46 protein-coding genes and 1 pseudogene are annotated in these 57,671 nt (G+C 39.4%); 42 read left to right on the top strand and 5 right to left on the bottom strand.

Annotated features, from left to right (window positions below; all coding sequences use genetic code 11):
- Positions 1-207: 207 nt before the first annotated feature.
- From BLP54_RS11895 to sdaAA, 6 genes are all read left to right on the top strand, one after another.
- Entirely contained in the window at positions 208-1,059 is an 852-nt protein-coding gene (locus BLP54_RS11895; protein ID WP_090169941.1) for a Rossmann-like and DUF2520 domain-containing protein, read from the top strand.
- A gap of 7 nt (positions 1,060-1,066) precedes the next feature.
- Positions 1,067-1,951, top strand: a complete 885-nt coding sequence (gene panB / locus BLP54_RS11890) for a 3-methyl-2-oxobutanoate hydroxymethyltransferase (RefSeq protein WP_081660270.1) — start codon at positions 1,067-1,069, stop codon at positions 1,949-1,951.
- 2 nt (positions 1,952-1,953) lie between these two features.
- Complete coding sequence (gene panC / locus BLP54_RS11885) at positions 1,954-2,811, top strand: pantoate--beta-alanine ligase (protein ID WP_028246126.1); 858 nt, start codon at positions 1,954-1,956, stop codon at positions 2,809-2,811.
- Positions 2,812-2,827: 16 nt separating this feature from the next.
- Positions 2,828-3,217, top strand: coding sequence for an aspartate 1-decarboxylase (gene panD / locus BLP54_RS11880; RefSeq protein ID WP_090169939.1), 390 nt, complete (start codon positions 2,828-2,830; stop codon positions 3,215-3,217).
- 132 nt (positions 3,218-3,349) lie between these two features.
- Positions 3,350-4,009 (top strand): L-serine ammonia-lyase, iron-sulfur-dependent subunit beta, encoded by a 660-nt coding sequence (gene sdaAB, locus BLP54_RS11875; RefSeq protein ID WP_090169937.1) that lies wholly within the window; start codon positions 3,350-3,352, stop codon positions 4,007-4,009.
- A 9-nt stretch (positions 4,010-4,018) separates the two neighbouring features.
- Positions 4,019-4,879 (top strand): L-serine ammonia-lyase, iron-sulfur-dependent, subunit alpha, encoded by an 861-nt coding sequence (sdaAA, locus tag BLP54_RS11870; protein ID WP_090169934.1) that lies wholly within the window; start codon positions 4,019-4,021, stop codon positions 4,877-4,879.
- Here sdaAA and BLP54_RS11865 read toward each other — a convergent pair.
- Positions 4,872-5,927 carry a LacI family DNA-binding transcriptional regulator gene (locus BLP54_RS11865; RefSeq protein ID WP_090169932.1) on the bottom strand — a complete coding sequence of 352 codons (1,056 nt, stop codon included), beginning with the start codon at positions 5,925-5,927 and terminating at the stop codon, positions 4,872-4,874. The genes sdaAA and BLP54_RS11865 overlap by 8 nt on opposite strands.
- Positions 5,928-6,158: 231 nt before the next feature.
- Between BLP54_RS11865 and BLP54_RS16130 the strand changes: the two genes are divergently transcribed.
- From BLP54_RS16130 to BLP54_RS11830, 8 genes are all read left to right on the top strand, one after another.
- Positions 6,159-6,950 carry a glycoside hydrolase family protein gene (locus BLP54_RS16130; RefSeq protein WP_242870699.1) on the top strand — a complete coding sequence of 264 codons (792 nt, stop codon included), beginning with the start codon at positions 6,159-6,161 and terminating at the stop codon, positions 6,948-6,950.
- Positions 6,848-7,663 carry a glycoside hydrolase family protein gene (locus BLP54_RS16125; protein WP_242870698.1) on the top strand — a complete coding sequence of 272 codons (816 nt, stop codon included), beginning with the start codon at positions 6,848-6,850 and terminating at the stop codon, positions 7,661-7,663. Before BLP54_RS16130 ends, BLP54_RS16125 begins: the two co-directional genes overlap by 103 nt.
- Before the next feature lie 12 nt (positions 7,664-7,675).
- Positions 7,676-11,806, top strand: a complete 4,131-nt coding sequence (locus tag BLP54_RS11855) for a hypothetical protein (RefSeq protein WP_090169930.1) — start codon at positions 7,676-7,678, stop codon at positions 11,804-11,806.
- A 170-nt stretch (positions 11,807-11,976) separates the two neighbouring features.
- Positions 11,977-12,414: a helix-turn-helix transcriptional regulator gene (locus BLP54_RS11850; RefSeq protein ID WP_090169928.1), complete on the top strand. Its 438-nt coding sequence runs from the start codon at positions 11,977-11,979 to the stop codon at positions 12,412-12,414.
- On the top strand, positions 12,396-13,589 hold the full coding sequence (locus BLP54_RS11845) for a HipA domain-containing protein (protein ID WP_090169926.1): 1,194 nt from the start codon (positions 12,396-12,398) through the stop codon (positions 13,587-13,589). The genes BLP54_RS11850 and BLP54_RS11845 overlap by 19 nt, the downstream gene beginning before the upstream one ends.
- 311 nt (positions 13,590-13,900) lie before the next feature.
- Positions 13,901-14,842, top strand: coding sequence for a Fic family protein (locus tag BLP54_RS11840; protein ID WP_090169924.1), 942 nt, complete (start codon positions 13,901-13,903; stop codon positions 14,840-14,842).
- Positions 14,843-14,869: 27 nt separating this feature from the next.
- Complete coding sequence (locus tag BLP54_RS11835; RefSeq protein ID WP_090169922.1) at positions 14,870-15,307, top strand: GNAT family N-acetyltransferase; 438 nt, start codon at positions 14,870-14,872, stop codon at positions 15,305-15,307.
- Positions 15,308-15,455: 148 nt separating this feature from the next.
- Entirely contained in the window at positions 15,456-16,784 is a 1,329-nt protein-coding gene (locus BLP54_RS11830) for an ATP-binding protein (protein WP_090169921.1), read from the top strand.
- A 243-nt stretch (positions 16,785-17,027) separates the two neighbouring features.
- Here the strand turns inward: BLP54_RS11830 and BLP54_RS11825 are convergent, their stop codons facing one another.
- Positions 17,028-18,083: a LacI family DNA-binding transcriptional regulator gene (locus tag BLP54_RS11825; RefSeq protein ID WP_090169918.1), complete on the bottom strand. Its 1,056-nt coding sequence runs from the start codon at positions 18,081-18,083 to the stop codon at positions 17,028-17,030.
- 247 nt (positions 18,084-18,330) lie between these two features.
- Here BLP54_RS11825 and BLP54_RS11820 point away from each other — a divergent pair, with 247 nt between their 5' ends.
- From BLP54_RS11820 to BLP54_RS11785, 8 genes are all read left to right on the top strand, one after another.
- Positions 18,331-19,242, top strand: a complete 912-nt coding sequence (locus BLP54_RS11820; protein WP_090169916.1) for an ABC transporter permease — start codon at positions 18,331-18,333, stop codon at positions 19,240-19,242.
- 12 nt (positions 19,243-19,254) lie between these two features.
- Positions 19,255-20,166, top strand: coding sequence for a carbohydrate ABC transporter permease (locus BLP54_RS11815; RefSeq protein ID WP_090169914.1), 912 nt, complete (start codon positions 19,255-19,257; stop codon positions 20,164-20,166).
- 50 nt (positions 20,167-20,216) lie between these two features.
- Positions 20,217-21,878, top strand: coding sequence for an ABC transporter substrate-binding protein (locus tag BLP54_RS11810; protein ID WP_090169912.1), 1,662 nt, complete (start codon positions 20,217-20,219; stop codon positions 21,876-21,878).
- Positions 21,879-21,959: 81 nt separating this feature from the next.
- Positions 21,960-23,483, top strand: a complete 1,524-nt coding sequence (locus BLP54_RS11805; protein ID WP_090169910.1) for a glycoside hydrolase family 32 protein — start codon at positions 21,960-21,962, stop codon at positions 23,481-23,483.
- A 23-nt stretch (positions 23,484-23,506) separates the two neighbouring features.
- Positions 23,507-24,466, top strand: coding sequence for a carbohydrate kinase family protein (locus BLP54_RS11800; protein ID WP_090169907.1), 960 nt, complete (start codon positions 23,507-23,509; stop codon positions 24,464-24,466).
- A 211-nt stretch (positions 24,467-24,677) separates the two neighbouring features.
- A complete protein-coding gene (locus BLP54_RS11795; protein WP_090163608.1) occupies positions 24,678-26,000 on the top strand; it encodes a replication-associated recombination protein A in 1,323 nt (440 codons plus the stop codon).
- Positions 26,001-26,027: 27 nt separating this feature from the next.
- Entirely contained in the window at positions 26,028-27,317 is a 1,290-nt protein-coding gene (locus tag BLP54_RS11790) for an aspartate aminotransferase type Ic (RefSeq protein ID WP_090169904.1), read from the top strand.
- 9 nt (positions 27,318-27,326) lie between these two features.
- Positions 27,327-28,364, top strand: a complete 1,038-nt coding sequence (locus BLP54_RS11785; RefSeq protein ID WP_090169902.1) for an aldo/keto reductase — start codon at positions 27,327-27,329, stop codon at positions 28,362-28,364.
- A 22-nt stretch (positions 28,365-28,386) separates the two neighbouring features.
- Here BLP54_RS11785 and BLP54_RS11780 read toward each other — a convergent pair whose 3' ends face one another.
- Positions 28,387-29,619, bottom strand: coding sequence for an MFS transporter (locus BLP54_RS11780; protein WP_090169900.1), 1,233 nt, complete (start codon positions 29,617-29,619; stop codon positions 28,387-28,389).
- Positions 29,620-29,947: 328 nt separating this feature from the next.
- Between BLP54_RS11780 and proC the strand changes: the two genes are divergently transcribed.
- The 17 genes from proC (at position 29,948) to BLP54_RS11695 (ending at position 52,207) form a co-directional block, all read left to right on the top strand.
- Positions 29,948-30,742 (top strand): pyrroline-5-carboxylate reductase, encoded by a 795-nt coding sequence (gene proC / locus BLP54_RS11775; RefSeq protein ID WP_090169898.1) that lies wholly within the window; start codon positions 29,948-29,950, stop codon positions 30,740-30,742.
- 51 nt (positions 30,743-30,793) lie between these two features.
- Positions 30,794-31,909 (top strand): SLC13 family permease, encoded by a 1,116-nt coding sequence (locus BLP54_RS11770; RefSeq protein ID WP_090169896.1) that lies wholly within the window; start codon positions 30,794-30,796, stop codon positions 31,907-31,909.
- Between the two features lie 42 nt (positions 31,910-31,951).
- On the top strand, positions 31,952-34,402 hold the full coding sequence (locus BLP54_RS11765; protein ID WP_090169893.1) for a glycoside hydrolase family 3 protein: 2,451 nt from the start codon (positions 31,952-31,954) through the stop codon (positions 34,400-34,402).
- 529 nt (positions 34,403-34,931) lie between these two features.
- On the top strand, positions 34,932-36,215 hold the full coding sequence (gene ltrA, locus BLP54_RS11760; RefSeq protein ID WP_176754547.1) for a group II intron reverse transcriptase/maturase: 1,284 nt from the start codon (positions 34,932-34,934) through the stop codon (positions 36,213-36,215).
- Between the two features lie 256 nt (positions 36,216-36,471).
- Positions 36,472-38,001, top strand: a complete 1,530-nt coding sequence (locus BLP54_RS11755) for a cellulase family glycosylhydrolase (protein ID WP_090169890.1) — start codon at positions 36,472-36,474, stop codon at positions 37,999-38,001.
- Between the two features lie 315 nt (positions 38,002-38,316).
- Positions 38,317-38,739: a 6-pyruvoyl trahydropterin synthase family protein gene (locus BLP54_RS11750; protein WP_090169888.1), complete on the top strand. Its 423-nt coding sequence runs from the start codon at positions 38,317-38,319 to the stop codon at positions 38,737-38,739.
- A 2-nt stretch (positions 38,740-38,741) separates the two neighbouring features.
- Positions 38,742-39,410 carry a putative 7-carboxy-7-deazaguanine synthase QueE gene (gene queE / locus BLP54_RS11745; protein ID WP_090169886.1) on the top strand — a complete coding sequence of 223 codons (669 nt, stop codon included), beginning with the start codon at positions 38,742-38,744 and terminating at the stop codon, positions 39,408-39,410.
- A gap of 13 nt (positions 39,411-39,423) precedes the next feature.
- Complete coding sequence (folE, locus tag BLP54_RS11740; RefSeq protein ID WP_090169884.1) at positions 39,424-39,996, top strand: GTP cyclohydrolase I FolE; 573 nt, start codon at positions 39,424-39,426, stop codon at positions 39,994-39,996.
- A gap of 18 nt (positions 39,997-40,014) precedes the next feature.
- Positions 40,015-40,701, top strand: coding sequence for a 7-cyano-7-deazaguanine synthase QueC (gene queC / locus BLP54_RS11735; protein ID WP_090169882.1), 687 nt, complete (start codon positions 40,015-40,017; stop codon positions 40,699-40,701).
- Positions 40,702-40,742: 41 nt separating this feature from the next.
- Entirely contained in the window at positions 40,743-41,234 is a 492-nt protein-coding gene (gene queF / locus BLP54_RS11730; RefSeq protein WP_090169880.1) for a preQ(1) synthase, read from the top strand.
- A gap of 119 nt (positions 41,235-41,353) precedes the next feature.
- Positions 41,354-43,600: a glycoside hydrolase family 31 protein gene (locus tag BLP54_RS11725; RefSeq protein ID WP_090169878.1), complete on the top strand. Its 2,247-nt coding sequence runs from the start codon at positions 41,354-41,356 to the stop codon at positions 43,598-43,600.
- A gap of 18 nt (positions 43,601-43,618) precedes the next feature.
- Positions 43,619-44,668 carry an extracellular solute-binding protein gene (locus tag BLP54_RS11720; RefSeq protein ID WP_090169876.1) on the top strand — a complete coding sequence of 350 codons (1,050 nt, stop codon included), beginning with the start codon at positions 43,619-43,621 and terminating at the stop codon, positions 44,666-44,668.
- A 2-nt stretch (positions 44,669-44,670) separates the two neighbouring features.
- Complete coding sequence (locus BLP54_RS11715; protein WP_090169874.1) at positions 44,671-46,392, top strand: sensor histidine kinase; 1,722 nt, start codon at positions 44,671-44,673, stop codon at positions 46,390-46,392.
- Positions 46,385-47,143, top strand: a complete 759-nt coding sequence (locus BLP54_RS11710; protein WP_090169872.1) for a response regulator transcription factor — start codon at positions 46,385-46,387, stop codon at positions 47,141-47,143. The genes BLP54_RS11715 and BLP54_RS11710 overlap by 8 nt, the downstream gene beginning before the upstream one ends.
- A gap of 169 nt (positions 47,144-47,312) precedes the next feature.
- On the top strand, positions 47,313-48,695 hold the full coding sequence (locus BLP54_RS11705) for a hypothetical protein (RefSeq protein WP_090169870.1): 1,383 nt from the start codon (positions 47,313-47,315) through the stop codon (positions 48,693-48,695).
- A 49-nt stretch (positions 48,696-48,744) separates the two neighbouring features.
- On the top strand, positions 48,745-50,559 hold the full coding sequence (locus tag BLP54_RS11700; RefSeq protein ID WP_090169868.1) for an ABC transporter permease: 1,815 nt from the start codon (positions 48,745-48,747) through the stop codon (positions 50,557-50,559).
- A gap of 1 nt (position 50,560) precedes the next feature.
- Positions 50,561-52,207 (top strand): ATP-binding cassette domain-containing protein, encoded by a 1,647-nt coding sequence (locus BLP54_RS11695; protein WP_090169866.1) that lies wholly within the window; start codon positions 50,561-50,563, stop codon positions 52,205-52,207.
- A gap of 118 nt (positions 52,208-52,325) precedes the next feature.
- On the opposite strand, the gene metF is transcribed toward BLP54_RS11695, so the two are convergent.
- A complete protein-coding gene (metF, locus tag BLP54_RS11690) occupies positions 52,326-53,186 on the bottom strand; it encodes a methylenetetrahydrofolate reductase [NAD(P)H] (protein ID WP_090169864.1) in 861 nt (286 codons plus the stop codon).
- A gap of 2 nt (positions 53,187-53,188) precedes the next feature.
- Positions 53,189-55,468, bottom strand: a complete 2,280-nt coding sequence (gene metE, locus BLP54_RS11685) for a 5-methyltetrahydropteroyltriglutamate--homocysteine S-methyltransferase (protein WP_090169861.1) — start codon at positions 55,466-55,468, stop codon at positions 53,189-53,191.
- Positions 55,469-55,632: 164 nt separating this feature from the next.
- Here metE and BLP54_RS11680 point away from each other — a divergent pair, with 164 nt between their 5' ends.
- The 3 genes and pseudogenes from BLP54_RS11680 to BLP54_RS15635 form a co-directional block, all read left to right on the top strand.
- The gene (locus BLP54_RS11680; protein WP_090169859.1) at positions 55,633-56,532 is read left to right on the top strand and encodes a LysR family transcriptional regulator; all 900 of its coding nucleotides are present in this window, start codon (positions 55,633-55,635) and stop codon (positions 56,530-56,532) included.
- A 193-nt stretch (positions 56,533-56,725) separates the two neighbouring features.
- Complete coding sequence (gene tnpA / locus BLP54_RS11675) at positions 56,726-57,196, top strand: IS200/IS605 family transposase (protein WP_090169857.1); 471 nt, start codon at positions 56,726-56,728, stop codon at positions 57,194-57,196.
- Positions 57,197-57,510: 314 nt separating this feature from the next.
- A pseudogene (locus BLP54_RS15635) lies at positions 57,511-57,671 on the top strand (IS5/IS1182 family transposase); the annotation flags it as partial.

Below are 57,671 nucleotides of genomic sequence, written 5' to 3'. Positions count from 1 at the left end.
TTTAAAGGCTTGAGCCTCTTTTTTGAACAAAAAATATAAAATGTTTCTTTACATGGCGTAACATAAATGATAAAGTGTCCTTCGGATGGTATTCGAAAGAAACTATACCTTTTAGCTTCTAAATTTTAAAAAGGTGCGCCCGATGGCATGCTCGTATCATTTTGAACGAGACTGTATCACCCCCGGATAAATAAGGAGGTGTTGCCCATGAAGGTTGGATTTGTAGGTGCTGGAAAAGTAGGCTGTTCTCTTGGCATGCTTTTTGAAACAACACAGCACAATCTTGCAGGCTATTACAGCCGCACGTCTTCATCCGCGGAAAGTGCAGCGGATTTTACCAAATCAAAACATTTTCAGAATTTAGAGACATTAATTGAAGAATGTGATACGGTGTTTATCACTGTTCCAGACGATTCTATTTCTACAGTTTGGGATAGCATAAAACACATGTCTATCGCTGGAAAAATGATATGTCATTGCAGCGGTTCTTTATCTTCGAACATCTTTAAGGATATTGAAGAGACTGGCGCATACGGTTTCTCGGTCCATCCATTACTGGCTGTATCAGATAGATACAGATCATACCAGGAGCTTCCAAAAGCATTATTTACAATTGAAGGAGATGCAGCCCACATCGCTGATATTAAGGCCCTATTAGAGAAAAGTGGTCTTAAATATTCAGTTATAAATGCAGATGTGAAAACACGTTACCATGGTGCAGCTGTTATGTGCTCAAATCTTGTTGTTGCACTGATTCAGGCTGCAGAAGATGAACTTCGTATATGCGGATTTTCAGAAGAACTATTAAGTGATGCTATTGCGCCACTTTTGACAGGTAACGTAAACAAGGTTCTAAAGGTTGGAACAAAAGATGCATTAACCGGTCCTATCGAGCGAAATGATATGAGGACAGTGGAAAAGCATCTTGATACCTTTGAGGGAATAGATAGACAGGTGTATAAAACCCTGTCACTTAAGACCCTAGAGGTGGCAAAGCATAAGCATCCCGAAAGTGATTATAGTGATTTGGAGCTTCTATTAACAACCCAGGAGGATTAGGAGAATAATGAAAAACACAGTAACAACTCTTCAGCAGATGAAGAAAGACGGAGAAAAAATAAGCATGCTTACCTGCTATGATTACTCAACAGCATGTCTTATGGAGGAATCAGGTATTAATGCCATTCTTATCGGCGATTCCCTTGGAATGACAATGATGGGATATAGTGACACTCTTCCAGTTACAGTTGATGATATTATTCATCACTGTGCTTCGGTTTCAAGAGGTCTTAAGGATACATTTCTTGTGGCAGATATGCCATTCATGTCTTATCAGACATCAGTATACGATGCAGTAAAGAACGCAGGACGCCTCATCAAGGAAGGTCATGCACAGGCTGTAAAGCTTGAGGGTGGTGCCTCAGTTTGTGAGCAGATTCGTGCTATCGTAAATGCGGATATTCCAGTAGTTGCTCATATCGGTCTTACTCCACAGTCAATCAATGCCTTTGGTGGCTTCAAGGTACAGGGAAAGAATGTAGAGCGTGCAATCCAGATTCTTAAGGATGCAAAGGCAGTAGAGGAGGCTGGTGCATTCATGGTTACTCTTGAGTGCGTTCCAGAGGAGCTTGCAACACTTATTTCTCAGGAGCTTACAATTCCTACAATCGGTATTGGTGCAGGAAATGGCTGTGATGGTCAGGTTCTTGTATATCAGGACATGCTTGGAATGTTCTCAGGATTTAAGCCAAAGTTTGTAAAGCATTTTGCTAATATCGGTGAGGAAATGAAGCGTGCTTTCAAGGAGTATGATTCAGAGGTTAAGTCTAAGGCGTTCCCATCAGCTGAGCACAATTTCAAGATTGATTCAGAGGTTATGGAAGAGGTTCGCAAGGCTGCAGCCACAAAGGAATTTACAGTAACACTTGAGGATGAAAGGGTAAAGGCATAATTATGATTAAGGCAGCAACAATTAAGGAAGTTAAGGATAATGTTAGAGAGTGGAAGAAGCAGGGCTTAACAATTGGTCTTGTTCCTACAATGGGGTATTTACATGAGGGCCATGCAAGCCTAATTAAACGCGCACGTGGTGAGTGTGATAAGGTAATAGTTTCTGATTTCGTAAATCCGATACAGTTTGGACCAAAGGAAGATTTAGCTACATATCCTAGGGATTTCGACGCTGATTGTGAATTATGCGAAGGTCTTGGTACTGATTTGATTTTCCATCCAGAACCATCTGAGATGTATCTTGAGGGATTCCATTCTTATGTTGGTGTGGATACTTTATCAACAGAGCTTTGTGGAAAGAGCCGCCCTATCCACTTTAATGGTGTGTGTACTGTTGTCAGCAAGCTTTTCAATATTACAGAGGCTGATAAGGCATACTTTGGTCAGAAGGATGCTCAGCAGCTTGCAATCGTAAAGCGTATGGTTCGTGATCTTAACTTCAACATCGAAATCGTAGGTTGTCCTATCATCCGTGAGGAAAGCGGTCTTGCAAAGAGCTCTCGTAATACATATCTTTCAGAGGAAGAAAGAGAGAAGGCTCTTGTTCTTCACAAGGCTCTTACAGTAGGTGAAGAGATGGTTCGCTCAGGCGAGAAGGATGCAAACGTGGTAAAGAAGGCTGTTACAGATATCATCGAGTCTGAGCCACTTGCCAGAGTTGATTATGTGGAAATAGTAGACTGGAACGAGCTTCAAAAGGTGGATAAGATTGATGGCCCTATCCTTACAGCAGTAGCTGTTTATTTTGGAGACAAGGTACGTTTGATTGATAACTTCATCGTTGAAGAGGCAGTAAAGTAAGAAAGGTATTAAGATTATGAATTTGACAATGCTTAAAGGCAAAATACACAGAGCAACAGTAACACAGGCTGAGCTTGATTATGTGGGAAGTATTACTATTGACGAGGATTTGCTTGATGCAGCAGGTATCCTTGAATATGAGATGGTGCAGATTGTTGATGTAGAAAACGGAAATCGTTTTGAGACTTACACAATCGCAGGTGAGCGCGGAAGCGGTGTGATTTGCCTTAATGGTGCAGCGGCTCGTTGCGTATCAGTAAACGACCATGTAATCATCATGTGCTATTGCAGCATTCCTGTAGAAGAAGCCAAAGGCCACAAGCCTAAGGTAGTTTTTGTAGATGATGCAAATAAAGCAGCACGCATTACAAATTATGAAAAGCACGGTAAGCTTGGCGAGCAATAAAATAGCAATATAAATAATTAACGGCTTCTTGATATAGGTTATGTGATTGAGTAAAATTCTAATCATAAATAAATATATTAAGAAGTCGTTTTATTTATGTGCAAAAACGGCTATCTCATTTAGGAGAGTTAGATGAATTTATTTGATATTATTGGTCCAGTTATGGTAGGACCATCCAGCTCACACACTGCTGGCGCAGCCAAGATTGGAAATGTGTGCCACAAGCTTATGGGTGAGGAAATCAAAAAAGCAGATATATATTTGCATGGCTCCTTCGCAAAAACAGGAAAGGGTCACGGCACAGACAAGGCGCTAGTGGCAGGTCTTTTGGGACTTGATGTAGATGACATCAGAATTCCAGAGAGCTTTACAATTGCTAAAGAGCAGGGCTTAGAGTTTGCCATTAATACCATTGATTTAGGCGATGTACATCCTAATTCTGCGAAGGTTGTTATGCAGGGCGTTAGCGGAGTAGTAGTTACTGTTGTTGCAGCATCCCTTGGCGGTGGAAGAATAGAGGTATGTCAGCTCGATGGAGTGGACGTAAGCTTTTCTGGTGAAAGCCCTACTCTTATCGTTCATAATGTTGACCAGCCAGGATATATTACTGAGGTTACAAGCCTTCTTGGAAAGCAGGGAATCAATATTGCCACCATGCAGCTTCATAGAAAAAATCGTGGTGGTGAGGCAGTTATGGTTATCGAATGTGATAATGAGGTTCCAGTTGAGACAAGACAGGAATTAGAGAAGCAGGAAGGCATTATGAAGGTGTCATATTATTCACCAAGATAGAGGTAGTTTATGTTTGATTCTATAGAAGAGATTTATAAAAAAGAGCAGGAGTCTGGCACTCCTTTTTGGAAGATAGTTCAGGCGGATGATTGCAGAGAACGTGCAGTATCTGATGAAGAGTCTTTCGCAACCATGAAGAAAATGTACATGGCAATGAAGGAATCTGCTTTGAATTATGATTCGCATATACGAAGTAATAGCGGCTTGGTTGGCGGCGAAGCTGGCCAGCTGAGAAAATATTTGGATGAGGGACAGCCTCTTGTTGGAGAGTTTACAGGACGTGTCATGGAGCTAGCTCTTAGAGTAGCAGAGGGCAATGCCTGCATGAAGCGAATTGTTGCAGCTCCTACAGCAGGCTCCTGTGGAGTAGTTCCTGCAGTGTTTATTGCAACTCAGGAAAAGCTGGGATTATCTGACGACAAAATGACTGAGGCCCTTTTTGTGGCAGCAGGGGTAGGAGCTGTTATTGCAAAGCGAGCATCTCTAGCAGGAGCAGAAGGCGGTTGTCAGGCAGAGATTGGCTCGGCCTCATCAATGGCTGCAGCAGGTCTTGTTTATTTAAAGGGTGGTAATGGCAAGCAGAGCGCTAATGCAGCAGCATTAGCACTTAAGAATCTTCTTGGATTGGCCTGTGATCCTGTTGCAGGACTTGTGGAGGTTCCATGTGTTAAGAGAAATGTTTGTGGCGCCATGAATGCAGTCACATCAGCAGAGCTTACCATGGCAGGAATCGAAAGCAGAATTCCTGCAGATGAGGTATTCGATGCAATGAATTCCATTGGTAAGAGCATGAGCCCTGATATTAGGGAGACCGGAAACGGCGGAGTTGCAGCTACGCCTACTGGAATGAAAATAGCAAAGTCTATTTAAGCTCAGGTGCCGAAGCACGATATATAATATCAGTTTCTATGTAAGTCTTTTTAAAAGGTATATAAGGATTGGCGATGCGGGAAAGTAGTAATTCCGCAGCCGTGTAGCCCATGGAGCTGCTGCGAATCTTTACAGTGGTAAGGCTAGGCTCGGTGAGGGTTGACTCTGGAGCATCGTCGAATCCGCATATACGAACTTCTTCAGGTATTTTCTTGCCCAATAATCTAAGGGCCTTCAGCACGGACATTGCCAAAAAGTCGTTGGCACAGAAAAATAAATCAGGCATAGCAGGAAGCGCGGCAATCTGCTGGCTTAGCCACTGTGCATCTGAATAAGGAGAGCTATCCTCTGCTAGAATGCAGCTATTTGCATCAACAGAAAGGTGGTTATCTGCAAGTACAGAAACATAAGCCTGCCATCTTTCATAGAAGGATTGGCAATGATATCTGTCTCCTACAAAAGAAATCCTTTTATTTCCAGCTCCAATCATAGAATCAAGCATATGGTATACGCTTGAAAGATTTTCCATCAGCAAAACATCAGCATTAATATTGCATTTTTGCGCGATAGGTGTATCCACAAAAAGAAGTGGGATATCCTGTTTGCACAGAAATTCACTGTATTCAGTTGAAAATAATTCCATGCAGATGATGCCTGCAATGTTTTCTAAATTGATGTTTGCAGGAAAGCATAGGTTATTTATTTCGTAATCACGAATTATATTGATGGAAAGCTTGTAGCCAAGTGAATCTATTTTGTGATGAAAGGCTTCCAGCATTTTTGTTCCAGAATGGGAATTACCTGGAAATGCCTGTGTGAATAAAGCAATTTCAGATTTGGCACCAGGTGTAAGGCTTGGTGATTCTGAAAGTGGTGCAATTGAATCGGCTGATACAAACTGCTTGTAGCCCATAGCAAGTGCGGCCTGGCAGATTTTATTTCTGGTGTTGGCAGATACATTGCCTGTGTTATTTAAAGCTCTTGAAACAGTATTTCTTGATAGTCCAAGTGAATCTGCAATTTCCTGAAGGGTAACACGGTTACTCATTATATTCTCCTAAGTATTTTTAGTTACATTTATAGTACAGGAATATCAAAAATGTGTCAAATGCACCATTCTGAAAAATACTAGTGTGCATTTTATACAAAATCAAACCTTGAAAAATCAATGGTTTCTACAAAAATGTGATACATTTGCACAAACTAATTGATACATATGCACCATAATGATAGTATAAATGTAACATTCGAAGGTGCAGTAGCACCAAAAGGAGGGTATATGAGGAGAATAATCGTTATGCTTTTGCTTGGCACCCTTAGCCTAAGCTGTATTGGCTGTTCTGCAGGGACATCAGAAGCAAAACAGGAAGCGGAGGAACAGTATTTGGGAGAGAGCATAGATAACCATGTAGTTTTTCCTGCATCAGTCGAGGGATTCGTAGGTGATACAATGCCATTTTATGATGATGGTACCTACAATATTTTTTACCTGGCAGATCAAAGAAATGGTAAGCAGGGATATCATCCTTGGGCAATGATGCAGACAAAGGATTTTGTTAATTATGATGACAAGGGAGTTGTAATTAATTACGGAGAGACTATTAAGGACCAGGATATTGCACTTGGTACAGGTAGTGTGATCAAAGATAAAAACGGAAAGTATCACGCTTTCTATACAGGTCACAATGATGCATATGAACCAAAGGAAGCTGTAATGCATGCCATTAGCGATGACCTTGAAAATTGGGAGAAGGTACCAGAGGATACTTTCTACGCAAACGAGAATTATGCAAAAAATGATTTCAGAGATCCATACGTTTTATATATGGAGAATGAGGATTGTTACTGGATGCTTGTTACTACCAGAAGCAACAATACTGGTGTAATTGCAAAGTACACTTCAAAGGATTTAAAGACCTGGAAGGATGACGGGTATTCTTTGAAAACGATATGGATACAGATTCAAATATGGAGTGCCCAACACTTCTTAAGTATAAGAATAAATGGTATCTTTCATTCTCTGATCAGTGGCCAAACAGAATTGTTCACTACAGATTTACAGATGATTTAAAGGCTGGCTTTAAGAAGCCACAAAGAGATTTCTTTGATGGAAATGGTTTCTATGCAGGAAGAATGGAAACAGACGGAGAGAGACTTTTTATAGTAGGTTGGAACGGCACAAAGGTAGGACATGCTGATGATGCTGAATACGACTGGGGCGGCAACATGGTTACACATGAATTAATCCAGGCAAAGGACGGAAGCCTTAGCCCTGTGATGGTAAATGAAGTGGAAGCCAGCATGACAAATAGTCTTGCAGTAGCTCCTGAAAAGATGACTGAGTCAATAAAGTCTGATGATAATACTTTAAATTTTGCCGGAGAAGAATACGAGGTGGCAGGCTTCAAGAAGCTACTTGGAAGCTACATCGTTAGTGGTAAATTTAAGAACTTTGATGAAAACGGAATGTTTGGATTTGCCTTTAATTTAGATAGCGAAAATGTAGGCAAGCTTAATATCGTTTTCAATGCTGCAAACAAGCGTATCGAATTTTACAACACAGACAATATCATGGCCGAGGTTCCACAATCATATGTTGATTATGATTTTGGAAAAATGGATGAGCTTGATGTAAAAATGGTTATCGCCGATGGTGTTGTTTCAATGTATGTAAATAACGATATCGTATTTACGGAGCGCATGTATCTTTCACAGGGATTGGAATGGGGCATCTTTAGTGTAAAATCAAAGGTTTCTGTGGAGGATTTGAAGGTATATAAGTAAGGGGGAATTGAAATGGTTAATAATGTGGTTAAAAAGCTAATCACAAAAAAGGCGCTTATAGCTTTGGCTGGTGTCGCTGTTGTAGGAGGCGGCGCAGCAGCGGGAATACATTTGGCAGGAAATCTAAGCGAAGATGGAATGCTAGAGGAAAAAGGACTTACATTTTTATCTGCAAAATGGCCAGAGGTTTTTGATGTTGAAGGATATGTGGAGCCAGAATTTGTGGATGTTCCAAATCGTACAAATAACGCATTTAATGTAAGCGATTTTGGCGAGCAGGGAAAGAATGGCTGGTTTTATCGATATGGTTCTGCGCAAAATCCTAGTCGCTCACAGCGCCTGGAAAATTTTGATGGAGAGAAATATTCACAGCGCGGTGTAAGCGGTCTTGAGGTTAAAAATAATTTCATCCATACTTCTGAAGCTGCTGCTCCTATTTTAGAGTGGCGTGCTGCAAAGGATGGAAAAGTAAATGTTAGTCTTACATATGTAAAATCTGTAAATGGCGATAAGAATCCATCATATCCTGACGGCGTTACCGTATATGCGTATAAAGGTGACGAGATGTTGGGAAGATATGATGTGGATGTCAGTACAGAAACAGAAAAAGTTCTTGAGCAAAAGCTTGAGGCGCTGGATGTGAAAAAGCTAGAAAGTCTTTATTTTGTAGTAGATGCCAAGGCTAATAATGCTTATGATGGTGGTTCGCTTTATGTATCAATTAATGATGTTGACAATAAAGGACTTCAGGCAACAGTGGACCATGAGCGCAAAAACAACAATGCGAATAACTTCGAAGATTTTGGCGCGGAGGGACACAGAGGCTGGACATATCTTCACGGCAAGAGCGTTAAAGATGCAAGCCTTGTTTCTACATTTAACGGCAAGGAATACCTAAATGCCACATCACCAAATCTCACAATGAGTGAAGGCTTTATTCATCCATCAATAAATGACAACGCGATTCTTTGCTGGCAGCCAGCTGTGGATGGAAATATCGAGCTTAGAATGAAGTATTCTAAGTTTGAACAGAATGATGGAAATCCAGATTATCCTGATGGTGTTACCGTCTCTGTTTATAAAAATGGGGAGAATTTATATAAAAAGAAAGTAGCTGCTCCTTCAAAGGGAACCAATGAAATCAAGTTCCGTGATAAGGACATAAATGTAACGACTGCGGATAAGTTATATTTTATGGTGTCAGCTGACGGTAACGCATCCTATGATGGTGGCGCCTTTGATATTTCTATTTTAGATAGAAATGGTGCTACCACCGAGAAGGATGTAAAAATCGATGAGACCGAAACCAGACAGAATTTTGCGGATATAAAGTATGATTTTGGTGAGCAGGGCAACAATGGTTGGTTCTTCCAGGAGGGTTATGAGGACGACCCAACAGATACCCTGAATATGACAAACTTCGAAAAGGATGAAGACAGATATTTTGATGATAGCTATCTTGAAATAAAGCGTGATTTTGTAAACACAGGCAAGGGACGTTCTGCTGTAATCAAGTGGAAGGTTGCTCAGACTGGAAAAATCAAAATAGATGCTTCTTATACAAAGTTTAAGAACGAAGATAAGAATCCTAGCTGGCCTGATGGAACAAAGGTAACTATTTTCCATAATGATACAACTCTTGTTTCAGAGGAATTTGCACCAGATCGTATAAACGAAGTGACAAAGCGTCTCGATGTTTCAGAGGTTGATGTTGCAAAAGATGATTTCATAACAATGGTTGTAAATCCTAAGGAAAACAATGCTTATGATGCTGGTAAGTTTGAATTTTCAATTAAGGGAATTACACCACTTACAGGTAAGACTGAAAAGGATGTTGTTTCTTATTCAGATAGCAGAAGCAACAACTGCTCAACAGTTGAAGATTTCGGCTCGCAGGGAGCAAACGGATTGTGCTATCAGTCGGGATATTATCTTGACCCACTCTACGCTGTTAATCTTGAGACCTATGCGAAGAATGAAAAATATACAACAAAAGATGGCGTAGAAATTAAGCGTGATTATATCATGCCTGGTAACAAGGGTCGTTCAGCAATCGTTAAATGGGTTGCCAAGGAAGAAGGCTGTGTGGACATTATGACCACATACACAAAGCATAAGAATCTTGATAAAAATCCAGATTGGCCAGATGGTGTTAATGTTTTCCTGATGAAGAATGGACAGGTTCTGAAAAAGGAAGAGTTTGCTCCAGAGGTTTCAAAGGAAGTAAAGAAAGAATTAAACTGCAATGGCCTTTATGTTAAGGCAGGTGATTGCATTTCACTTATGGTAGATGGCAAGGAAAACACAGCTTACGATGGTGGAAATTACACATTCGTTGTTGAGGATGCTGATTACAAGACCACAAAAATGGTGAACAATAGTGACAGCAACTATGCAAACCTCAAGGTAGATTTTGGTGAGCAGGGCAACAATGGCTGGTATTACTTAGAAGGTCCATCTATCAAAAAGGCAGAAATACTTACAAAGAAAACTGACGATGGAAGCGGTTATGTTTCGCGAAAGGCAAAATGGCTGGAAGTAAAGAGAGATTATGTACAGCCTAGATTAAACGCTCATGCAATGTATAAGTGGGTAGTAGCTGTTGATGGAAATATCGATATCAACGGAAGCTATGCAAAATTTGGTAACGAAGATCCAAACATGGACTGGCCAGATGGTGTTGTTGTTTCGGTTTACAAAAATGACAGCGAGCTTCTCAAAGAGGTTGTGACTTGTCCAAGAGGTGAAAAGAATAAAACTGTTAAAAATATTCAGTTCAATAAGCTTGCTGTTAAGGCTGGAGATATTCTTACATTTGATATTGGCTGCAATAAAAACAGTGCATGGGACGGCGGATGTCTTGATATCGACATAGCAGATTCTGATGTGCTTAGAGTGTCAGTTGGCGATGAGGAGCGTTCAAACAACACATCACTTGGTGCGCTTACAACTCCACTTGCACAGGGCCAGGACGGCTGGTGGTTCCTTGAAGGAAAGAGCATTGATTCAGCCAGATGCTTGATGAAGACAAATGATGATTGCTCTGCATTCCTATCTTCAAAAAATGAAGGTCTTGAAATGAAGAAGGATTATGTACATCCAGCAAAGGATGCAGCAGCTATTTACCAGTGGGTTGTCTATGAGGATGGCAAAATAGACGTTCTTGGAAACTATGTAAAGTATGGACAAAATGATGGAAATCCAAGCTGGCCAGATGGCGTAAAGGTACTTGTTTATGTAAATGATACTGTAGTTGTAACAGAGGATGTTGAAGCTCTCAGAGGCGACGGTAATGACAACTCTGTAAACTTCATGCTTGAAGGTGTAAATGTTTCAAGAGGAGACAAGATTTCCTTTGTAATTGATGCAAAGGATAACAACGCCTGGGACGCTGGTAGACTTTCAGTAAACATTTATGATGCAAGTGATGTTCCAGAAGAGGAAGCTAGAGAAAACAAGACAACTCTTGCAGATGATTTTAGCGGTGTTCAAGGAGAAAACGGCTGGTACTACGGTATGTGCGATTGGGATGGAAAGAACTTTGAAAGACTTCCATTCGATGAAGAAAATAATCGCTACTACAATGGTGGTAAGCCAGAGCTTAAGCCTGATTTTGTAGAGCCAGGAAATGGCAGAAATGCAGCATACATGTGGATGGCTGCCAAAAATGGAAGAATTGTTGTGGATGGAAGCTACACTAAATTTGCAAACAGTGCAGATCCAAATGCAAATGGTGTTTGTATGAGAATCTTCATTAATGGTGAAGAAAAGAAGTGGATTGGTGGAGACATCCAGGGCAATTTTGGCGAGGACCGCACAGTTACATTCAAGGAAATATACACTGTTCACAAGGGCGATGCAGTAATGTTTGCAATCGATCCTGATGGTAATGATAGCTATGATGGTGGTCGACTTGAAGTAAAGATTTATGATGCAGACATACCTGAGGAATCAGAAGAAAATACTTCTGAGGAAAATGAACCAGGCACTCCTGATGCAGATGATTCAGATGCGAAGTCTGAGGAAGAATCTGAGGGTGAGTCAGACAGTGAGTCTGAGGAAGCATCTGAGGAAGAATTTGGCGAAAAAAACGATGATAGTATTAATGAGAATTCCGAGGATAAGCCAGAGGAAGAATTATAATCTAGAGTAAAAGAAGTGTGGAAGCTGACGAGATAGTTAGCTTCCACATTTTTTCAAGTTTTAGTATTATTGTTCAAAAAAATATAACGTAAATTCGTTATAGAGATATTTGAATATATTACGAATATGCGTTATAATATGTTTATCAGAAACCCAAAGAGGTAGATTTTATGAATGATAAGTTTATCGAGATTGTAAAATCAAGCGGGAAAACAGCATATAGAATTTCAAAAGAGACAGGGATTCCATACACGACTGTAAATGAGCTTTGTAATGGAAAAACGAACATAAACAATGCAATAGCTGAAACAGTATTAAAGTTAGCAATATATTTGGAATGTAATATTGATGAATTGCTAAATGATTTTAGTATTCTCGATGGTTATGCAGGGAAATATAAGGGATATTCTTTTAAGTGGAAGAGTTCAAGTGATGGAATAGAGCTTTTGGTTAAGGAAGATGGTCAGTATAGGGCTATTTACAAAGAAGACCGCATAATTATTGATAGCGATTACAATAAGACAAAAGAGATACTAACAAAAGTCATAATAGATGCCTATGATGAACAGGCTCAAGCGGAGAAACTATTATGGGAACATATTATTTAAAACATAAAAACGATATATGTGGCACCATTGTTATTGATGACTCTGGACGTGTTGTAGCTTATCAGGATAACAATAATGGTTTATCACCATATATGGGAAACAGCACAGTAGAGAACATAAAAAAATGGTGGATGATGAGGGCTATTCCTGCCAGCAGAGATACTATAAAGTCTTTGATCAACAGTCTTGAAGTAACTACGTCAGAGGAATACCTGGCTAAGAATCTTGCTTTAAGTGTTACTGATACATATTGGATTTGTCCTGTAAATATGGATCTAAAGTATGAGGATATCAATTTCTTTAATCTGAAAGAGTATAACGAGGGTAAAATACCGTATCATAATAGCACATCATATGATCCAAATGCTTCTCTTGGTGGCCAGATGGAAAAGTATTGGGATTTGAGTGAATCTATTCCAAGACTTGTAAAGGAAAGTTATAAGTATAATGGTCAGCAGAGTGTAAATGAAGTTGTAGCAACCACTTTATATCAACGACAAAACAATGACATACCATTTGTAAGGTATGAATGTTCGTTGGCTGAAGATGGTGGAAGGATAAGTGTTTGTGATGCATTTACATCCAAGGATGTTGAGCTGGTTTCAGCATATGAAGTTCTTTCATCCGCAAAGGTTCAAAACGACACATCGAATTACGAAGCTTACATAAAGATTTGTATTGATAATGGGATAGAAAGAGGGCAGATTCAAGAGTTCATGGATTTCCAGACATCAATGGATTTCATTCTCAGTAACACTGATGAGCATATGATGAATTTTGGAGTTATAAGAGATACCAATACCATGAAGCTTATTGGACCAGCCCCAATATTCGATTCAGGTAATAGTATGTTTTATGCAGACTTGATGAAAAGACCTTTCACTAGGGTGGAAATGCTTGGAAGAGAGATTACTTCATTCTATAAGAATGAAGAGAAAATGCTTTCCCATATCAAAAATAAAAACATTGTTAAGATGGACTTGTTACCATCCCCTGCGGAGATTAAAGAGTTTTATTGTAATAATGGTCAATCTGAGGAAAGAGCAGAGCTTATAGCTAAAAACTACTATACAAAGCAGGTTATGTTTAAAGATTTTCAACAGGGAAAGACAATTTCTTTGTTCTCAGAAAAGAAAAATGTCAGTGAAGTAGGATTTAAGAATTGCTTACAGTAGTAACAAAAAGATACAAATCAAAAGATATACTTACTGCACTGGATTGTTTTTGGGAAGCGCATAACTATATTCAAAAGGAATGATAGGACGACAACAGTATTATAACTTCGAGTTTGTCGAAACGACCTCTATCACTGTGAGAGTGATGGAGGTCTAATTTTTTCTTACGGTTATATTCCGGGTGTTATACCAAGGATAAATTTAGGGAACTTTATAACCGTATTAGGACAAAAAAGTTCCCTAAAATTTCTTGTGCTTTAGGGAACTTTTTGTTACTATTTAGATGTAAAAGTTCCCTAAAGGAGTTTTAGATGGATAGTAATTTTAATGTAATCCAAAAGTTGTTACAGGAAAGAGCTGATTATCAGGCACGATTGAATTTGATTCCCTACGATGGCTCGCCTGAAGTAAAAGAAAATAGTAGTGGCAAATACTTATATATTCGTAAAAGAGTAAATGGCAGATTAACCTCTACGTATGTGGATGTTTATTCTGATGATTTGTATCAGTTATTGCTTCGTAATACAAAAGAAGCTAGAGAACTCAAGAAGCAGATTCGAAGAGTTGATAAAGAGCTAGCTGCAAATGGGTATACTCAGAGTGAACTTTCGTCTGAAGTGATTTCAAATCTTGATTTTGCACGAGCGAATATGAAGTCCAATATATATGATCAGGCTGTATTGGAAGGTGTTGCCACAACATTTCCGCAGACGGAAGAGATTATTGAGAATGGTACAGTTAATGGTATGACAGCTGACGATGTACAAAAAATTCTTAATTTAAAGCATGCGTGGAAATTTATTCTTGATAATGACGTGATTCAGGCTGATAGTAATTATTATTTATTGTGTCATATAGCAAAGCTTGTAAATGAAGGATTTTTCCATGATGGTGGAAGAATAAGGGGAGTACCAGTTTCTATTGGAGGAACTAAATATGTACCGCCATTACCAATAGAATCGCAGATAATTGAAAGAATAAATGATATTCTTAAAAGTGGTATGAATCCGTTAGATATTGCTATTGAATTGTGCATGTATTGCATGAGAACTCAGATATTTGTGGATGGAAACAAGCGAGCTTCAGTAATATTTGCTAATCACTATATGATAACTCATGGCTTAGGCTTAATTGTCATTCCGGAAAATTACGTTCCAGAGTTTAAAAAGAAACTTGTTGCTTTCTATGAAAGTGCAGACATTACTGAAATTAGTGATTTCCTAAAAAAATATTGTTGGAAAAAGATGAAATAAGTAAATCGTAGTTGTAGGGGGAAGATAATGTTAGAAGTAAAATGTTCAGATGATTATTCAGTTATTAAAAATCTGTTTAAGGAGTATTCCCAAATAAAAGGAGCAGAGGGATGTTTTGTTTCCTTTGATAAGGAATTGGCAGATTTAGCAGGATTTTATAAAGACGGTGCAATCCTTGTTGGATACGAAGGTGGTGAACCAGTAGGATGCATTGCTATTAAGAAAATAGATGCAAAGACATGTGAAGGTAAACGATTGTTTATTAGACCAGAATACCGCGGTAAAGGTTATGCAAGGATCTTCCTTAATTCTATGATAGAACAAGCGCGTATATTAGGTTATGAGTTGTTGACATTTACTACTAGGCCAGATGTAATGAAGACGGCATATGAACTATATAAGCGCATGGATTTTGAAGAAACAGGAAATGACAATGGCGTTGTATCGATGGAAATGTCATTGTAGGTAACAAGAATAAAGGTACATAGATTCGCTAATAAAATTGTTAAATCGCCTAGATATTTCCCTCATTTTTTTGTTCTATAGCCTTGATAATTCCCTCATAAAATTGTATTCTATCTATAGATATTCGCTCATAAAAATGGAGGGTCATATGAAAAGACAAGTATATTCACAGCTTTTAGCATGGAAAAATGATAAAGACAGAAAGCCATTAATACTAGATGGTGCTAGACAGGTTGGAAAGACCTGGATTTTAAAAGAATTTGGGCGTAATGAATATAAAAATGTTGCATATATAAATTGCGATGATTCTCCAGAGATGCTATCGCTATTTTCAGATTATGATACAAAACGTTTATTACGTGGATTCTCTTCGATTTCAGGTGAAGAAATTCATCCCAGAGAGACACTAATAATTTTGGACGAAATACAGTCAGTACCACGTGGAATAACTAGCCTTAAATATTTTTGTGAAAATGCTAATGAATACCATATTGTTGTCGCAGGTAGTTTGTTGGGGGTAAGACTTCGTACAAAGAAAAGTCAAAATAACAACGATGAAAATACAGGGACAGGATTTCCTGTAGGTAAAGTTGATGAAATAAATATGTATCCTATGAACTTTCTAGAATTCGTTGAGGCAACCGGTAATAGTATTTTAGTGGATCAGATTAGAGAACACCGTTGGGAAGAACTCGCAACATTTTCATCAAGGTTAACAGATTTACTTCGTCAATATTATTATGTTGGAGGTATGCCTGAAGTTGTTAAAAAATATTTGGAAGAAGAGAATCTAAAACAGGTCAGAAAAATCCAGCAACGAATATTAAGCGATTATGAGAAGGATTTTTCGACACATGTGCCAGATGAGCTATTAGCTAAAGTTATAATGGTTTGGAATAGTATAACCTCACAGCTAGCAAAAGAAAATAAGAAATTTGTTTATGGCGTAGTAAAAAAAGGTGCTCGTGCCAAAGATTTTGAAGATGCAATCCAATGGCTTGTTAACGCAGGATTGATTCATAAAGTTGTAAGAGTTAACAAAGTACAGAGACCGTTAAAATTCTATGAAGACATGAGCGCTTTTAAACTTTTTCTCTCGGACTTAGGCTTATTGGGAGCAATGGCTGATGTCACAGCAAAAGAGGTTTTAACTGGAGAAAACTATTTTGAAGAATATAAGGGGGCATTTACAGAGCAATTCATTGCGCAGGAACTAATATCTCTTGGAGAAAAATTGTATTATTATTCTAAGGAAAATTCTACGTTGGAATTAGATTTCTTAGTTCAAAAAGATGCAGTATATCCTATAGAAGTGAAGGCCGAAGAAAACCTAAGATCAAAAAGTTTAAAAACTGTTTATGATGACAATAATGAATTAAAACCAGTTAGATTTTCTATGTCTGGATACAAAGAACAAGAATGGATGGTAAATGTGCCACTTTATTTAGCTGCCGAATGGATAAATTCAATAGAGTAATTTTTTGAAAAAGTGATCATAAAACCGACCTACCATTTATTGAACAGGTGAAAACATTATAAACCCCTGTTTTGGCCCGTAAAGCATTTCGCAAAAATATAAATTGTTTAAATTTGCGAAATGGAAAATATTTATGAAAGTTAAGCTAGAAGACATTATTGAAGCACTGGAGATAGAATATTAAAGTAACAAAAAAAGGTTGCTCACTATCAAGTGGACAACCTTTCTTTTGTTATGTGAATTTTAATCTTTAGTGGAACCTCTTAAAATAAGATTTGCTTCTGTATATACTGTGCGGTAATTCAAATCTGGCTGCTCAATTCTTGATACTAAAAGATTTGCAGCAGTAAATCCCATAATCTGTGAGTGAATGTGACAGGTGGTAAGAGCAGGAGTCATTACCTTTGATTCAGCAGAATCATCGAAGCCACAAATCATAACATCCTCTGGATACGAATGCTTTTGAATCTTGAGACAGTTTACAAGATCAATAGCAACGAAATCATTTGCACAGATGAAAAGCTCAGGCAATTTCTCAAGCTTTGATAGCTTTTCGAAAAGGCAAGCAAAATATTCTGGTCCATGCTTATGGATATCTGTGAGACAGTATTTCTCGTCAATCTCAAGACCATTTAAAAACATGGCGTTTCTAAAGGCTACATATCTTTCAAAGAAAGAACGGCAGTGGTTTGACTCTCCTATAAAGCCGATTTCCTTAATTCCACGCTTTTTCATTTCAGCAATTATAGTGAAGATGCCAGTGGTGTTGTCCATAAGAAGAACATCACCAGCAAGCTGATGGCTGTAGCTTCCTACGGGAGCATCTACAAATAATATAGGAATGTTTAAATCGCAAAGCATCTCGCAGTATTTTTGATTAAACATCTCTACGCAGATAATACCCTGAGTTCTTTCCTTATTAAAGCTGGCTGGAAGACTAAGGCTTTCTACATTTTCAGGTGTGATACGCTGCATTGTAAGACCGTAGCCCAGCTGTGTTATTTCATATTGAAATTTATCAAGCATAGTAGATGCAAAATGTGAATTGTCTAGAAATGTGCCACTGAAAAAAGCTATATCTCCAGTTGCTATAGGTTTTTTTGCTGAGGCCTTATCCAGAAAATCTTCCATAGAATTAGCATAGGAAAATTGTTTATATCCCATCTCAACAGCTTTTGCTAAAACCTTTTCTCTGGTGGCATCTGCTAAGATACCTGTATTATTGATAGCCTTTGAAACTGTATTTCTAGATACCCCGAGGGCATCTGCAATATCTTGAATGGTGACTTTATTCGCCATAATAATCCCCCAAACGTAGTTGATTTTTATTGTCCTAACTATCATAAAATGTAAAAATCATTTTGTCAAATGTAAAAATGTGAAAAAATTATGATACATTTGAACAAAAGTAAATAGCCCATTCTGTATACATTACACAAACCTGAAATAACAATTGCGACATATGTAAAAATGTGTTATATTTAACACATCGAAAAACTTGTGCAAATGCACAAATGCACAAACAAGTGCAACATAAGGAGGAGAAATGAAGACGAAGGCGAAAATGCATAACACTTGGTTGTATGTGATGCATCATTGGAGATTATATGTGTTCTTTTTAGGACCAGCATTATTACTGACTATAATTTTCAAATACTTACCAATGGGTGGTATTCTAATTGCTTTTGAAAAGTACAGTCCATTCAAAGGATTCTTAAATAGTGAGTGGGTTGGTTTTGAATATTTCAGGCAATTTCTTTCATCACCAGATTTTATGACATATCTGGTAAACACTTTGAAGCTTAGTGTGTTCGGATTATTGTGGGGCTTCCCAGTACCAATTATCTTAGCACTGCTACTTAATAGAATAGAGAGCGCGCGAATCAAACAGAAGATTCAGTTGGTGCTCTATATGCCAAACTTTATCTCAGTTATCGTACTTTGCGGTATGGTTAGAATTTTCCTTTCAGTAACAGGACCACTTAATATGTTACTTGGAACTACAATCAATTTCCTAACATTACCTGAAGCGTTCAGACCAATTTACATTACATCTGGTATCTGGCAGGGTGCAGGTTGGGCATCAATTATGTACACTGCAGCACTTGCAAATGCCAGCCAGGAACTTAAGGAAGCTGCTCAGATTGATGGAGCAAACATCTTCCAGCAGATCAAAGCGGTTGAGTGGCCAGCAATTAAAGATATGGTAGTTATCCAGTTTATTCTTCAGGCCGGAAACATCATGAGCCTTGGATTTGAAAAGGCATATGCATTACAGACAGATTTGAACTTAGGTGCATCAGAAATCATTGCTACCTATGTATATAAGAAAGGTCTTCTGGATGGAAACTATAGTTATTCAACAGCCGTTGGTTTGTTCAACACTGTTATCAACCTTATCTTATTAATCGTTGTTAATAAGGTGGTTGAAAAGATGAATGACGGACAGGGACTTTAATTGGAGGTTATGATGGAAACAAAGAAGAAGAAAAAAAGTAAATTCGCCAAGTATTCACTAGGTGATAAGACATTCTTACTTATTGGATATATACTTTTGGGTCTATTCGTTCTTGCGATTATCGTACCTATGATTTACATCGTTATCGCATCGTTTATGGATCCAATCACTCTTCAGAATAAGGGTCTTACATTCGATTTAGAAAAGTGGACACTTACCGCTTATGAAAGAGTTATTTCAAATGCACAGATTTGGGTTGGCTTTAAAAACTCAATTCTTTATTCAGTATTATTTACATTTTTATCTGTGTTTATCACAATGCTTTGTGCTTATCCAATGTCATTGGAGGAGTTCAAGGGAAGAAAATTCTTTAACACCATTTTTATGATTACTATGTTCTTTGGTGGTGGATTGATTCCTACATATTTGTTGATAAGCAAGATGGGCTTACTTGATAGCATGTGGGCAGTAATTCTTCCTGGAACATTCTCAGTTTGGAATATGATTATTGCCAGAACATATTATAGAGGTATCCCTTCAGAGTTAAGAGAAGCTGCAGAAGTAGACGGAGCTAATGAACTAACCTTTTTCTTCAAAATCCTTTTGCCAGTTTGTGCTCCTGTAATTGCTGTTCTCTGTCTATGGCAGTTCGTTGGAATGTGGAATAGTTATTTCGACGCTATGATATATCTTAATTCTGCTTCAAAACAACCTTTGCAGTTGGTTTTAAGATCTATACTGATTCAAAATCAGCCAGATCCGGGAATGATTGCTGATATGCAGTCGACAGCTCAGAGAGCACAATTGGCAGAACTACTTAAGTACGCAACCATCATTATTTCAAGTTTACCACTTTTAGTAATGTATCCATTCTTCCAGAAGTACTTCGATGCAGGTATCATGGTTGGTTCAGTAAAGGGTTAATAAGTAAATAGCAGCAAAAGCTGTTATATAAATAGGAGGAGAACAAGAAAATGAAGAAGAGAAGTGCAAAACGTATTGTAGCTGCAGCTCTTGCAATGACAATGGCATCATCGATGTTTGTCGGCTGTGGCAAGGGTGGAAACAGCTCAAGCAATGCAGACAAGGTTGACGCAAGTAACATTACTTGGCCACTTGCAGAGCAGGTAACAATCACAGGAACAATCAGCTATCCTGTAGGAACAGAGGAGAATCCTAACAACCGTACAATCTTTAAGAGACTTGAGGAAGAGACAAACGTACACGTTGATTGGACAGCAATCTCATCTGATCAGTGGGGAGATAAGATTTCCCTCAATATGTCAAATGTAAACACACTTACAGATATGGTATTTAACGCTGGTTTTGGCGACAACGACTTAATCAGATATGCAGATCAGGGCGTTATCGTTCCAGTTGAAGAGTACATTGATAACAACATGCCAAATCTTAAGGCAGTATTTGATAAGTACCCAGAGTACAGAACAATGTGCGAGGACGAGGATGGACACATTTGGGCACTTCCTTGGATTGAGCAGCTTGGTAGCGAAAAGACAGCTATCCAGACAGTTGGTAACAATATGACATTCATCAACCAGAAGTGGCTTGACTTCCTTGGACTTGAGACACCTACAACAGTTGATGAGTTCGAGCAGGTACTTTTAGCATTCCAGGAGCACGCTTCAGAGCTTCAGAAGGAATTCGGTATTGATGGTGACATCATTCCTATGTCTTGCATCGTAAACGATCAGGATCCAAACCTTCTTACAAACGGTTTTGGCGATGGTATCGGTGATGTAGATATGGGTCAGCATATTGCAGTAACAGATGACAAGAAGGTTATTTGTACAGCAACAACTGATGGTTTCAGAAAGGGTACAGAATGGCTCCACAAGCTTTACGCTGAAGGCCTCATCGACCCAGAGTGCTTTACTCAGGACTGGGCTACATACGTAGCAAAGGGTAAGTCACACAGATATGGTGTTTGCTTCTCTTGGGATGTTGCTAACATCGATAACATTACAGACTATGTACCACTTAAGGCTTTAAAGGCTGATACAGTAAACGTTACACCACAGAACGGTTCATTCACATCAGGTTTCGACAGAGGTCGTTGCGTAATCACAAGTGTATGTAAGAATCCAGCATTCGTTTGCGCTTGGTTTGATAAGATGTATGATCCATTCCAGTCTCCACAGAACAACTGGGGAACATATGGTGAGGACGATGATTTCGATATCTTTGAATTAGGCGAGAACGCTGATGGCGAGAAGATGCTTAAGCATGCACCACTTGGCGATGCTTCTCCAGTAGAAGTACGTGAGGCTGAGTGCGTTGGTGGTCCTCTTGCAATCTTAGATGAGTACTACGGAAAGTATGTAACTTGCCCAGATGATGCTCAGTATCGTCTTGATTGGATTAAGGATTACTACACAGATGATATGCACGGCAAGTATGTATACCCACGTGTATTTATGAACTCTGAAGATACAGAGAAGCTTTCAGCAATCCAGGCAGACTTAGTAAGCTACCTTAACTCAAGCAAGGCTGAGTTCATCAGAGATGGTATCACAGATGATTCTTGGAATGCTTACCTCAAGCAGGTAGATGATTATGGTGTAGCAGAGTACCTTGATATTTATCAGAAGTACTTTGACGATTTCTACGCTAACTAAAAGTATTTTGTGGGCGCTTTTATAAGTTGCCCACAAAGTTTTTATAAACAAGCTATAACTTAGGAAGGAATTTAATTAACTATGAACAGTCAGACTCTTCGCGAAGCAAGAAAATACGAAGAAGCACAGGAAAAACTTATTGCAAAAGAAACCCGACCAAAGTTTCATTTAACACCACGTGTTGGTTGGATGAATGATCCAAATGGTCTTTGCTATTATGAAGGCAAATATCACATGTTTTATCAGTATCATCCATATGATGCCCACTGGGGCCCAATGCACTGGGGTCATGCAGTAAGTACTGATTTACTTCATTGGGAGTTCCTTCCTGCAGCTTTAGCTCCAGACGAATTCTATGATAAGGATGGAGTATTTTCTGGAAGCGCTATTACACTTGAGGATGGTAGACATCTTCTTATGTACACAGGTGTTATGAAGCGCACAGTAGAAAATGGACAGATGAAAGAATTCCAGACACAGTGTGTTGCTGTTGGTGATGGAATTGATTATGAAAAATACGAAAACAACCCAGTTATTAATGCTGATTTGATTCCAGAGGGATCTAGCAAAACTGATTTTAGAGATCCAAAGATTTGGAAGAAAAAGGATGGCACATACAGAGTATTAGTTGCTAATCGTGCAGCAGATGGCAGCGGTCAGCTCTTATTATTCAAGAGTAACGATTGCTTTAAATGGGAATTTGAAAAGGTTTTCGCTTCTAATAAAGGCAGATATGGTCTTATGTGGGAGTGCCCTGATTTCTTTGAATTAGATGGCAATGGAGTACTCCTTACAAGCCCACAGGATATGCTTCCAGAAGGCTTCGAATTCCATAATGGTAATGGAAATATCTGCATTATTGGTGGATATGATGATGCTACCGATTCCTTTACAGAGGAAAAGGTTCAGGCTGTAGATTATGGTATCGATTATTACGCTATGCAGACTGTTGAAATGGTAGATGGCAGACGTGTAATGATTGGTTGGATGCAGAACTGGGATACAGCAGGTGCTCACGACGCCAGAGAGCCTTGGTTTGGACAGATGGCTCTTCCAAGAGAAATCTCTATCAAAGACGGAAGATTACGCCAGTGGCCAATCAAAGAATTAGAGGCTATGAGAAGCGGCAAGGTTGAGTACAACAACTTTGAAATTTCAGCAACAACAGATTTGAAGGACAGAGATAGCGAGTCAATTGATGGAGCAATTTCTCTTGAAGGAATCAATGGTCGTTGTGTAGATTTAGAGCTTGAAGTAAGACCAAAAGATGTTGATGCAATGTTTGACAAGTTTGTCATTTCTATTGCAGCAGATGAAAAATATCATACCGATATTGTTCTTAGACCTAAGGAGAATATCGCAAAAATCGATAGAAAGTTCTCTGGTAGCAGACGAGCAATAGTGCACCAGCGTAGAGCACATATTCCTTGGAATAAGGATTCTATCAAGCTTAGAATTGTTATGGATAGATACAGTATGGAAGTATTCTTTGAGGATGGTCTTTATGTAATGACAGCTTCACTTCCTACAGATGTATCATGCGATGGAATCTTCTTCAATACAAATGAAGATGCAATTCTTAACATTGTTAAATACGATTTATAAAAAGCGCTTAGGGAGATTATTAAATGGTTGATGTAGTGGCATTAGGAGAACTATTAATAGACTTTACTGAAAATGGTATAAGCGAGCATGGAAATCCAATACTGGAGGCAAATCCAGGTGGAGCTCCTTGTAATGTGCTTGCAATGCTCCAAAATTATGGCAAGTCCACAGCCTTTATTGGCAAGGTGGGAGACGATAATTTTGGTCATATGCTTTCAAATACTGTAGCAGGTCTTGGCATTAATGTAAGTGGATTAAAGTATGACAAGGATGTTCATACTACTCTTGCATTTGTTCATACCTATGAGGATGGTGACAGGGACTTTTCTTTCTATAGAAATCCCGGTGCAGATGTTATGCTTTCAGCTGAAGAGGTAGATACTGACCTTATTAAGAGCGCAAAGATTTTCCATTTCGGTACCCTTTCAATGACACACAAGACTGTGGAAGAAGCAACTATTAAGGCTTTGGATACTGCAAAAGAAAGCGGTATCTTAGTAAGCTTTGATCCTAATCTTAGACCACCACTTTGGTCAGATTTAGAAATCGCTAAAGAAAAAATGGATTTTGGATTCCGTAAATGCGATATTCTTAAAATCTCTGATAATGAAATAGAGTTCTTTACTGGAGAGACAGATATCCTTAAAGGGGCTCAGATTATTAAGGAAAAATATGGAATAAAGCTTGTATGTGCCACACTTGGTAAAGATGGCAGCTATGCCTTGTATGGTGATACTGTTGTAGAGTGTGCTCCATTTTTAAATCCTAATACTATTGAAACAACAGGTGCAGGAGATACATTCATGGGGTCAGTTATCAATTCTGTTCTTGAGGTTGGAATAGACAATTATGATGAGGCTTCTCTTAAAGAGATGTTAACAACAGCAAATGCAGCTGCTTCTCTTATTACTACGCGACGTGGAGCTCTTAGGGTTATGCCTTCAGTAGAGGAAATACATAACTATATAAAAGCTGCAAAATAGAATTATTAGAGATGAAAATTTGTGCACTACGGACAAATGTCTCCCGGGGACAAACTTTTTATTGTAATATGGATTGAATTATAGTATAGTATCAAAGGTGATTACTTTAGCTTACTAAAGTGAAAGCTTTTGATACTATTTTTATTTTAAGGATAGAACATTTGTGCTATAATATTTGTGCTAATAATTCGAAAAAATAGGAAGGTATCACATGGATCTTTTTGATTACATGAGACAGGAAGCAAAGAAAAAGGAGTCGCCACTGGCAGCTCGTCTTCGACCTACCACACTTGATGAGGTAGTAGGCCAGCAGCACATCATTGGCAAGGATAAGCTCCTATATCGTGCCATCAAGGCAGACAAGCTTTCTTCTATCATATTTTATGGGCCTCCTGGCACAGGCAAGACTACTCTTGCTCAGGTTATTGCCCATACCACAGCAGCGGAATTTACATCTATAAATGCCACCACATCGGGAAAGAAGGACATGGAGGCCGTGGTGGAGGCCGCAAAGCAAACGCTCGGGGCTTACGGCAAAAAGACTATCTTGTTTATAGATGAGATTCATAGATTCAACAAGGGACAGCAGGATTACCTGCTTCCATTTGTTGAAGATGGCACTATCATCCTTATTGGTGCCACCACAGAAAACCCTTATTTCGAGGTTAACGGAGCTCTTCTATCAAGGTCTATCATCTTCGAACTGAAGCCACTTGAGGCAGATGACATTAAGACTTTGATAATGCGAGCAATCACCGACAGCGAAAAGGGACTGGGAAGCTATGATGCAGTCATTGATGATGACGCACTTGATTTCCTTGCAGACATTGCCAATGGCGATGCCAGAAGTGCCCTTACAGCAATCGAGCTTGGTGTGCTCACTACAGACAGAGCCGAAGATGGAAAAATTCATATTACAATAGATGTGGCCAGCGAATGTATTCAGCGAAGAGTTATAAAATACGACAAAGATGGCGATAACCATTATGACACCATCTCTGCTTTTATAAAGAGTATGAGAGGCTCGGATCCTGATGCAGCAGTTTATTATCTAGCTAGAATGCTATACGCAGGAGAGGATCCAAAGTTTATTGCCAGACGTATTTGCATCTGCGCATCTGAGGATGTAGGAAATGCAGATCCTATGGCACTTGTAGTTGCCACCAATGCATTTCTTGCAGTGGAAAGGATAGGTATGCCGGAATCACGGATTATTCTTTCACATGCAGCCACATATGTAGCCTGCGCACCAAAGTCAAATTCAGCCTACGGAGCTATTGATTTGGCTATGGCAGAGGTGAAGAATAATACCACGCGACCAATACCTACTCACCTTCAGGATGCTCACTACAAATCAGCTGGAAAGCTGGGGCACGGCATTGGCTACGAATATGCACACGATTTTCCAAATCACTTTTCACATCAACGCTACTTACCTGAAGGTTTGGAAATCGGTGATTTCTATCGACCAGGAAATCTGGGATATGAACAGGTTATCAATGAGTACTTGGATAAAGTACGTAATGATAAATAAATTAGGTAATAAAGGAAGGACCATGCAATGAAAAAGTACAGCGAAATGTCATTACAGGAATTAGAAGCAGAGAAAGAGCAGCTCTTTAGTCAGTACAAAGACTGGCAGCGCAAAGGCCTTAAGCTCGATATGAGTAGAGGAAAGCCATCAACAGAGCAGCTTAATCTTTCTATGCCTCTTTTAGATATTCTCGATGGCAAGTCTCTTATGAAGTGCATGAACGGAGTAGAGACTAGAAATTACGGACAGCTTGAGGGCATCGTTGAAGCACAGCATCTTATGGCAGAGATTATGGATTGCCAGCCAGAGCAGGTTATCGTAGGAGGAAACTCATCACTTAATCTTATGTTTGATGCAGTGGCTCGCGGTTACATGTTTGGTTTCGGTGGATGTACACCATGGTGCAAGCTTGAAAGAGTAAGATGGTTATGCCCAGTACCAGGTTATGACAGACATTTCGCTATTACACAGCATTTTGGTTTTGATATGATTAACGTCCCAATGAACGAGGACGGTCCAGATATGGATGTTGTAGAAGGCTTAGTTGCAGCAGACGACAGCATCAAGGGTATCTGGTGTGTACCTAAGTATTCTAATCCACAGGGTATCGTATATTCTGATGAGGTTGTTAGACGTATGGCAAACCTTAAGCCAGCAGCTAAGGACTTCAGAGTATTCTGGGATAACGCATATGCGGTACATCATTTATACAAGGAAAAGAAGAAGATTTTAAATATTCTTCACGAGTGTGAGGAAGCAGATAATCCAGACTTAGTATTTGAGTTTGCATCTACTTCAAAGATTACATTTGCAGGGGCTGGAATTGCTGCTATCGCTTGCAATCATAGAAATCGTGAGGAGCTTAAGAAGACACTTACAGTTCAGACAATTGGATTCGATAAGGTAAATATGATTCGTCACGCAAGATATTTTGCAGATGTAGAATCAGTTGATAAGCACATGGAGAAGCATGCTAAGATTCTTCGTCCTAAGTTTGAGCTTGTAATCAAGACAATGGAAAGAGATTTGGCTGAGCCAGAGTGTGGTAGCTGGATTTCACCAAAGGGTGGATACTTCATCACATTTGAGGCACCAAAGGGAACAGCTACTCGTATCGTAGATTTGGCTAAGGAGGCAGGCGTTGTTCTTACACCAGCAGGCGCTCCATTCCCATATCACATGGACCCTAACGATTCAATCATCCGCTTCGCTCCATCACTTCCACCAATCGAAGAGCTTGAGCAGGCTGCTGATGTATTTACAGTTTGCGCACGTATCGCATTTCTTGAGAAGCTTATCAATATGAAGGCTGTATAAGGTGTTGCTATGAAAGAAGTCACATTAGGAAGCACAGGCATTAAGGTTCCACAGAACGGATTTGGAGCCCTTCCAATTCAAAGAGTTTCTGCGGAAGAAGCAGTAAAACTTCTCAGAAAAGCATATGATGGAGGTATGAGATTTTTCGATACAGCCAGAGCATATAGTGATAGTGAGATAAAGCTGGGGGAAGCTTTTGGAACTGGCTATGTTAAAAGGGAAGAAATCGTAATTGCTACAAAAACAGCAGCAAAGACTCCAGATGATTTTTGGAATGATTTGGATACATCCCTTACAAATCTTAAAACTGATTACATTGATATTTATCAGTTTCATATGATGGGACAGTGCTACAAGCCTGGAGATGGAACTGGAATGTATGAGTGTATGGTAGAGGCTAAGCGCCAGGGAAAGATACGTCATATTGCTGGAACCGCACATAAGCTTGGGGTTGCTAAAGAGCTTATCGAGTCTGGCTTATATGAAACAGTTCAATACCCTATGAGCTATCTTGCATCAGATAAGGAGATAGAGCTTCTAAAGCTATGTAATGAAAACAATGTGGGCTTCATTGGGATGAAGGGCCTGGCAGGTGGCCTTATTACAAATTCCAAGGCTGCTATGGCTTTCATCAGCCAGTTTGATGGAGCAGTTCCAATCTGGGGAATACAAAAGGAATCTGAGCTGGATGAATGGCTATCATATATGGATAATACACCAGAATATGATGCTGAAATAGCTAAGTTTATTGCGGATGAGAAGAATGATCTTAGTGGAGAATTCTGTCGTGGATGTGGCTACTGCATGCCTTGTACAGTTGGTATCCAGATTAATCAGTGTAACAGAATGATTCTTATGCTTAGAAGAGCACCTAGTGCCGGATGGCTCAGCGAGCACTGGCAGGCAGAAATGGAAAAAATCAACGACTGTATTGAATGCGGAAAATGCATGACCCACTGCCCATATGAACTGAATATTCCTGTACTTCTTAGAAAGAACCTGGAGGACTATAAAGAGGTCCTTGCAGGAAATAGAAAAGTGCAGTAATCAAATACGTAAGATGATGAGTTTAGTCAGCCTGTACATACAGCTGGCTAAACTCTTTTTTGTCTAAGTATACAAGCATCAGTGCCGCAATAACAGCAACCATAGTCATAGCAATGGAGAATGCCCAGGCGTATGAAGGGCCGAAGGCGTCAAACATTCTTCCGCTGCCGAACTGTGTGATGCCCTGCATAAAAGCACCGGCGAAGTTTGTTACTCCAAAGATACGTCCGCGGTGGCTCTCTGGTACACGTTCGGCTAGGAAAGCTCCCATCATGATAGTGGTGAGGATTTCGCCGAAGGTGAAGAGGGCGATAGAAATATAGTATCCTCCGATGATACCGAAGGACATTAAAAATGCTGCAAAGCTGATAGCCTGAAGGATTACACCTAAGGCGAATTTTTTGGTTAGATCAACCTTTTCAAAAATCATTGTGATAATAGGTGTAAACAAAACTACTAAGAAACAGTTTACACTAGTGATAGTTCCATATATTATAGAGCCTTTCTCCGGAAAGGCTTTTGCTATGTCTAAAGGCATAAGGTATCCAAATTGAGAGTACGCGCCCTGATAAAATGCCAAAGAGATGATAAAGGCAATTAGCGCACCGCTATTTCTGATAATGCTCCAGATGTTTAGGCCATCGTCAGCGGATTCTTCTACATCCTCTGTAGGAGCTTCCTCCAGCTTTTCATCTTTTACGAACAGTCCAATTAATACTGTTGATACACTGATAGACAGACCACTGATTACAAAACACAGCCAGAGATAATTATTAAAAAGCAATCCAGCTAATGTAGGCGAGAGGATAAGTCCGATATTGGCTCCTAAATATAATAAAGAAAATGCTTTTTCTCTTTTTTCTGCAGGTGTAATATCAGCAACCAGAGCCTGATATGCAGGGCCTTCCAAAGTCTGGAAAAAAGCGCCTACCAACAGTACGCAGATGGAGAATATTGAAAGAGGCAGGAAACCACTGATGACAAATAAAACAATAGACACAATGTCACAGTAAATAATGACATGCTTCTTATTGAACCTGTCAGCCACATGTCCACCCAAAAGATTTGCAGGTAAAAATAAAATGCCAGAGCAAATAGTAAAAAGCGCAGTTTCAGTGGCATTGAACCCAATTTTCTTATTAAGAATAAGTGTTAGCATAGGCCAAATCATGGCACCCATATTGGTGACAATTCGACCTATAAACAGTATGTAATTAGCTCTACGTAAACCCTTATATTGGCTGAATAATTTCATCTTGTCTCCTATTTGTGCTTCGTATTTACGATATTTATTGGATTATATCTGATAAAAAACTTGATTACAAGTAGTGCCAGCGGGGGAGCAAGAATATAAAACATATTCAATAACATCACCAATTTCACCTGATCCCTGGAATCCAAATGTGGTGTTACTATTAGCACCAATGATTGCATTCCAATTTTTGGAGGGAAATTTTATATATTTTGCTACTTGATTTGCTCTACTACCTACAAAAACAAGGAAAAATGAATGTACAGAATAATTCTAAAATGATACACTTAGTGTGTTGTTATAGGGCTTTTTTGATTGCAAGGAGGAAAACATGAAGATTGGTTTTATCGGCGCAGGTAACATGGGTAGTTCTATGATTGGTGGAGTAATTTCATCCGGTACAGTAGAGCCCCAGGATGTAATGGCTAGCGATATTTTTCAGGCTACTTTAGACGAGCTTAGTGAAGAGTTTGGTGTTAACACCAGTATTAGCAACAGGGATGTAGTTGATTTCGCAGATATAGTTATTCTTGCGGTAAAGCCTCAGTATCTTCCTGATGCTATCGAAGGAATAAAGGATATGGATTTTAGTGACAAGGTTGTTGTAAGTATTGCAGCAGGCCAGTCCTTAGATAGATTGAGAAGTCTTTTTGGAACAGATCTTAAGCTTATTCGTGTTATGCCTAACACACCAGCTCTTGTTGGCGAGGCAATGAGTGCTCTTAGTCCAAATGAGCATGTAACAGAAGAAGAGTGCGAGATAGTAGTTGAGCTCTTTGAATCCTTCGGAAAGGCAGAGGTGGTTCCTGAAAAATTACAGGATGCGGTTGTTGGTATCAGCGGCTCATCTCCAGCTTATGTATATATGTTTATTGAGGCACTTGCAGATGGTGCAGTTGCAGAGGGCATGCCAAGAGCACAGGCTTACAAGTTTGCGGCACAGGCAGTTCTTGGTTCAGCAAAGATGGTCCTTGAAACAGGAGAGCACCCAGGAGTGCTAAAGGATAATGTTTGCTCACCAGGAGGCACTACTATAGAGGCGGTTACAGCTCTTGAATCACTTGGTTTTAGAAGCGCAGTTATTGAAGCTGAGCGTATCTGCATAGAAAGATCTAGAGAATTATAGTATTATAGGGCTTGGCCAAGTGCCAAGCCTTAAATTATGGAGTATAAATTAATGGAAGCAGTAAAAAACTTTATAAGAAATGAAATAGTATTAGTGGTAGCCTTCGTTTTGGCAGTGGCATCCAGCTTTGTTGTTCACCCAGATAGTCAGTATATTGGTTACATAGATTTTAGGACATTGAGCATTTTACTTGCCTTGATGATTACTATGGCTGGCCTTCAGCGTTTGCAGGTATTCAGACAGATAGGAGAGCTTTTAGTTTCAAAGATGAGCTCCATCAGAGGAGTTGTTCTGGTGCTCATTTGGCTTTGCTTTTTCTCAGCTATGTTTATCACAAATGATGTGGCCCTTCTTACCTTTGTGCCATTTTCTATAGTTACTTTGTCTATTTCAAATCGCAAGGATTTGTTCATCATAGTAATTGTGCTTGAGACAATAGCAGCAAATCTTGGAAGTATGCTTACACCACTTGGTAATCCACAGAATCTTTATCTGTATTCCATTGCGGGTATGAGTCTTGGAGCATTCGTAAAGCTTATGTTGCCATACAGTGTAGTAGCACTTGTAATGCTTGTGCTTAGCGGATTTGTATTCGTGAAAGCAGCTCCAGTAACTTTGGCAGAAAAGCATATATATGAGCGCACAAACAGAGACAAGAAGATGATAGGAATGTACGTATTTACGTTTTTAGTTTCTATCCTTGTGGTGGCAAGGGTTTTAGATTATAGAATCGGTCTTGTAATCGTAGTGGGACTGACACTTATCTGTGACAGACGAGTGCTTAGAAAGCCAGATTATTCACTTTTATTTACATTCATTTTCCTGTTTATTTTTATTGAAAATATCAAGAGAATTCCAGAGCTCAGTGCTGCAATCAACAGCCTTGTAAAGGTAAATGAGGTGGGAGTTTCTATATTCCTTAGCCAGTTTATAAGTAATGTTCCTGCAGCTATTCTTTGCTCAGGTTTTACAGATCAGATAGACAAGCTTATTATTGGAACAAACCTTGGTGGACTTGGAACACTTATTGCATCAATGGCCAGCCTGATTTCCTTTAAACAGTATGGCTATATAGATGGAGCGGACAAGAAAAAATATATAGGTATTTTCACAGTAGCAAATATTATTTTTTTAATTGTTATGTGTTTAATCTACCTGTTGATGTAAAATAGAATATAGTAAAAATTTATAATTATTGTGAGGTGCGCTATGGAGAAATGGGCAAGAATCAAGTATACACCAAACCTTCCTTTAGGAGAGAACAGGACCTATGTTACAGCTAGTCAGGAACACATCGACCTGTCCTGTGAGGCTGCATGTGAAGGTATGGTATTACTGAAAAATGACAGGAACCTTCTTCCTATCAGGAAAGGAACCAGAATTGCTCTTTTCGGAAAGGGCACCTTTGATTATGTTAAGGGTGGCGGTGGCAGCGGTGATGTCACTGTACCGTATATACGAAATCTCTATCAGGGACTTTCACAGTTCTCTTCGGAGATTTCTATTTATGATAAGACTGTAGAGTTTTATGAGGATTATGTTCAGAGCCAGTACAAAGCTGGAGTAGTTCCAGGCATGGTAAAGGAACCATCACTTCCTGAGGATATACTTTCTGACGCCTCTGCATATACAGATACAGCTATTATTTCTATCAGCCGTTTTTCAGGGGAAGGCTGGGATAGAAAGGTAGCTGGAGTAGACCGTGAAATCAAATGCGAATCCAAGGATTTGGTAGAGCTTGGAAATAAGATTTTTGAGCACGGAGATTTTTATCTTACAAATGCTGAAAAGAAAATGGTAAAGCAGGTTAAGGAAAACTTCTCCAATGTTATTGTTGTTATGAATGTGGGTGGTGTAGTTGACACCAGCTGGTTCAAAAATGATGACAGCATTTCTTCTGTGCTTATGGCATGGCAGGGTGGAATAGAAGGCGGTCTTGCAGCAGCCAAAATACTTCTTGGAAAGGTAGATCCATCAGGAAAGCTGGCAGATACATTTGCAGCAAAATTAGAGGATTATCCTTCCACAGCAGGCTTCCACGAGAGCGACACTTTCGTGGATTACACAGAGGATATTTACGTAGGCTACCGTTATTTTGAAACTATTCCAAAGGCTGCGAAAAAGGTTAATTATCCATTTGGATATGGCTTGTCATACACATCATTTCTCATTGAAAACTGTAAGGCAGAAGCATTTGCAGTTTTAGCAGAAGAGGAAAATGCAGTGGTAGTTTCTGCCACAGTAACAAATATAGGAAGTATCCCGGGCAAGGAAGTAGTACAGCTTTATTACAGCGCCCCACAGGGTAAGCTTGGAAAGCCAGCTAAGGAGCTTGGTGGATATGCGAAGACCAGATTGCTTCAGCCGGGAGAGAGTCAGCGGGTTTCCATCGCACTTCTCTTGGAGGATATGGCGTCTTACGATGATTTAGGCAAGGTGAAAAAGGCTGCTTGGGTCCTTGAAAAGGGTGAGTATCATTTCTACCTTGGTACCTCTGTAAGAGACGTATGTGAGTTGGATTATGTTTTTGAGTTAAAGCAGAATGAGATAGTGGAACAGGTAAAGAACAGACTTGTTCCTACATCCCTTAAAGAAAGAATGCTTTCAGATGGCAGCTTTGAGCCGTTACCACAGCTTACACCAGTAGATACATACGCATCCATTTTCCCTAAGGAGAAAAATGTGGAGGAGACAGGTGGCATCGAATTATTACAGACTCCAGATGTACGTCCACAGGAAAGACAGCAGCTTTTCTTCCTTCCGGAGGATGGTGGAACAACAAAGTTTATCGATGTGGCCGAGTGTAAAGTTAGTCTTGAGGATTTTATGGCAGGACTTACAGATGAGCAGCTCGGAACATTACTTGGCGGTCAGCCAAATACAGGCATGGCAAATACATTTGGCTATGGAAATCTTCCAGAGGCAGGTGTTCCATCGGCACAGACCTGTGACGGTCCTGCAGGTGTAAGAATCAATCCTGAGGTGGGAGTTCCTACTACAGCATTCCCATGTTCTACACTTTTAGCTTGCACATGGAATGAAGATATTTGCTACGCAGTGGGCGAAGCAGGTGGAGCAGAGGCAAAGGAATGTAACTTTGCAGCATGGCTTACACCAGCTGTATGTATTCACAGAAGTCCCCTTTGCGGTAGAAACTTTGAATATTATTCTGAGGATCCTTTCCTCACAGGAAAGCAGGCAGCAGCTATGGTTCGCGGAATTCAGAGCAACAATATTATCGCTACACCTAAGCATTTTGCTCTTAACAATAAAGAGTCAAACAGAAAGGGCAGTGATTCCAGAGCTTCAGAGCGTGCAATAAGAGAAATCTATCTGAAGGCATTTGAGATTATTGTAAAAGAGGCAGAGCCTTGGAGCATTATGTCTTCTTACAATATCATTAATGGTCAGCGTGCATCAGAATCCCATGATCTTCTCACAGGAATCCTTCGTGATGAATGGGGGTTTGACGGAGTTGTTGTCAGCGACTGGTGGGGATATGGAGACCACTATAAGGAAGTGCTTGCAGGAAATGATATTAAGATGGGCTGCGGTTATACAGAGCAGCTACTGGAAGCAATTGATAAAAAAGCAATTAAACGTAAAGATTTGGAACGTAGCGCTGAGCGTGTTCTAAAAATGCTGTTGAAATTAGATTAATAGAAATTTTTTGGGACTTCTTCGGAAGTCCCTTTTTTACGTTTGCGCGCCATGGGCGCGCTCTAACGGGTGCAAGTCCCGAACACGCCCAGATAGTGGGAAGTGTATAGCTGAACAGCAAGGGTGTCCATCGTGAGGCGGAATCTGAAGGAAGCTGTAAGCAAATCTCTGGTCCGACGGACAGAAATCACATATAAGGCTAGGCTACGAGGGATAAGTTGGCGTAAAGCAACGAAGTCCAATAACTATCACATTTGTAGTAGCAGAGTAAATGTGGCGGATATATGGAGAGAAAGAGCGTGCACCTTAAGCGTGGAGGTCTCACAGAGGTTCCATTAGCCTAGTAACAACGAACTGTGAGAAGTCAGCCGAGCCCATAGTAGTGAAGAAATTTCTGTAATGGAGATGGAGCGAAGGGGTGAACAATCAATAAGTTTGAGTATGTCTCGTATTGCAGAAATGACAACATCTGCCGTAACCAATCGGGTGAAGGATGGTCAAATCTAGCGAGACGGAAAGGAAAGAACGCATGGACACAAGTAGTCTAATGGAGCAGATACTATCTAGTGATAATCTCAATAGAGCATATCTGCAAGTCGTACGAAACAAAGGTGCAGAGGGAGTGGACGGAATGAAGTACACAGAACTCAAAGAACACCTTGAAAAGAACGGCGATATAATCAAGGAACAGTTGAGGACAAGAAAGTATAAACCTCAGCCAGTACGAAGAGTGGAGATACCAAAGCCTGATGGTGGTGTCAGAAACCTAGGAGTACCAACAGTAACAGACAGATTTATCCAACAAGCTATAGCACAGGTATTAACACCAATCTATGAGGAACAATTTCATGACCACAGTTATGGATTCAGACCTAATAGATGTACACAGCAAGCAATCCTAACAGCGCTCGACATGATGAATGACGGTAATGATTGGATTGTAGATATTGACTTGGAAAAGTTCTTTGACACAGTAAATCACGACAAACTTATGACTATCATAGGTAGAACTATTAAGGATGGAGATGTTATTTCTATCGTTAGAAAATACCTAGTCAGTGGAATCATGATTGATGATGAGTACGAGGACTCTATTGTGGGAACACCACAAGGAGGAAATCTCTCGCCGTTATTGGCGAATATCATGTTGAATGAACTTGATAAGGAGATGGAAAAGCGTGGGCTTAACTTTGTAAGATACGCTGATGATTGTATCATCATGGTTGGTAGTGAAATGTCTGCTAATAGAGTTATGAGAAACATCTCTCGATTCATTGAGGAGAAACTAGGTCTCAAGGTCAACATGACCAAGAGTAAAGTTGACAAGCCGCAAGGACTTAAATACCTTGGATTCGGATTCTACTTTGATTCAAGAGCACACCAGTTTAAGGCAAAACCACATGCAAAATCAGTAGCAAAGTTTAAGAAAAGAATGAAAGACCTTACTTGCCGTAGTTGGGGCGTTAGCAACAGCTACAAAGTTGAGAAACTTAATCAGCTTATTCGAGGTTGGATAAACTACTTCAAGATAGGTAGTATGAAAACTTTATGTAGGGAGATGGATAAACACATCCGATACAGACTCCGCATGTGCATTTGGAAACACTGGAAAACTCCACAGAATCGTGAAAAGAATCTTGTAAAACTTGGAATTGACAGAGATACTGCAAGACGAGTTGCATACACAGGTCAAAGAATAGCCTATGTTTGCAGCAAGGGAGCGGTGAATATAGCAATAAACAACAAGAGACTAGCCTTATTTGGATTAGTCTCAATGTTAGATTACTACACCGAAAGATGTGTTACTTGTTAAGTTGATTGAACCGCCGTATACGGAACCGTACGTACGGTGGTGTGAGAGGTCGGGAGATTGATTAAATCTCCCTCCTACTCGATTGTAAACATGGGAAAAACTCTGAATTATTTATTACAGAAAAATGTATATTTGTAACATAAATATTACAAAATTGTTTACAAACTAAAAGTGTTATGTTATATTGTACCGGTAAACAAAAATAAACAGTTTCTTGTAAATTGTTTATTAATAAACAGAAAGGGCAGAATATGTAATGAAAAGAAGAATAAGAATTATTACTTCATGCGCATTAGCAGCAGCATTGGCGGTTAGCGGACCCGCATGCATTCAAAATGTTAATGCAGCAAGCGTTACAGTACAGGCGAACGCTGTGTCTAAATCTCAGACTCCTGTTGGACAGCATGGTACTCTATCAGTAAAAAAGACATCAGGTTACGCTGCGCCAACTATCGTAGACAAATATGGCAAGCCAGTACAGTTGCACGGAATTAGTACACATGGTGTACAGTGGTTCCCACAGTACATTAGCAAGGATAGTTTTAGGAGTCTGAGGGATGATTGGGGAATCGATACTGTAAGACTTGCAGTATATGCCAGAGAGAATGGATACACTCAGGGCAATAAGGATTTAATGGATAAGAAGATCGAGGAAGCTGTTTCAGCAGCTAAGGATCTTGGCATGTATGTAATCATCGATTGGCATGTACTTAGCTACAACCCAAATGAAGACATCGACGCGGCAAAGACATTCTTTACAAAGTATGCATTAAAATATAAGAATGTTGATAATGTAATTTTTGAAATTGCTAACGAACCTACTGGTACAAACTGGTATGACGGAAGCGGCAAGGATTTATACACCTACAGCAAGACAATTGCTGGTGTAATCAGAGGTACAGGTGCAAAGAACATCATCATCTGCGGCACAAACGACTGGTCACAGAGAGTAGATCAGGTTGCTGACAAGCCACTTAAGAATGATGGCTTCGAAAACATCATGTACACAGTTCACTTCTACGCGGCAACACATTATGACAATATTAAAGACAACGTAAGAAAGGCCGTTAAGGCGGGCACACCAGTTATCTGTACAGAGTTTGGTGTTTGTGATGCTTCTGGTAACGGCGGATACGATTTCAGCAATGCTGATGATTGGATGAAGCTCTTCAAGGAGAACAACATCAGTTTTGCATTATGGAGCTTATGTAATAAGAATGAGTCTGCTTCAGTAATTTCTTCATCATGTAATAAGACTAGCAACTGGACAGAATCAGATCTTACAGAGGCTGGCAAGTGGCTTATGAAGACTTGTAAGGAGCTTTCAGGTAATAGTGGTATTGTAAACCCTACTCCTACCCCTACACCAACTCCTACACCAACACCTAAGCCTACAGCTAAGCCAACACCAACGCCAACTCCAAAGCCTACCCAAACACCTACCTCAAAACCTACCCCTACTCCTACTCCTGAGGCAGGCACAACAACAGGTGGAAGTGTTACTTTTGACATTCCATCTGATTGGGGCACAGGCTTTTCAGCAAATAACACAGTTAGTAACACAACAAACAAAACCCTTAATGGATGGACAGTTGAATTCGATAGTGATGTTGAAATTACAGCAATCTGGAATGCTAAGATTTCATCTCACAAGGGTAAGCACTACGTAATTACCAACGAATCTTATAACGGTATAGTAGAGGCTGGACAGACTGTTTCATTCGGCTTTAACGGAACTAAGAAAGATGGTTCTAAAGCCACATTTACAAACGTTAAAGTACGTTAATGTTTGTATGACTTCGTAAAACCCAACCTTTTTCATATTTTTATACTCCCTAATATATATATGTGGTCGCAATAGTGTATGCTGTTGCGACCTTTCGCTTTTTTGCTTGCTTTTTTTTATTTCAGGTTGTATTATAGTCAGGCAATTAAAAAATAGAAATTCACTCGTAAGAGTGAGAGACAGTTCGTTTGTACCATCCTGTCTATAAACAAAACTCGGACTTGCGTTATTTATCTATGTGATTTTCGAGGCTGCCGGTGCGCAGTCTTTTTTATTTCTGAGATATTCTAGGTCCGGTTTCATAGGAGATTTTCAATGTATTATTTAACTGCAGAGGCTTCATTTGATGGAGCTCACTTTTTAGCTGGCTATGAGGGAAAGTGTTCTAATTTACATGGTCATCGCTGGAGAGTTATTTTAAAAATTAAGACTGATAAGCTGCAGAGCGAAGGACAGCAGCGTGGAATGGTAGTAGATTTTGGCGATGTGAAAAATGCTCTTAAAAAGGAAACAGATTTCTTTGATCACAGCTTTATATATGAAGAAGGTTCTCTTAAGGAGGCTACAGTAGCAGCTCTCCAGGCAGAGGACTTCGAGATGCATGTAGTGCCTTTCAGACCTACAGCAGAGAATTTCGCAAAGTACTTTTTTGACAAGTTTAAGGATTATGGTTTTACAGTTGCAGAAGTGACAGTGTATGAGACTCCAAATAACTGTGCAAGCTATTCGGAGGATTAATAATGTCAGTATTTTTTGTAGTAGAGAAGTTCGTCAGCATTAATGGCGAAGGTCAGCACGCTGGTGAGTTAGCTGTATTTATCAGACTTCGTGGATGTAACCTTGCTTGTAGCTATTGTGATACAAGATGGGCATGCAGCTATGAGGCACCAGCCGAGCAGATGACAGAAACTGAAATTATAGATTATGTAAAGTCAACTGGAATTAACCGTGTCACCCTTACTGGTGGCGAGCCACTTAAGGCAAGGGATATAAAGGACCTGTTAAGAGCTTTTGCAGCAGAACCAGACCTTAAGGTGGAGATAGAAACAAATGGAAGTGTTAATATTGTCCCATTTGCAGCTATTCCAAATGCACCTGCATTTACCTTGGATTACAAGCTTGCAGGCTCTGGTATGGAAGATAAGATGGATTTATCTAATTTTGCCTTTCTTCAGCCAAAGGACACTGTTAAGTTTGTATGCTCAGAGGTAAGCGAGCTGGATAAGGTCTGTGAGCTTGTTGATACATACGGCTTGGCTATGAAATGTACAGTTTTAATCAGCCCTGTATTTGGACGAATCGATCCAGCAGATATGGTTAATTATCTGATAGAGCACAAGCGTAATGATATTCGATTACAGCTCCAGCTTCATAAATTTATTTGGGATCCAAATAAGTGTGGAGTGTAAGAAAGAGGATAGTATGGCAATTAATAAGGAATTAATTAAGGAAAGCATTAGAAATATTATCATTGCCCTTGGGGATGATCCTGACAGAGCAGGTCTTATCGAGACTCCTGACAGAGTTGCCCGCATGTATGAGGAGGTTTTCGAGGGAATGAATTACAGCAATCAGGAGATTGCTGATATGTTCAACAAGACCTTTGACGAGGACTACTATGATGAGAATAGTCAGGACCTTGTATTCGTAAAGGACATCGAGGTGTTCAGCTACTGTGAGCATCATCTTGCACTTATGTATGATATGAAGGTCAGTGTAGCCTATATTCCAAATGGAAAGGTAATCGGTCTCAGCAAGATTGCACGAATCGCTGATATGGCGGCTAAGCGTCTCCAGCTTCAGGAGAGAATCGGAAATGATATCGCTGAGATTCTTCAGATGGTTACAGGCTCTGAGGATGTGGCTGTATTTATCGAGGCTAGCCACTCTTGCATGACAGCACGTGGAATTAAGAATGCAGGTGCTCGCACTCAGACACAGACTTTACGTGGAAAGTTCAAAACCGACAGAGATTTGTTGGCAAGATTATTTTAAAAAGCGGATGAGGTGTATATGAAAGCATTAGTTTTAGTCAGTGGTGGTGTGGATTCTACCACTTGCCTTGGTATGGCAGTAAAAGAATATGGAAGCGAGAACGTAGTAGGTCTTTCGATCTTCTACGGCCAGCGTCATGATAAGGAGATTAAGGCAGCAGATGCTGTTTGCGAGCATTATAATGTAGAGCACATCACACTTGATTTATCTACAATGTTCCAGTTTAGTGACTGCACACTTTTACAGCACTCTGATGGAGAGATTCCAGAGGAGTCTTATGCTGAGCAGCTTGCTAAGACAGACGGAAAGCCCGTAAGCACATACGTGCCATTTAGAAATGGTCTTTTCCTTTCAAGCGCCAGTGCTATTGCACTTTCTAAGGGATGCTCAAAGATTTATTATGGAGCACACAGTGATGACGCTGCAGGCAATGCTTACCCAGATTGTTCAGAGGCATTTAACAATGCTATGAACACAGCTATCTATGAAGGTAGTGGAAAGCAGCTTGAAATTGTTGCACCATTTATAAGCCTTACAAAGTCTCAGGTTGTAAAGAAGGGACTTGAAATCGGAGTTCCTTATGAGCTTACTTGGAGCTGCTATGAAGGACATGAGAAGGCTTGTGGAAAATGCGGCACATGCATTGATAGAAAAGCAGCATTTGAACTTAATGGGGTGACAGACCCAATAGCATATGAGAACTAATTATCGTATATACGATATCGGAAGTACGGAGGTAAATAATTATGGCAGATAGAGCAGCCGAGGGTACACTTACCCTTCTTGGAAACAAGAACAACACATATCCAGATAACTACGCACCAGAGATGCTTCAGACATTCTTAAACAAGCATCCTGAGAATGATTACTTTGTAAAGTTTAACTGTCCAGAGTTCACATCACTTTGTCCTATTACTGGTCAGCCTGATTTTGCAAATATTATCATTTCTTATGTTCCAGGTGAAAAGATGGTAGAGAGCAAGTCATTAAAGCTTTATCTTTTCAGTTTTAGAAATCATGGTGACTTCCATGAGGATTGTGTAAACATCATCATGAAGGATCTTATCAAGCTTATGGATCCTAAGTACATCGAGGTTTGGGGCAAGTTTACTCCAAGAGGAGGCATTTCCATCGACCCATATTGTAACTATGGCAAGCCAGGTACAAAGTGGGAAGAGGTAGCTTTCAATCGTATGGCAAACCACGATATGTATCCTGAGAGAGTTGATAATAGATAAAATTTTTATGGGACTGATAAGGTAAAATTACATTGTCAGTCCATTTTTTGAAATATTACTGGAAACGTTTCCAGCAATATGATATTCTACATTTAGTTTTTAGCTAGGAGGACGATTTTATGGGATTCGGTAAGTTATTGGGATATGTAACCGAGGACAATCAGGTTACTATCAAATATGAAAATCAGGAAGTAATTATTCAGGTAATTACAGAGGAAATTATCAGGGTATTAGTTCCTTATTGGATAAAATATTACAAGTCAGTTGCCATCGAGGGTAATCCACAGGTGCCTGTAGATTTTGAGGTATCACAGGCTGAGGATCATATTTCCATTACAACAGGCTCCGTTATTCTTCAGCTGGGGGATGATTTCAGCTTTAAATTCATGGATAAATTCTCAGATGAACTGCTTTCAAGCTATGATGGCACCCGTACTATCATGGGAGGATTATCTGAGGAAGCGTTAGCACTTCTTATTGCGGAAGGACATCTTTTTAATGCTGACCAGTACAAAAATCATAAGGTTCAGCAGCTTTTCAAACTTAATCCAGAGGACAGATTCTACGGCACAGGTGATAAGACTGGCTTCTTAAATAAGCGAGGCTATGCTTATGAGAACTGGAATTCAGATATTCCTCAGATGCACATGGAAAACATGCCAGCTCTCTATAAATCAATTCCATTTATTATTGGAAAGCGACCAGGATACACTTATGGTCTTTTCTTTGATAATACCTTCCACAGCTATATGGATCTTGGCAAGGAGAGCACAGATTATTTCTGCTATGGTGCAGATGATGGAAACTTGGATTTCTACTTCATGGCTGGCGAAAAGATGACAGATATTGTGGAGCACTATACATATCTTACAGGACGTGCACCACTGCCACAGCTTTGGACACTGGGCTATCATCAGTGCCGCTGGGGCTATGAAAGTGCAAAGGATATCCGTGAAGTTGCCACAAAGATGCGTGAGAACAGAATCCCTTGCGAGACGGTTCAGTACGATATTGATTACATGGATGGCTTCAGAGTCTTCACATGGGATGAGGAAAACTACGAGCCAGAGGGACAGCTTATAAAGGAGCTTGCTGAGGATGGCTTTAAGGCTGTCTGCATCATTGACCCCGGCGTAAAAGCGGACAAGGGCTATTTCATGTACGACGAGGGCATAAAGAATGATTACTTTGCAAAGGATAAGGATGGCAAGGTATATGTAAATGAGGTTTGGCCAGGAGATTCTGTATTCCCTGATTTTGGTAAAGAAGAAGTTAGAAACTGGTGGAGCAAGAGTCATAAGAAGCTTGTGGACATGGGCATGCAGGGAATCTGGAATGATATGAATGAGCCAGCCAGCTTTAAGGGGCCACTTCCTTTGGATGTCCAGTTCCATGTAAATGACAGAGAGACAGACCACAGTGAGATGCACAATGTATACGGTCATTTCATGAGTAAGGCTACCTTTGAGGGAATGAAGGCGCTTACAGGAAAGCGACCACTTGTTATCACAAGAGCTTGCTACAGTGGTTCTCAGAAATATACTGCTGTTTGGACTGGAGATAATCAGAGTGTATGGCCACATCTTCAGATGCTGATTCCACAGCTTTGTAATCTTGGTATCAGCGGTTTTCCTATTGCAGGAACTGACATAGGTGGATTTGGAGGAGATACAAAGCCAGAGCTTCTTATGAGATGGATTGAGGCAGCTGTTTTCTCTACCTTCTTTAGAAATCATTGTGCTAAGGGTCACAGAATGCAGGAACCTTGGCATTTTGGAGAGCAGACTGTAAATGTATATCGTAAATACGTAGAGCTGCACTATCGCTTCTTACCATACATTTATGATTTATTATTTGAATGTCAGCTTACAGGTCTTCCAGTAATGCGCCCATTGGTGCTTCATTACGAGGATGACGAGAACACCTATAATCTTAATGATGAGTTCCTTGTTGGTGAGAATATGCTTGTGGCACCTGTAGTAGAGCAGGGAGCCTTTAAGAGAATGGTTTATCTTCCATCAGGAACATGGATTGATTATTGGACAGGCCAGCGTCACGCAGGTGGAAATTACATTATTGTTGATGCACCAATTGATGTGCTTCCAATATTCATTAAAGAGGGCAGCATAATTCCTATGTATGAGCCAGTTCAGTATGTGGGAGAGAAGCCATATGATACGTTAGAGCTTTTAGTAGCTGGAGAAAGCGCCTGGGGCTCTCATTATCAGGATAATGGGGAAGACTTTAGATATCTTGAGGGAGAATATAATCTCTACAGCTTTACATATGAAAATGGTAAACTAGAGACAGATATGCTGCATGACAATTATGAGAAATATAAAGAGATTAAGGTGATTAATCTCTAAAAGATTGTGAGTAATGTTATGGGGAATGGGGTTAAAAAGAAATTGTTAACTATGGTCATGATTACAGAAGCAGTTTTGCTTCTGTTTTCTGGCTGTGGAAAAATATCCCCTAAGAAAACTGTAAGGGAAGTTTCTGAAAAATATTCTGTGGCTGATGAAAATCAGCTTATCGTCTATACCTCTCACAAGAAGGAGGTATATCTTCCAATTATTCAGGAGTTTGAAAATCGCACGGGAATTTATGTTGATATTAAAGCAGGTGGAACTCAGGAAATGATGCAGATGGCAGATGCAGCGTTTGCACAGGGACTATGCGACATCATGTTTGGAGGCGGAGTGGAAAGTTATGAGGCATGGAAGGATAATTTCATGTCATACGAATCCAGTGAAGCTAGAGAATTAGATAGAAATTTCATGTCAAAAGATGGCACCTGGACTCCTTTTACAGAACTTCCAATTGTTTTTATTTACAATAAGAAACTTGTTAATTCAAGCAGTGCGCCACACACTTGGGAGCAGTTATTTGATTCCAAGTGGAAAGGTAAAATCGCATTTGCGGATATGGATAATTCAGGTACAAGCTATACTATAGTTTCTACCATTTCCCAAATAACGGGAGATTCGCCAGAGAATGTGGTGAGCAGGCTTTATAATCAGCTAGATGGTAATATCCTAAAGTCTTCTGGAGATGTAATTCCTGATGTTTCAAATGGAACAACCCTTGTGGGAATCACATTGGAGGAGACTGCCCTCAAGGCTATCAACAAGGGATACAACATAGATATGATTTATCCACAGGATGGTACTAGTGCTGTCCCTGATGGTTGTGGAATAGTGGTGAACGCTCCTCACGAAGAAAATGCAAAGCTGTTTATAGATTTTATTACAGGGTATGATACTCAAAGCTATGCAATGGATGAGTTTTACCGCAGGCCTGTAAGGGAAGATGTGAAGCTTCGTAAAGTTTTTGGTGATATTACTATTATAGACTTTGATGTGCAGCAGTCAGCAGAGGATGAAAAAATAGCTTTTGACACCTGGCATCAGCTCACAGGTCAGGAGGATTGATTATGAACATTATCAGACAATCCTTCAAAAGACAAATTTTTGTTTTAACCCTTGTGATTACGCTGGCTATGGTTATTATCAGCGGTGTCTTAACAGTGCAGGGGTTTCAGGCAAGACTAGAGTCAGACTATGCCAGAGAAGATAAGGCACAGGAGCTTTTAATCAGAAATAGTCTTCTTGATATGATGACCAAATCAGATGAGGCCATAGATAAGATTACCGAAGATGAAACCCTGATGGGTGCTTTTACATTAAGCAGAGAAAACAATCAGGTGATATATGCTGCTTTATATGAGAAAACTGCAGCAATAAGAGACTTTGCGTCAGTTGACTTATATTCTAATGGAAATTGTGTTTTCAGTACGCAAACAGGGTTGACTCCAGTAACATTACCTAAGAATTATTCTGTTTTGAAGGAAGCGAAGGAGCATCATGGAAAGACAGTTTACGGCATTGATTTAAGCAATAGCCCTGAAAATGCTGGAGATTTACTGATGGCCAGGGAAGTGCTAAATGTTCTTGATAGGGGAATAGTTGTTGTAAGAATTCATCAGGATAATCTTAAGGAAGTTGTAAGTGATGGAATGAATTCAAAGGATGGATTCGCCCTTGTAAACAGCCACTTTAGAGCTTTTTGTGAATTTGGAACAGCTTCTGATGGAGTGCTACTCAGTGGGATACGAAACAATCTGTTGCGAGGCTCCCTATATAATGATGGAATAAGATCAAATATTTATATCAATGATTTGGGCAACACGGGGCTGATTACAATTTATGTAACTCCAAAGGCACTTGACGAATCAGCCATTAAAAGTGGTTATCAAATTATTGCTATTATGGCGATAGTTTCAGTGCTTGCATGTTTACTGGCTGCAAACAGAGTAAGTGAATATTTTTCAAAGCCAATTACAGCTTTAGCCAAGGCTATGAAGCAATTCAGAAAGGGAGATTTTGACACCAGGATAGAGCTGAATCGACAGGATGAATTTGAACAGCTGGCAACGGGCTTTAATAAAATGACTACCCAGTTGAAAGATACAATGGAGGAGCGAGTTGCAGCAGAGCGAAAGATAAATGAAACCCGAATTGCCATGATGCAATCGCAGCTTAATCCACATTTTTTGTACAACACACTTGATACCATTAAATGGGTGGCAAAGGCGAATCAAGTGCCAGAAGTAGCTACGTTGTCATCAAGTCTTGCAGGAATTCTCAGAATGTCTATTTCCACCAGGCAGTTTTGTACGTTGGAGACTGAATTAAGGCTTGTGGAGAGATACTGCGAAATTCAAAAGATTCGTTTTGATGATTTCTTTGATTTGATTATTAATGTGCCAGAGGAGCTTAAGGATGCAGTTGTGCCAAAGCTGATTCTTCAGCCACTAGTGGAAAATGCAATTATTCACGGCTTGGAAGATAGAGATGATGGCAGACTGTATATTTCTGCTGAGTCCACAGAAGGCTCGTTAGAGCAGGGAGCAAGTCAGCTTTTAAAAATCTACATCGAAGATAACGGTAAGGGTATTAGCGATGAGATGATAGAGATTTTGGAGGCAGATGATCCAAGCAGATTGGAAGGTCATCTTGGATTAAATAACGTAAATACGATAATTAAATTGTACTACGGAAAAGATTATGGAATAACAGCTAATAGGCTGGAGGTTGGTGGAACCATTATGACTATGATTCTGCCCCTATCAAAAAAGGAGCCAGAAAATGACTAAGGTTTTAATTGTAGACGATGAGAAATATGTACGTCTCGGAATAAAAAATGATACAGACTGGTCGTTGATTGACTGCGAGGTAGTAGGTGAAGCAGCCAATGGTCAGGAAGGCTTGGAAAAGGCGAAGGAACTAAAGCCAGATGTGGTTATCTCCGACATTAAAATGCCAAAGATGACAGGTATAGAAATGTCGGAAATACTACTAGAAAAGTATCCTGATATGAAGGTAATCTTTCTGACAGCCTATGATGAGTTTGAGTACGCAAGAGCAGCGATTAGAATAGGAGCATCAGACTATCTTTTAAAACCTTTTGATGATGGGGCATTGGAGGGAGCTATTCAGAGACTATTGCATCTTCACCCAAATTCTGTTAACAGCAGCAAGGCTGAGGAACAGCTTATTCCGCTAACGAGTAAGTCTGATGTGGAAAATAAATATATCAAGGAAGCAATTGACTTCATAGAAAAAAATTATAGTGATACAGATTTTAGTGTCATTGCAATGGCTGAAGCTATAGGGGTTAGTGAGGGGCATTTGAGCAGGCTGTTTAAAGCTGAAACAGGTCTTAGCATCAACAATTATCTTACCCGACTACGTATAAGAAAAGCCATGGATTATCTGAAGGATATAAAAGTTAAAGTATACGAAGTAGCAGATAAAGTGGGCTATCAGGATATAGCATATTTTTCTAACACCTTTAAAAAGCTGGTGGGAAAATCTCCATCAGATTATCAAAGTAATGGACTATAAGTGAGTGAGAGCTGGATGAGATTCCAGCTCTTTTTTTAGTATGTTCAAAAATTACAAATAATATCAGTTTTGTCTCATACACATTCTAATCCACTATATATAGACTATTAGATAGAGAGAAGCCCTAAATGCAGGGTAAAAATAATCTATAATGATTAGGAGGGTAAGAATGAAAAGAAAGGTATTATCATTAATTATGGTCGCATCTATGATGATGGCCAGCCTGGTAGGTTGCGGTGGCGCAAGCTCAGGCACAGCAACTACAGATTCAGGTGAAGCTACAGAGCAGACAGCGGATGAACCTGCAGCAGAGCTCACAGGAATCGACAAGATTATAGCTGAAGCAGAGACAATGACTCTTGATGAGTTGGCTCAGAAGGCTATCGAGGAGTCTAACGGCAAGACTTTCTATGGTGTTGGTAACTCAAGCCGTGGTAAATCAGCACTTCCATTATTTATCGAATATCTTCAGGGAATCGACAGCTCATACAACATGGAGTTTGAGTGGCAGCAGCCAAAGAACAACAAGATTTTTGAGCAGCTTTCATCTGACTCACTTAAGAGTGAAGGTACATTTGCAATGACTCTTATTCAGGATGGAAATCAGATCCAGACAAAGATGGTGGATACAGATATCCTTAAAATATTTGTACCAAAGGAGTGGGCAGAGGCAAATGGAACTACTCCAGATGCATTTGAGGGATTCCTTCCACTTCAGACACTTAATAAGGTTTTCATGTACAACAACACAGGTTCAGCTGAATTTAATAACTGCTGGGATTTCGTATATGAAGGTTCACATCCATTATTCATGGGCGTTGATTCAGAAATCGTAGGTAAGAACTTCCTTATGATGCTTACAGAAGACAAGTATGCAGCATGGATGAAGGAGTCATTCAATGCACTTGATTCTACAAAGCAGGCATACTTCCAGCCAACAGTTAAGGAAATGGAGAAGGATGCTTCTGAGCTTGGACTTGGCGCAGATGCAGCTTATTCACTTGCTTGGATTAAGCTTTGGATTAACAACTACAACGAGCAGACAGATGATGGTCCTATCTGTAACACACTTGTTGATAAGTCAGCAAAGGATCAGTCAGGATTGTTAGTATATTCTAAGCTTCGTTCAGTTGAGGAGTCAGCTTCTATTTCTGTAAACAACATTAATGTAGCTGCATATCAGGATGGTTACACAGGAATCGGTGGATATGGATATTGCCATTATCTCTTCCTTACAAAGAACAGCCCACTTCCATGGACAGCATGTGCATTCATTGCTTTCATGACAACAACAGAGCAGGGCTTTGATGCATGGGGCAAGGATATGGGTGGTTACTCAGCTAACCCAGAAGTAGCAAAGGCTATCGAGGAAACATATCACCACAGCGAAGGTGGCGGAGATGAGTTCCCAGCAAAGAACGATAGAGGATATGACTGGTGGACAACCGATGGAAAGCTTGTTCTTGAGGATCCAGCATATTGCTCAGAGGTATCCTTTACTGTAGGTTCTTGGATTGATATTCAGGATCATTACTCAGCAGGAGAAGAGTAAAAATTGGTGGGGCGTCGCCTGCGGCGCCCCCTTTTAAGGAGAATAAAGTATGACACCTAATAGAAAAGCTATTGTCACAAATAAGGTCAAAACATGGTTCTCCCAACCTCAAAATATAATTCTTTTGTTGTTTGGAATAGTTTTGACTTTTTCTACTGTGGCACCAATCGTTGCCATTGTTCAGGATACATTAAAGATTCATCCAGGTACTATCGACCAGCATCTTACAGGTCGTGTGACTGGATATACAATTGTTAATTACGTTGATTTGTTTACAAGCCGTCTGGCAAAAACAAATCTTTGGATTCCACTTTTAAATACAGTAATTCTTTCAGTTTTAACTTGTATTATTTCGATATTGTTTGGTGGTCTGTTTGCGTTCCTTGTAACCCGTACAGACATGAAATTCAAGAAATATTTAAGCTCAATTTTCATTTTTCCATACATCATGCCTCAGTGGACACTGGCTGTTGTATGGCAGCACATGTTCTATAGTAACAAGGTTACAGGAACTTCAGATGGATTATTAGCAGCAATTTTTCATATATATTTTCCGAACTGGTGGTGCCAGGGAGTATTCCCAAGTGCAATGGTTTTAGGTCTTCACTATGCACCATTTGCTTATATTTTAATCGGTGGAATTTTCAAAAACATGGATGCTAATCTCGAGGAGGCAGCAACCATTCTTGATACTCCAAAGTGGAAAATTATGAGAAAGGTTACCCTTCCAATGATTAAGCCAGCTATCCTTTCTACAATACTTTTGGTATTTGGTAGTGCAATGGGAAGCTATCCAGTTCCACATTATTTGAATCTTACAACTCTTTCTACAAAGTACATTTCCATGAACAGTATGTACACTGGCGAGGCATCAATTCTTGCAATCATCATGATGATTTTTGGTGTGCTGATTCTTGGAATGAACCAGATGAGTTTAAAAAGTAGAAAGAACTACACAACAGTTACTGGTAAATCAGGACAGCTTACAAAGCTTACAATCGGTAAGGCTGGTAAATACGTAGTAGGAATTATCTTTATCGTAATTACGTTTTTTACAAGTATTTGGCCAATTCTTTTGTTTGCACTTGAAACCTTCCTTCCTAACCCAGGTGACTACAGTTTCCTGTACACAGGAAACTTAGCACACCTGACAACTAAGTGGTGGGTTACAAACGAGAATATCACAGAAAATGGTATGTACGGCCAGCCAGGTATTATATACAACAACACAATTTGGCATGCGTTCTTTGGAACACTTTTACTTGCTGTAATCTGTGCTTTGATTGCAGGAACAATCGGAACACTTATCGGATATGCGGTAGCAAAGAATAGAAGAAGCAAGTGGGCAAATTATGTCAATAATGTAGCGTTCCTTCCATACCTAATGCCTTCAATTGCCGTAGGTGCCGCCTTCTTCATTCTTTTTTCAAATGAGAAGATTAACCTTTTCAATACTTACACACTTCTTATTCTTGCAGGTGTTGTAAAGTACATTCCATTTGCATCAAGAAGCTCACTTAACTCAATGCTTCAGATTAGTAATGAGCTTGAGGAAGCAGCTCTTATACAGAATGCATCATGGGTAAAGAGAATGGTAAAGATTATCATTCCTATCCAGAAATCATCAATCATAAGTGGATATCTTCTTCCGTTTATGACCTGCTTAAGAGAATTATCATTATTCCTTCTTCTTTGTACTCAGGGATTTATTTTATCAACAACGCTTGATTACTTTGATGAGATGGGATTATATGCATTCTCAAGTGCAATCAACCTGATTTTGATTGTTACAATTCTTATTTTTAATACATTGGTAAACAAGCTGACTGGAGCTAGCCTCGACAGCGGAATTGGAGGAAAGTAAAATGCCAGAAATCAAATTGGAGAATATAACAAAGCGTTGGGGAAAGTTTTTCGGTGTAGATAATGTTAGCCTTGATATCCCTGACAATTCATTTATAACATTGCTTGGACCATCAGGTTGTGGAAAGACTACAATTCTTAGAATGATAGCTGGTCTTGAAACTCCTACAGAGGGACGCATCACAATCGGTGACAAAGTAGTATTTGATAGCAATGCTGGAATCAATGTTCCAGCCAATAAGAGAAAGGTAGGCTTCCTTTTTCAGAATTATGCTCTTTGGCCAAACATGACTGTTTATGAAAATATCTCTTTCGGTCTAAAAAATATTGATGAGGAAATGCCTAATGTTGATGTAAAGGCTAAGCAGATTTCAGATATTCTTAGAGCTCTTAAATCAGGAGCAAAAATAAAAGAGGTTGTAGAAGAGTGTCGTGATAAAAACGGAAAGCTGGATGACAACAAAGCTCTGGTAAAGCTTATTGATACTTATACAATGTCAATTTATTCAGCAAAAGAATTGATGGGACTTGGAGTTCATACCGCTTCAAATGCTGATGAAACCGCTTCAAATTTTGTTCTAAAATATGAGGGTGAGCTGGAGACTATCAAGAAGAACCTTGCATCAGAGGGTAAGAGCTTGAATGAAAAGTTCGAAGTATTAAAGGATGGAAAAATAGTTGTCTCAAAGAGAAAGCTTACAAAGGAAGAAATTGATTCCAGAGTGAGAGCCTGCTCAAGAATTGTAAAAATTGGAATGTTCATGGATAGATATCCAGCAGAGCTTTCAGGTGGTCAGCAGCAGAGAGTTGCTATCGCCCGTACTCTTGCTCCAGAACCACAGGTTCTTTTCATGGATGAGCCACTTTCAAACCTTGATGCCAAGCTTCGTCTTGAAATGAGATATGAGCTTCAGAGACTTCACCTTGAAACAGGTAGTACCTTTGTATATGTTACCCACGATCAGATGGAGGCCATGACTCTTGCTACAAAGATTTGCCTTGTAAACAACGGTGTACTGCAGCAGTACGCACCACCGCTTACTGTTTATAACCGTCCATCAAATTTATTTGTTGCTGATTTCGTAGGAAATCCATCTATGAATTTTGTAGACGCTAAGGGAATACAGGAAGCAGATGGAAGTCTTAGCCTTACTATAATAGGAGATATCAAAGCAAAGTTTACACCAGAATATCCTCTTGATATGAACGCATGGAGACATGTAAGAGACCAAAGCTTTGCTGAAAAAGCTGAGGCTGAGAGGGTTCGTCTATCTAAGAAGGGTGCTGTAGAAAAGAGTAATAAGGATGAGGTATTCAGATATCACGTTCAGAGAGTAGAAGAGATTGATGATAGCATCCTTGAAGACCCTGTAATCACAGATGAGGATTTCGTTCTTGGTATCAGACCAGAGGCAATAAATATTGATGACAAAGGTTCGGTTGATACAGAAATTTATGGTGCTATGCCTACTGGAATGGAATCTACTCTTAAACTTCGTATAGGCGAATATCTTCTCACAAGTGTGATTTTTGGTGGAGTTATTTACCAGATTGGACAAAAGGAAAAAATAAATATTGCAGGAAAAGATATACTGCTGTTTGATAGAAAATCTGGCAGACTTATCTGTGCAGGAAGTATTGAAATCTAAAGTACAAGACCACCGGGTTTAGCCGGTGGTCTTGTCAGAGTGTAGACAAAATGTCGCGGCGGAAGCCGCGACACTTTGTCTACACTCTGATATGCCCTCGAAAGAGGGCATTTTTCTATTAGATTATATTTTTTATCCCCTCGCAAATCCTTCTGGCAACACGAGGATTATTCATGGTATATAAATGAATTCCATTAATGTCATTAACCAACAAATCAATCACCTGACTTAAGGCATAAGACATTCCTGCATCAAACAATGCTTCTTTGTTATTTTCATATTTGCTTATTATCCTTTGGAATCGCTCTGGAAATGAAGCATTGCACAGGCTTACCATTCTCTTAATCTGAGCTGCATTAATAACTGGCATAATTCCTGGAATCATTGGGATATTAATATCTGCATTCTTACATCTTTCATTGTATTTATAAAAAGCCTCATTTTCAAAAAATAGCTGAGACAACAACACTTCCGCGCCTGCATCCACTTTGGATTTTATACCACTAAGCTCCCCGGCAATACCAGTGGATTCTGGATGAAGTTCAGGATAGCAGGCACCTAAGAAGCAGAAATCATGATTATGCTTAAGGTAGGATATCAAGTCTGTTGAATGTTTGAAATCCTCCTTAGCAACAAGCCTTTCGTTTTTATCTCCTCTTAAGGCTAGGATATTTTCTATCCCCTCGTATTCAAGTATCTTTGCAAATTCGTCAATTTCATGCTTATCATAGCTAAGACAGGTTAGATGTACTACAGGTTCAATGCCATAATCGTTCTTTATTTTCTTAGCTATAGCTATTGTATTGTTTGAATTTGCGCTACCGCCAGCGCCAAAAGTTACACTGATAAAATCTGGCTTTAGTTCACATAAAACAGAAAGTGTTTCATCTATATTTTTTAGGTTTTCCTCTCTCTTTGGTGGAAATATTTCAAAGGATAGTGTTCTTCTATCCTTTTTATACAACTCTGAAATCTTCATTATTACGAAATTTTTTCTCCTCTTAATTGTCTTGTAGCTTCAACTAAGTTTATAAGGCTGGCTTTTGTTTCATTATCGCCTCTTGTCTTTAAGCCACAATCTGGGTTAACCCATAATTTGTCATCAGATACCTTTTGGCGCATCTTCGAAAGTGCTGTTACGATTTCCTCTACTGAAGGCACTCGAGGGCTGTGTATATCGTACACACCTGGACCAACTTCTGTCTTGAAATTGAATTTCTTTAATGAATCTAGAATCTGAAGATCAGATCTCGATGCCTCAAAGGTAATAACATCTGCATCCATTGCATCTATTGCTGGAATAATATCTGTAAATTCGCTATAGCACATGTGAGTATGAATCTGTGTTTCAGGCTTCACCCCACTTGTAACAAGTCTAAAGGATGGAATCGCCCAATCCAAATACTGGCTGTACCAATCTGACTTTCTGAGTGGTAGTTTTTCCCTAAGTGCTGCTTCATCGATTTGGATAATACCTATTCCATTCGCCTCCAAATCAAGTACCTCATCACGAATTGCCAATGCGATTTGAAGTGTGCTTTCCTTGATAGAAATATCTTCTCTAGGGAATGACCAGTTCAAAATAGTTACAGGGCCTGTAAGCATTCCTTTAACAGGCTTTGGGGTACAACTATTAGCAAACTTTGACCAATGTACAGTGATAGCTTCTTTTCTGGATACATCTCCCCAGATAATTGGTGGCTTGACGCATCTTGTACCATAGGATTGAACCCATGCTTTCTTCGTAAATACGTATCCATCTAAATGCTCTCCGAAATATTCAACCATATCATTTCGTTCAAACTCACCATGAACCAGTACGTCAAGTCCTATTTCTTCCTGGAGGGCAATACACTCGGCAATCTTTTTCTTGTTGAAATCGATGTACTCATCCCTGCTAATCTCGCCCTTTCTGTACATCAGCCTGTTTCTTCTGACATCTTGCGTCTGTGGGAATGAACCGATTGTTGTAGTTGGAAATTCAGGAAGCTTTAGTAATTCCTTTTGAAGCTTTTCTCTTACATTAAATTCAGGAAGTCTGACATAATCCTCATCCTTAATAGCCTTAACTCTATCCTTAACTTCTTTGTTAAAGCTATCCTTTCTGTTTCTAAAAAGCTCTTTATTCTGCTTGAATACTTCAGTTGATTCATAATCCTCTGTTTCAAATAATTCGGCCAGTTCCTTAAGCTCCTTAAGCTTCTCCTTAGCAAAAGCAAAATGCTTTGTGTAATCAGAAGAAAGCTCTGTTTCGTTCTCAAGTGTATAAGGCACATGAAGTAATGAACACGATGTGCTGATGACTATCTGTTTTACACCAGCTTCCTTTAGTTCATTAAGCACCTGAAGAGTATTAGCATAATTGTTCTTCCAAATATTTTTTCCATTTACAAGACCAGCGAAAAGAATTTTGTCCTTTGGAAAACCATTTTTCTGCACAAGTGAAAGTGTCTCTTTACTTTCTACAAAATCCAGACCAATACCATCAAAATCTAACTCAGCGATTTCATTGTAAACATCTCTTACATCCCCAAAATATGTTTGTAGCAATACTTTTACTGATTTTTTATTCGAAAGAATTTTATTGTAAATCTTAGTAAAAATTGCCTTCTCCCCTTCATCAATATCCTTAACCAGCCAAGGCTCATCAAGCTGTAACCACTCTACATTTTTTTCATCAAGTGCTGTTATGAGCTTAATATATTCCTCTGTAAAAATATCAATGTAATCCTCAAAGCACTTTGTTCCTGTATACTTAAGCAGCTTTAAAAATGTAAATGGTCCTACAATAGCTGTCTTGGTTGAAATCCCCTTTAAAAGAGCATTTTCATATTCATCCAGTGGCTTTGTCCCTACGAAGCTTACCTCTGTATCGTCTTCTATTTCAGGAACAATATAGTGATAATTTGTATTGAACCATTTTTTCATGGCAAGTGCCTTAACATTTTTGTCCCCCTTCTGATAACCACGTGCCATTGCAAAATATGTGTCGATAGCTGAAAGCTCTAGCTTCTCATATCTTTTAGGTATCACGTTAAACAATACAGCTGTATCAAGTACTCCATCATAAAATGAAAAATCATTTGATGAAATAAAATCAATTCCAGCCTCTGACTGGCTGTTAAGTCCATACTCCTTTTGGCGGTCAGCCTCGCCGTAGATGTCAGCCTGATTTATCTCCCCTTTAAAGTATTTTTCCAGTGTAAATTTTAATTCTCTATCTTTTCCAATTCTTGGAAATCCAATAACTGCTGTTTTCATAACTTATTTCTCCTGCTCATTTATTATTTTATTGGTTGAAAGTATAAACCTAGAGAATTAATAGGTAAAATATTTAAAATTATGTTATATCCATAGATATTTTCTATGGTTTAAGCTATTATATTATCAATATCTATTTCTAATTCGTAAATACGGAGGTTCCTATGACATTAAAACAGCTTAGATACACAGTGACAGTAGCAGATATTGGAAATATCACAGAGGCAGCAAAGAGACTATATATAGCTCAACCCAGCCTTACTACTGCAATTATAGAGCTAGAAAAAGAATATGGAATCACCATATTTAACAGAGGCAAAAAGGGAATCACCATCACTAACGAGGGTGAAGAATTCCTAGGATATGCCCGTCAGATATTAGAGCAGGCAAATCTTATTGAAGACAGATATATGGGACAAACTAAGCGAAAAACCAAATTCTGTGTCTCTTCTCAGCATTATTCATTTGTAGTGGAAGCATTTGTTGAATTACTAAAAAAATATGGTGGTGAATCCTATGAATTTCACATGAGAGAAACCCAGACTTTTGACATTATAGATGATGTGGCCCATCTTAGAAGTGAAGTAGGCGTACTGTATTTAAACAAATTTAACGAAACCGTAATCCGAAAAACACTTAAGGATAATGGACTATTTTTCACGCCTTTATTCAAAGCAAAGCCCCATGTATTTATTGGCAAAGGCTCGCCTCTAGCATCAAAGAAAAAACTTACACCTGAGGATTTAAAGCCTTATCCCCGCCTTTCTTATGAACAGGGAAGTCACAACTCCTTCTATTTTTCAGAAGAGATACTAAGCACCCTAGATTGTGACAAGGATTTGATTGTCTGTGATCGTGCTACTCTATTTAATATGCTGGTGGGTCTAAACGGATACACCATCTGCAGTGGTGTTATTAGTGAAGAATTGAACGGCTCCAACATTATTGCCAAGCCTTTAGATGTGGACGATTATATGGAGATAGGCTATATTCTGCCTACCTCCATCAAACCATCCCCAATGACAGTTAAATATATTAGTTTACTGGAGGAGCTAGTAAAATAAATTATTGTTAGGGCAAGGCCCTATTTTTCAAAGTCTTAGTTTTTATATTTTAGATAAAATAGATACTTTGAAAAATGAATAAAACCACCTGCTCTGCGGGTGGTTAGGAATGCTTCAGCTTACAGAAAAATACCTCCAGTGCTAGAATTACTATGGTTCGTCAGCCAAGTAAAAGCAAAGGAGGCAGTCCCCAATGGACATGAATAGTTTATCACACACAAAGTGGGAGTGTAAGTATCACATAGTTTTTGCACCTAAATATAGGAGAAAGGTTGCATATGGTCAGTTAAAAGCTGATATAGCAAACATTCTTAGTACATTATGTAAGAGAAAAGGTGTGGAAATAATTGAAGCTGAAATATGCCCAGATCATGTACATATGTTGGTTAGAATACCACCAAGTATGAGTGTTTCGAGTTTTGTAGGATATCTAAAAGGTAAGAGTACGCTTATGATATTTGAGAGACATGCGAATTTAAAGTACAAGTATGGGAATAGACATTTCTGGTGCCGAGGATATTATGTAGATTCGGTAGGAAAGAATGCAAAGAAAATTGAAGAGTACATAAGGAATCAATTAAAAGAAGACTTAGAGTACAATCAAATGACACTCAAAGAGTATATTGACCCGTTCACGGGTGAGCCAGTAGTCAAAAACAGATAAGTAGAGCCCAAGGGGCTCGGTAGGTAAATGATGTTGCGGCTGGCGGACCTTTCAATGAGTCTTTAGACTCCAGTGCCGGTAACAAGCCCTTATAGGGCTAGAACAAACCACCGGCTAAGCCGGTGGTTTCAGAGTGTAGACAAAGTGTCGCGGCTTCCGCCGCGACATTTTCTTTTTAATAAGGAGGAACTGGAGTCTGCGGACTCCAGTTCTTTCATTTTTAGATTATCCAAATCCTTAGAAAGCCTTGATTTTACAAGCGTTCTAGTTACTTTTTTGGTATAATAATACTATCAAAACAAGGGGTTAGAATAATGATTACAGAACAGAATGAGAAGGCAAGAAAGCAGATTGAATTTGTATGTACTGATGACTTGGTTCCTCAAGATCATCTTCTTAGGATTATAGATAAAGCTATTGATTGGTCTTTTATTTATGATTTAGTCAGAGATAAATATTCTCCTGATCAGGGGCG

The organism is Pseudobutyrivibrio sp. 49 (assembly GCF_900100545.1).
In the GTDB taxonomy this organism is placed as follows: Bacteria; Bacillota; Clostridia; order Lachnospirales; family Lachnospiraceae; genus Pseudobutyrivibrio.
Note: the sequence above shows the minus strand (reverse complement) of the source record. Positions and strands in the feature narration are given on the sequence as shown.

What these genes read in the sequence shown, in the direction of transcription:
- BLP54_RS11895 (WP_090169941.1), top strand. Translation starts at nt 208, where the DNA reads ATGAAGGTTGGATTTGTAGGTGCTGGAAAAGTAGGCTGTTCTCTTGGC.
- panB (WP_081660270.1), top strand. Translation starts at nt 1,067, where the DNA reads ATGAAAAACACAGTAACAACTCTTCAGCAGATGAAGAAAGACGGAGAA.
- panC (WP_028246126.1), top strand. Translation starts at nt 1,954, where the DNA reads ATGATTAAGGCAGCAACAATTAAGGAAGTTAAGGATAATGTTAGAGAG.
- panD (WP_090169939.1), top strand. Translation starts at nt 2,828, where the DNA reads ATGAATTTGACAATGCTTAAAGGCAAAATACACAGAGCAACAGTAACA.
- sdaAB (WP_090169937.1), top strand. Translation starts at nt 3,350, where the DNA reads ATGAATTTATTTGATATTATTGGTCCAGTTATGGTAGGACCATCCAGC.
- sdaAA (WP_090169934.1), top strand. Translation starts at nt 4,019, where the DNA reads ATGTTTGATTCTATAGAAGAGATTTATAAAAAAGAGCAGGAGTCTGGC.
- BLP54_RS11865 (WP_090169932.1), bottom strand. Translation starts at nt 5,927, where the DNA reads ATGAGTAACCGTGTTACCCTTCAGGAAATTGCAGATTCACTTGGACTA.
- BLP54_RS16130 (WP_242870699.1), top strand. Translation starts at nt 6,159, where the DNA reads ATGAGGAGAATAATCGTTATGCTTTTGCTTGGCACCCTTAGCCTAAGC.
- BLP54_RS16125 (WP_242870698.1), top strand. Translation starts at nt 6,848, where the DNA reads ATGGAGTGCCCAACACTTCTTAAGTATAAGAATAAATGGTATCTTTCA.
- BLP54_RS11855 (WP_090169930.1), top strand. Translation starts at nt 7,676, where the DNA reads ATGGTTAATAATGTGGTTAAAAAGCTAATCACAAAAAAGGCGCTTATA.
- BLP54_RS11850 (WP_090169928.1), top strand. Translation starts at nt 11,977, where the DNA reads ATGAATGATAAGTTTATCGAGATTGTAAAATCAAGCGGGAAAACAGCA.
- BLP54_RS11845 (WP_090169926.1), top strand. Translation starts at nt 12,396, where the DNA reads ATGGGAACATATTATTTAAAACATAAAAACGATATATGTGGCACCATT.
- BLP54_RS11840 (WP_090169924.1), top strand. Translation starts at nt 13,901, where the DNA reads ATGGATAGTAATTTTAATGTAATCCAAAAGTTGTTACAGGAAAGAGCT.
- BLP54_RS11835 (WP_090169922.1), top strand. Translation starts at nt 14,870, where the DNA reads ATGTTAGAAGTAAAATGTTCAGATGATTATTCAGTTATTAAAAATCTG.
- BLP54_RS11830 (WP_090169921.1), top strand. Translation starts at nt 15,456, where the DNA reads ATGAAAAGACAAGTATATTCACAGCTTTTAGCATGGAAAAATGATAAA.
- BLP54_RS11825 (WP_090169918.1), bottom strand. Translation starts at nt 18,083, where the DNA reads ATGGCGAATAAAGTCACCATTCAAGATATTGCAGATGCCCTCGGGGTA.
- BLP54_RS11820 (WP_090169916.1), top strand. Translation starts at nt 18,331, where the DNA reads ATGAAGACGAAGGCGAAAATGCATAACACTTGGTTGTATGTGATGCAT.
- BLP54_RS11815 (WP_090169914.1), top strand. Translation starts at nt 19,255, where the DNA reads ATGGAAACAAAGAAGAAGAAAAAAAGTAAATTCGCCAAGTATTCACTA.
- BLP54_RS11810 (WP_090169912.1), top strand. Translation starts at nt 20,217, where the DNA reads ATGAAGAAGAGAAGTGCAAAACGTATTGTAGCTGCAGCTCTTGCAATG.
- BLP54_RS11805 (WP_090169910.1), top strand. Translation starts at nt 21,960, where the DNA reads ATGAACAGTCAGACTCTTCGCGAAGCAAGAAAATACGAAGAAGCACAG.
- BLP54_RS11800 (WP_090169907.1), top strand. Translation starts at nt 23,507, where the DNA reads ATGGTTGATGTAGTGGCATTAGGAGAACTATTAATAGACTTTACTGAA.
- BLP54_RS11795 (WP_090163608.1), top strand. Translation starts at nt 24,678, where the DNA reads ATGGATCTTTTTGATTACATGAGACAGGAAGCAAAGAAAAAGGAGTCG.
- BLP54_RS11790 (WP_090169904.1), top strand. Translation starts at nt 26,028, where the DNA reads ATGAAAAAGTACAGCGAAATGTCATTACAGGAATTAGAAGCAGAGAAA.
- BLP54_RS11785 (WP_090169902.1), top strand. Translation starts at nt 27,327, where the DNA reads ATGAAAGAAGTCACATTAGGAAGCACAGGCATTAAGGTTCCACAGAAC.
- BLP54_RS11780 (WP_090169900.1), bottom strand. Translation starts at nt 29,619, where the DNA reads ATGAAATTATTCAGCCAATATAAGGGTTTACGTAGAGCTAATTACATA.
- proC (WP_090169898.1), top strand. Translation starts at nt 29,948, where the DNA reads ATGAAGATTGGTTTTATCGGCGCAGGTAACATGGGTAGTTCTATGATT.
- BLP54_RS11770 (WP_090169896.1), top strand. Translation starts at nt 30,794, where the DNA reads ATGGAAGCAGTAAAAAACTTTATAAGAAATGAAATAGTATTAGTGGTA.
- BLP54_RS11765 (WP_090169893.1), top strand. Translation starts at nt 31,952, where the DNA reads ATGGAGAAATGGGCAAGAATCAAGTATACACCAAACCTTCCTTTAGGA.
- ltrA (WP_176754547.1), top strand. Translation starts at nt 34,932, where the DNA reads ATGGACACAAGTAGTCTAATGGAGCAGATACTATCTAGTGATAATCTC.
- BLP54_RS11755 (WP_090169890.1), top strand. Translation starts at nt 36,472, where the DNA reads ATGAAAAGAAGAATAAGAATTATTACTTCATGCGCATTAGCAGCAGCA.
- BLP54_RS11750 (WP_090169888.1), top strand. Translation starts at nt 38,317, where the DNA reads ATGTATTATTTAACTGCAGAGGCTTCATTTGATGGAGCTCACTTTTTA.
- queE (WP_090169886.1), top strand. Translation starts at nt 38,742, where the DNA reads ATGTCAGTATTTTTTGTAGTAGAGAAGTTCGTCAGCATTAATGGCGAA.
- folE (WP_090169884.1), top strand. Translation starts at nt 39,424, where the DNA reads ATGGCAATTAATAAGGAATTAATTAAGGAAAGCATTAGAAATATTATC.
- queC (WP_090169882.1), top strand. Translation starts at nt 40,015, where the DNA reads ATGAAAGCATTAGTTTTAGTCAGTGGTGGTGTGGATTCTACCACTTGC.
- queF (WP_090169880.1), top strand. Translation starts at nt 40,743, where the DNA reads ATGGCAGATAGAGCAGCCGAGGGTACACTTACCCTTCTTGGAAACAAG.
- BLP54_RS11725 (WP_090169878.1), top strand. Translation starts at nt 41,354, where the DNA reads ATGGGATTCGGTAAGTTATTGGGATATGTAACCGAGGACAATCAGGTT.
- BLP54_RS11720 (WP_090169876.1), top strand. Translation starts at nt 43,619, where the DNA reads ATGGGGAATGGGGTTAAAAAGAAATTGTTAACTATGGTCATGATTACA.
- BLP54_RS11715 (WP_090169874.1), top strand. Translation starts at nt 44,671, where the DNA reads ATGAACATTATCAGACAATCCTTCAAAAGACAAATTTTTGTTTTAACC.
- BLP54_RS11710 (WP_090169872.1), top strand. Translation starts at nt 46,385, where the DNA reads ATGACTAAGGTTTTAATTGTAGACGATGAGAAATATGTACGTCTCGGA.
- BLP54_RS11705 (WP_090169870.1), top strand. Translation starts at nt 47,313, where the DNA reads ATGAAAAGAAAGGTATTATCATTAATTATGGTCGCATCTATGATGATG.
- BLP54_RS11700 (WP_090169868.1), top strand. Translation starts at nt 48,745, where the DNA reads ATGACACCTAATAGAAAAGCTATTGTCACAAATAAGGTCAAAACATGG.
- BLP54_RS11695 (WP_090169866.1), top strand. Translation starts at nt 50,561, where the DNA reads ATGCCAGAAATCAAATTGGAGAATATAACAAAGCGTTGGGGAAAGTTT.
- metF (WP_090169864.1), bottom strand. Translation starts at nt 53,186, where the DNA reads ATGAAGATTTCAGAGTTGTATAAAAAGGATAGAAGAACACTATCCTTT.
- metE (WP_090169861.1), bottom strand. Translation starts at nt 55,468, where the DNA reads ATGAAAACAGCAGTTATTGGATTTCCAAGAATTGGAAAAGATAGAGAA.
- BLP54_RS11680 (WP_090169859.1), top strand. Translation starts at nt 55,633, where the DNA reads ATGACATTAAAACAGCTTAGATACACAGTGACAGTAGCAGATATTGGA.
- tnpA (WP_090169857.1), top strand. Translation starts at nt 56,726, where the DNA reads ATGGACATGAATAGTTTATCACACACAAAGTGGGAGTGTAAGTATCAC.